Genomic DNA, 57,671 nt, shown 5'->3' on the forward strand with positions numbered 1-57,671 from the left:
GAAAGCCAAGATGGAACTTATCGGTTAAAACTCACTTGGATGGAACGCCGTATGAGGGGAAACTCTCACGTACGGTGTGGGGGAGGGGAAAAGGCGGAGATAATATCAAAGCCTTACCTATTCCCATCCTCCTGGTCATTGATGGGGTTAAGGGATTAATTGTTCTGGGGACCAAGGAGATTAAACATGAGCGATCCGTTGAGGAACCAGAGAGTGAAGTGGTGATTCGCGGACCGAGGGACGGGTTTAATGAAAACTTGCGGACCAACATTTCCCTTATTCGCCGCAGGCTCAGGGATCCCAACCTGGTCATTCAAATCGGTCAGCTGGGGCGGCGTAGCAAAAGGGATTTTGCCATCATGTATATCAAAGGGATTACCACCCAAGATCTGATCGACGAAGTACGCTATCGTGTCGCCTGTGCTGATGTCGATGACATGGCGGAAAGCGGCACTTTGGAACAGCTGATTGAAGACGATGTCTTATCCCCTTTCCCCCAGGTGCAACAAACGGAACGTCCCGACAAAGCATCCTCTGCCTTGACCAATGGTCAAGTGGTGCTCTTGCTGGACGGAACCCCGTATGTCTTAATAATGCCTGTCACCTTTCATCTATTGCTCAAATCCCCTGAGGATTATTACGAACGCTGGCAGATTGGCTCTGTGATCCGCTTCCTCCGTTATGGAGCCGCTTTTATGGCCTTGTTTCTTCCCTCTCTCTATGTCGCCATGGTCTCCTACCACCAGGGGATGATCCCCACCCCCTTGGCTTTATCTATTGCCGGTGCGCGGGAGGGCGTGCCTTTTCCTGCTTTTGTCGAGGCACTGCTGATGGAATTTTCGATAGAGTTATTAAGGGAAGCAGGGATCCGCTTGCCTAGCACTATTGGCCAAACCATTGGCATTGTAGGTGGTCTGGTCATTGGCGATGCAGCCGTCAGAGCTGGACTCGTCAGCCCCATCATGGTCATCGTGGTGGCCCTGACAGCCATTGCCTCCTTTGCCATTCCCGCTTACAATGTGGGCATTACTTTCCGGCTGCTCCGCTTCGTGCTCATGGCAGCGGCTGCCACCATGGGGTTGTACGGGATTATCATGGTCTATATCTTAATTAACATTCATTTGGTCGGTTTGCGCAGTTTTGGAAGTTATTACCTCTCTCCGTTTGCCCCCTACCGTTTCCTGCATTGGCTAGACGTTGTCCTGCGGGCCCCAATGCCCCTCATGCGGATGCGGACAACCGAGCCGCGCACATTAAATGATAAAAAACAGGACTGAAAGCGAAGGAAGTGATTTTCATGACACAAGAGATCACCCTACTCTTTAAGGTAGAAGATTGGCCCGTCATCATGCAAAAGAGCGTGTGGCAACAACACGCTCTTACAATTCGCTTTTACCCTTTCATATCTTGATTGATCTTTTGCAGACGTTTTTGCTCAGCCTCCGTTTGCTGCTGGTACGTTTTTTTCTCCAGTTTTTTTAACTCCTGCAGAATTTTGCGGTCCGTACTGACATGCACCTGGTATTCAGGGTAGGCTTTGCGCAATCGATGGAATATTTCTTTGCGAATCCCTTTGAGTTGAAAACGTTTCATCTGGGCCACATCAACCGCTACAGAAAGCTCCTGATCAATGGCAACTGCTGCTGCATCCGTAACCCCCTCCACTGACTTGGCGATCAGTTTGGAACGGTTGGCCGTATCATGATCTACTTTAATTTTGTGAGGTTTGCTCCCTTTCTTGTCCATTTGCTGCTGCAACTTGTAATCGGCTTGAAACGGCTGTTCTTGGTTATACATGGCGCAACCGGCATTAAAAAGCAATACGATCCAGCAGGCCATCAAGATACCGCTTCCCAAAGCCCGGCTGAAACGGCATAATTTTTTCACCAGCATCGCCTCCTCCATCACAGACCGGCGTTGTCTAGATTGTCTATGTTTTTTGGCGGATCAAGGCCCGGCCGACAGCCCGAATGATCAATAAACCAAGGGCCCATACCGAGGTCGCCATCAGCGTCACACTCATCCAGTTGGGCGTTCCCAAAAGCAAATACAACAAACCATGAAAAATGAAGACAGCACTAATCCATACGAGCAAATTAATGTCTGCCATACGCTGCCAAAAAGACATGAGTCATCACTCCTTGGGAGTAGGATGACCCATGCCCGAAATGAATATAAGATACACGCAACAGGAAAATATTACAAATGCCGGTTTAACCGACCATTTTGCTCATGCGGGAGGCAAAATCCATCACGGTTGGTGCAATCTCTTCCATTTTTTCAAGAGTCAGCCTTCCGGTTGGTCCGGACACAGCCAAAGCAGCCACACATTTACCCTGCCGGTTGAAAATGGGCGCTGCAATGGCAGACGTTCCTGCTTCCCGTTCCTCCACACTGGTAGCATAGCCCAACTGGCGGATTTTCAACAGTTGCAGCATGAAGGCTTCTTTATCAATATGCTCAGGCCAATCGGGGTCATTAAGAATCATTTCCTGTACATCAGGCTCTGCGTAAGCCACCAGGATTTTACCTGAAGCCCCTACATTTAAGGGCATGCGCACGCCGATGGGTGCTACCCTGCGAATGGTCTGCTTGCTTTCAACGGCCTGAACCCTGACCCGTTCCTTGCCATCCCGTACATACAGGGTGACGGTTTCATCCAGGATGTCCCGCAAACGTTCCATTTCAGGCAACAGCATCACGGCTGGATCGTCCACCCGCTCTAAATGGGCGGACAGTTCCCACACGCGGAAGCCCAAGCGGTATTTTTCCGTGGCCTCATTTTTAGCGACAAATCCTTTTTTCTCTAGTGAGGCTAACAAACGATAAACCGTACTCTTATTTAAACCAACCTGATGACTAATTTCTGTCAGTGACCATTCGTGCTGGGTTGTAAAGCATAATAAAATATCCAGCGCCCGTTCAACAGACCTTACAGTCTTTTTTTCCATTTTTGTTCACCCTCAAATGTTTCATTGTATGAAACATTGTTTTTAGTTTCTAATTATACTCTGTTGGAAGGTAAAGGTAAACTGTTTTTTGGAGCTGAACTCCACTTTTGGTTGAAATCATTTTTTTCGTTATTTTTTCGACTTTGAAAGCCCTTTTACTGAATTTGATATGTACATCACCTTTTATTTAAGCTATAATAAGGTCGTAAAAAGAAACTAAGTTTCAAAGAGTAAAACAAGGGTGGGACAGCTTCACAGCTAAAGCTTGGCACTCATGAGGAGGAGGTTTTTTGATGACGTATCGTGATCCTTTTTCCGTCAAATCCTCACTGCAAGTAGGGGATCAAACGTACACCTATTTCTCCCTTCCCAAACTGGAAGAACAAGGAGTTGGCCCGGTCTCCAAGCTGCCTTTTTCCATTAAGGTGCTGCTGGAAGCAGCTTTGCGCCAAGTGGATGGGGTAGCCATCACAGAAGATCACGTTAAACATATCGCCAACTGGGCCGAAACGGAAGATAAAGACCGTGAAATTCCGTTTAAACCTGCCCGTATTGTACTGCAGGACTTTACGGGGGTGCCTGCTGTCGTGGATCTGGCGGCCATGCGCTCCAAAGTGGCCAAGGACGGCGGGGATCCGAAACAAATCAATCCTCTCGTTCCCGTTGACTTGGTTATCGACCATTCCGTGATGGTAGATAAGTTTGGAACGAAAGATGCCCTGGAATACAATATGAAGGTGGAGTTTGAACGCAACCAGGAGCGTTACCGTTTCTTGCGCTGGGCTCAAACGGCCTTTGACAACTTCAGAATCGTTCCGCCGGCCACCGGTATCGTGCACCAGGTGAACCTGGAGTATCTGGCCAGTGTGGCAGCAACCAAGGAAGTTGACGGCGAACAGGTTGTCTTCCCTGATTCTCTGGTCGGAACCGACTCCCACACCACCATGATTAACGGCATCGGCGTGGTTGGCTGGGGTGTCGGCGGTATTGAAGCAGAAGCCGGTATGCTGGGACAACCTTTGTACTTCGTGACTCCGGAGGTTGTTGGTTTCAAATTGACTGGCCGTCTGCCTGAAGGGGCCACAGCAACAGACCTGGCCTTAACCGTAACCCAAATCTTGCGCAAAAAAGGCGTTGTAGGCAAATTCGTTGAGTTCTACGGTGACGGATTGTCCAACATCAGTGTGGCTGACCGCGCCACTGTGGCTAACATGGCACCGGAATATGGGGCTACCATGGGCTTTTTCCCTGTGGATGAGCAAACGCTGGACTATCTCCGCCTCACTGGACGCAGTGAAGAGCAAGTCCAACTGGTCAAAGCTTATTATCAAGCCCAAGGCTTGTTCAGAACGGATGACAGTGCTGAGCCTGTCTTCTCTGACACCATCACCTTGGATCTCAGCACCATTGAACCCACCCTTGCCGGGCCAAGACGTCCCCAAGACCGCATTGTGTTGTCCGAGATGAAAGAAAGCTTTAACAAAACCTTGCGTGCACCGGTTGAGGATGGCGGCTTTGGCTTAAGCGATGAAGAACTGAACAAAAAAGTAAAAGTAGAGCATCCTAACGGAGAAACTTCCGAATTGACTAATGGCTCTGTGGTGATTGCGGCTATTACCAGCTGTACCAACACGTCCAACCCAAGCGTGATGCTGGGTGCTGGTCTTGTGGCCAAAAAAGCGGTTGAGAAAGGCTTGACCACGCCCGCCTATGTTAAAACCAGCTTAACCCCGGGCTCCAAAGTGGTCACTCAATACCTGATTGATGCCGGTTTAATGGAACCGCTTGAAGCCCTTGGCTTCCATGTGGCTGGTTACGGTTGTGCCACCTGTATCGGTAACTCCGGTCCGTTGCCGGATGAGGTCTCCAAAGCGATTGCCGAAAACGATCTGACCGTCTGCTCCGTATTAAGCGGCAACCGCAACTTTGAAGGCCGCATTCATGCTCAGGTAAAAGCCAACTACTTGGCTTCACCGCCCCTTGTCGTGGCCTATGCCATTGCCGGCACCATGAACATTGACTTGCAGAAGGAACCGCTTGGCCATGATAAAGACGGCAATCCTGTCTACCTGAAAGATATTTGGCCTACACCGGAAGAGTTGCAGGCTGCCCTGCAAACGGTGAACTCAGACTTATTCAAAAAAGAATATGAAAATGTGTTTGAATCCAACCCGCGCTTTAACGAAATTGACGCGCCGAAGGGAGACCTGTATGAATTCGATCCCGAATCCACTTACATCCAGGAGCCTCCGTTCTTTGAAAACCTTGAGCCCGAAGTGGGGGACATCGAAGAAATTAAAGGTGCGAGAGCACTAGCCCTGTTGGGTGACTCTGTAACCACCGACCATATTTCACCGGCTGGTAACATCGCCCCTGACAGTCCGGCAGGCAAGTATCTTCTGGAGCGGGGTGTAGAGCGCAAAGACTTTAACTCCTATGGTTCCCGCCGCGGCAACCATGAAGTGATGATGCGCGGTACCTTTGCCAACATCCGCATTCGCAACCAAATGGTCCCCGGCACAGAGGGCGGCTATACGAGATATCTGCCGACCGGTGAGATTATGCCGATCTACGATGCTGCCATGAAGTATCAACAAGATGGCACACCCTTGGTTGTTCTGGCCGGTAAAGAATACGGTACCGGAAGCTCCCGTGACTGGGCAGCCAAGGGAACCAACTTGCTGGGCGTCAAAGCAGTCATTGCCGAAAGCTTCGAACGGATCCATCGCACCAACCTGGTCTGCATGGGCGTTCTGCCGCTGCAGTTTGCAGAAGGACAGGGCTGGAAGCAGCTCGGTATTACAGGTAACGAAACCTTTGATATCCTCGGCTTGGACAATAACCTGAAACCGGGTCAAACCATCACCGTGCGGGCTACCCGTGAAGATGGATCCAGCTTTGAATTTAACGTTATTGTCCGCCTGGACAGTGTGGTGGACATCGAGTACTATCGTAACGGCGGTATCTTGCAAAAAGTGTTGCGCCAAATGGTGCAAAGTGCTTAAACAGGCAGCTTTAAAGCTGACGGCTAACCTTATAACATGGTTCAGTAAAAGGCTGTGGAGCAATTCCACAGCCTTTTTAGCTGCTGCAGCTGATGCAGTAACTTAAGCCGGGCCCTGCGGTGACTAAGTATTCAATTAGCCGCTTAATTAATTTATAATGAGAATTAATATATAATAAATTATAATAAATACCATAGTGTTTAATCCCATTTGTATTGGAGTGTGATGCTTAGTTGGACGAGGTGTCGGTTAGTTTTGGGATTATCTTGTTGGTGTTACTCGTTCTGTCAGCCTTTTTTTCTGCATCAGAAACGGCTTTTTCCAGTGCAAACAAAATCCGGCTCAAACACTTTGCAGATGAGAAACGAAAAGGAGCCCAAAAAGCACTGTATATATCAGAGCATTTTGACAAAGCACTGACCACCATTTTAGTGGGAAATAACCTGGTTAACATTGCAGCAGCCACGATTGCCAGCTCTTTGTTTGTTGCGATGTTCGGACCAAAAACGGGGATGCTCGTCAGCACCATCGTCATGACCATCCTTATCCTGGTTTTTGGTGAAATTTTGCCCAAATCATTTGCCAAAGAACATGCTGAGTCGTTTTCCCTAGCCGTAGCCAACATCTTGTATTTACTGATGAAACTGTTTACGCCGATCAGCTGGCTGTTTGCCCAATTGAAGCGCTTAATGTCCAAACTTATACGTCCTAAACAGGATGTTCCATCCGTTACCGAGGAAGAAATTAAGCTTTTGGTGGATATCAGTGAGGAAGAAGGGGTTATCGATAAAACAGAAAAAGAACTGGTACACCGTTCCCTTAACTTTAACAATATTATTGTGGGTGAAATTTTAACTCCTCGTCCCGATATGGTGGCCGTTGAAGTTAACCAACCCGTGGAAGAAATTAAACAAGTTTTTTTGAGGGAAAAATTTTCCCGGATTCCCGTGTATGAAGGGAGCATCGACAATATTATCGGCATCCTATCCGAGCGTGAGTTCTTATCCTCTTTGCTTCAACACGAGCATGTCGACATCAGGAAGTTGTTACGCAAGCCACTCTTTGTCGTTGAGTCAATGAAAATCTCTTCACTACTTCCGGAACTACAAAAAAATAAAATTCATATGGCCATTGTGATTGATGAATTTGGCGGCACAGCCGGTTTGATCACCATGGAAGATATTCTGGAAGAGATTGTAGGGGAAATATGGGATGAACATGATGAACAAGTGAAAGTGATCACCCAGCTGGATAAAAATACTTATATTTTCTCCGCCGATTTCTCTTTAGACGAATTTGCCCGCATGACCAAGGTGGAGCTTCCTGACACTGTTTATCACACCCTTGGCGGCTGGTTGGTTGAAGAATTTCAACGGGTGCCCCAAAAAGGAGAACAACTGTATTATGAAAATTTATTACTGACCATTGAAGAAGCGGAAAGCCGCAGAATCAGAAAAGTGAGAGTGGAAATAAGGGAATACGCCCCTTCTCAATCAAAAGCGTATGGTTAAAGCTAAAATCAATGCTAATGTTTCCACTCACCTTTTACCGCTGTGGGAGATATTATAATGATGTAGTCCGTATAACCATACTCCCCTTCAAGTTCCCCTTTACAAAGTTCCCCAGTCCGGGGATTTTTTGTTTGGCACAGCTGTACAAAGTTCCATTTTAACCAAGCAATTTCATAACTTGTGATAATATTGTACAATATAGAAGATTGTAGGAAGGTTTAAATAGGGTGATAAGCAAGAACCACTCAAACAAACATTTTTGACAGCTTTAGCTGCAGCAAGAACGGGAGTGACATAAGCATGCAAACGCCAACCATCGTACAAGATGATATTACCATTGCCCAACAAGCCAAACTGAAGCCAATCGGTGACATTGCCGCACTACTGGGACTCAAGGAAGACGACTATGAGCCATATGGACACTATAAGGCAAAAGTGAAACTGGATGTCCTGAAACGTTTGAAAACCAAACAGGATGGAAAGCTGATCCTCGTCACCGGTATCAGTCCCACTCCTGCTGGAGAAGGAAAATCAACTGTGACGGTCGGTCTGGGGCAAGCTTTGAATCGTCTAGGCCGTAAAGCGGTTGTGGCCTTGCGGGAGCCCTCACTGGGGCCGACAATGGGGATTAAAGGAGGCGCAACCGGAGGCGGCTACTCCCAGGTTTTACCTATGGAGGATATCAACCTGCACTTTACAGGGGATATCCATGCTATTACCGCAGCTAACAACGCTCTTTCTGCCCTGATCGATAATCATATCCATCAAGGAAACCAGCTGGGGATCGATCCGCGCCGGATCATCTGGAAACGCGTTCTAGATATGAATGACCGGGCCCTGCGCCAGGTCGTGGTTGGTTTGGGCGGCCCTGCCCAAGGCGTTCCACGGCAGGACGGCTTTGACATTACCGTTGCTTCAGAAGTGATGGCCGTCCTGTGCTTAAGTGAAGATATTGAGGATTTGAAACAGCGCTTATCCCGCATGGTGATCGGTTATACATATGACAAACAGCCGGTGACCGTAGCCGATCTCAAGGCGCAAGGGGCTATGGCTTTGCTGTTAAAAGATGCGTTAAAACCCAACCTGGTGCAAACCCTGGAAAACACCCCGGCTTTCATTCATGGTGGACCCTTTGCCAATATTGCCCATGGCTGCAACAGCCTGGTGGCCACCAAAATGGCTTTAAAACTAGCAGAATACACCGTCACTGAAGCAGGATTTGGCGCCGATTTAGGGGCAGAGAAATTTATCAACATTAAGTCCAGAACTGGGGGGCTCAAACCAGATGCTGCCGTGATCGTGGCGACCGTCCGGGCCTTGAAAATGCATGGTGGCGTGCCAAAAGACCAGTTAAAAGTGGTAAATGTGGAAGCAGTGAAAAAGGGATTAGAGAATCTGGCTCAGCACGTGCACATTATGCGCCACTTCCGTCTGCCCTGTGTCGTGGCCCTTAACCACTTCCTGCATGATTCAGAAACAGAAATCAATGTGATTGAACAATGGTGCCACGAACAAGGCGTTCCTTTTACCGTGTGCCGCGTTTGGGCTGAGGGCGGCCGTGGCGGTGAGGCGTTAGCTGAAACCGTCATCAAGCTTGTTGAAAGACCACAAGCCGATAAAGAAAACAAAAACCCTGCAGCTGATGAGGCGTTAAGATTTACTTATCCCTTGGCAGCTTCCATTGCCGACAAAATACGCGCCATTGCGACTAATATCTACGGTGCCCGCGATGTCCAGTTTTCACCCAAGGCCCAAAAGCAAATGGAGCAGTTTGAAAGGTATGGCTGGGGTAGATTGCCCATCTGTATGGCCAAAACGCAATATTCATTCAGCGATGATCCCAAACGGCTGGGACGCCCCACCGGCTTCACCCTGACCATCCGGGAGCTAAAACCTTCTCTCGGTGCTGGGTTTATTGTGGCCTTAACAGGGGACGTGATGACCATGCCCGGTCTGCCCAAAGAACCGGCCGCCTTGAAAATGAACATCGACAATGAAGGCAAAGTAGAAGGCTTGTTCTAAACTTCAAAGCCAGCTCCCGCAGGAATCAAACCTGCAAGGAGCTGGCTTTCTCTTGGACGAACATGTCTATAACAACCACATTTGTAAGGTAAATACCGTTAAAATGGCCGCCAGTATGACCAACAGGATATGCCCACGGAAATAAGCGATAAGCGCAGCCACCCCGCCACCTATGACACCAATCGCAGGGGCACTTGGTTCCACCGATAAAATCCCGGGAAAAATAAGCGCGCCCAAAGCCGCATAAGGAATGCTCCGCAACCATTTGTGCATCCATTTAGGTAGGGTTAAACGGTCGATAATAAACACCGGCAGCAATCTTGGCACAAACGTCACCACAGCCATGCCCAAAATAATCAGCAACAACCCCATACGCTCACTCCTCATCATCCTCAACATCAATAACCAATATTCCTGCCAACCCACCTAGCAGCGTGGCCAAGACAATCGCCCATCCTCCGCTTAAAATGGATGAAAACAACGTGCAAAGCCCTGCACTGAGTGCAGCAATAAGACCCACTTTCCAATACTGGCGGATGGCCGGCACCAACAAACCAATAAACATCGCATACAGGGCAATGGACATACTGGCACCGATCTCTGGAGGGATGACATTGGAGAGAAGCGCTCCCAGGAGAGTAGCAAACACCCAGGAGACATAAGCCGCTAACATCAGTCCGCCCAAAAAGAGTTGATGAGGCTTTTCTTTTTGCAATGAAGCGACGGCAAAGGTTTCATCGGTGATGCCTAAAGAGAGCGCTGCTTTCCACGACCTGGGCACTTCCCTGACCCGGTTCATCAAAGACATGCTCATCACAAAGTGTCGAAAATTAAGAACAAAAGTTGCTAAAACAATCTCCGCAAAACTTGCGCCCATAGCGATCATGTTAATCGCCATAAATTGACTAGCACCCGCGAAAACCAAGCTGGACATCAACACCGTATCCAAAAGCGGCACTCCCGTTTCTCTGGAGATAACACCAAAGGCCACTCCAATAGGAAGATAGCCAATCATAATCGGAATGCCAGCCGAAACGCCCTGGGCTAACGCCCCTTTATCCATCTGTCGGTTAACCTGTTTTTCTATTTGCTCCATACGCTTCCCCCAGCCCTGTCCTTTTTCTCTTTCAGATTTGCTATAATGACTCTAAGTAAGATGAAACTTTACAATGTTAAGCGATTTGGAAAAGTTCCTCTCGTTAGTATATTTTAATTTAATTAAAGTATATTATATTATACTATCAGGCGATTGACCACCTTTCGTTTGTATCTTTCCATTTGGAGGCACATACCATGTCTAGCAATAACCCATGGGAAGAAAACAATGTCGGCAAGCGCATTGGCGCCAAATTGCGCCAAATCCGCCGGGGCAGAGGCCTCAGTATGGAAGCTTTGGCTAACCAGATCGGGGTAAGCAAAATGACCCTGGCTAAAATTGAACAAGGCGAAGCGAACCCCACCTTGTCAGTTATTTGGAAAATTGCCAACGGTCTCTCAATCCCGATCACCGCTTTATTGTCTGTTGAGGCCAATGTCTCTCTTGCCCGTAAAAATGAAGGACTTATATTAACCAGTGCCAATGACTCCTTTACCGTTGAACCTTTGTTCGGGGCGCAAGGATCTTTTGAACTTTATCGGGGATACCTGCAAGCTCACAGTGAATACCCATCAGAAGCCCACGCACCGGGTGTCGTAGAATTTGTGACCGTGATGTCGGGCAAACTGACCGTTGAAGTGGACGGGGAAACATACCACTTGGAGGAGCATGACTCGATCCGCTTCTCTGGGGACCGACCGCATACATACATTAATCCATCCCCATCTTTGACCGTTTTAAATTTTGTCATTGCTTATACAAGTCCCGAAACCAACACATCCGTGTTATTTAGGAAATAATTAACGGTCACAAATAAAAAGAGGCTGGTGCTTACACCAGCACTCTGTCCACTTTGGCTTCCCGCTAAGCCCTAAGGGGCACCCACTGATTTCTGTGCGAGAGGAGTGCCCATGTCCAGGTCCGAGGGATACAGTCCCAGTTTGACAAAGATCCAGGGTGCCAGACCAATCCCCCAGATGCCCATGATGGTGTAGCGGAGAAAATCAGCTAACAGATAAGTAGGAAAGATGATTTTCAGACCGGTTTGCAAGGTGATGATCCCGGCCATACCAATCAAAAAGGCTATTGCTTTTTTCCACACCGCTGTACGCAAGTTCATTTGAACATAGCGTTGCTCCACCAAATAGGCTGCGCCGGCTCCCAACAAAAAACCCGCATACTTCACCCCTTCAGGTTCCCGAAACACAACCAAAAGAAGGAGAGGAAACCCGGCAGCCAACAGCCACTGCAAGCAGACTGGAAGCTGGCTGACCGTTTGTGCCGCCCTAAACCCGGCAACCAGGACAATGATGCCAATCAAGATGCCAGCTGCCACGTCAATAGGCCAGTGTAATCCAGCATACAAACGGGAAAAAGAAATACAAAAAATCAGGATAACCGAAACAACCCAAAACCAAGGCTTGTTGAGCACATAAGCCAGATACCCCCACAATGTCGTGGAGCCTTGGGCATGGCCACTGGGAAAAGAATCATAGGGATAGTGACTGCCAACCTCTGCCGATGAAACAAAAATAGAGTGAATCCCCTCTACTCCCACTGGGCGTGGATGACCGGTATAAATTTTAATCAAGGCATTGACATAAACGGAGACCAGAAAGATATAAAAGAGGCGAAAACCGGTTTTTTTAGACATACACCAGTACACCAAAGGTAAAATAAGAAAATAAAATTCCTCATTCCCCATAAATGTAAACACGGCAGCCAAAGCATTTAAAAATGGATTTTGCCATGAGGTAACCCAGATTAAAAAATCAATTTGAGTCACGGGTTTTCACTTCCTTATTCACTTATCTTCCTCAAAAAACATATGTCCAAACAAGCATGTAAAGGCGCTGATGTAACAACACCAACGCCCATGCAACCTAATCCGCTAATAATCATAATCATAACAATACTCATACAGTTTGACAATCTCTTCATGGGTTGGAACCCGTGGGTTGTTGGCCGGGCTGCCGCTAGCCAGGGCATCCTGGGCCATTTTATCCAAGACTTTTCTAAACCGGCTCTCATCAATGCCCCATGTTTTCATATTGGGAATGTTAAGATCCCGACACAATTGTTTAATTTCCTGTACCGCTGCCTGTGCGGCCTTTTGATCATCTTGCCCTTCCAGCTCCGGCTTAATGACACGGCCGATCACTGCCATGCGATCAATACAAGCTTCCAAAGTATACTCCAGTACTGCCGGTAACAGCATGGCATTGGACATCCCATGGGGAACATGAAACAAAGCGCCTATGGGCCGGGACATACCATGCACCAAACAGACTGAGGCATTGGAAAAAGCAATACCTGCTTGCATGGCGCCCAAGGTCATCCTGTCTCTGGCTTCCAAGTCCTCTCCCTGTTGATATGCACGGCGAATAGATGAGCTGATCAAGCGAATGGCCTCTAAGGACAATGTGTCTGTCAGCGGCTGAGCCATTCTGGAGAGATAGGCTTCTATGGCGTGACACAAGGCATCTACCCCGGTAGCTGCAGTCAACTTGGGAGGTGAAGTCACAGTCAAGAGCGGATCAACAATGGCAACAGCAGGAATAAAGGCCGGATGCTTGATCATCATTTTGACATCAGCAGTGGTGTTGGTGATAACCGTGACACTGGTCACTTCCGATCCGGTACCAGCTGTAGTGGGAATGGCAATAAGCGGAACAGGTTCCTTTGTAATCGGTTTTTGCCCTCCCACATACTCACCAATATATCCGCCGTTTGTAGCCACCACAGCAACCGCTTTGGCAGTGTCTATGCAGCTTCCCCCACCAACCGCCACAATGAGGTCACAGTTCTGTTCCTGCAGCATCTGCAGTGCTTCATCCACATACACATCTGTTGGTTCTGTGTTGACACCCATATAAGTGACATGGGCTGCTCCAGCTTTTTGCACATAAGTGACACAACGCTCCACATGGCCTATTTGTTCCATCACTTCATCACTAATAATGAGCACTTTGGAACCAAGACAGGGCACCACATCCTTTAATGTGGACAAAGCCCCTTGTCCGTAGTACACCTCTGGCGGCAGGCGAAACTCGGCAAAGGTACTGAGCTTTAGGTCCTTTTTGGACACCACATTCCCCTCTCCTTTCCTGATTAATCCCGCTTGACGACATAGCCAGCTTTCTCCCTGTCCCAGGCATTGCCGATCCCCATTTCCTTCAGTTTAAATTTTTGGATCCGTTCCGTGGCCGTTTTGGGAAAGGCGTTGGTGAACTCAACATAGCGGGGGACCATAAAATAAGCCATCCGTTCCTGGCACCAATCTAATAATTCTTCAGGTGAAAGCTGTTCTCCTTCCCTGACAATCACAAAAATTTTGACATCTTCAATTGACCCGGATAAATGGTCCATAGGCCCGTTTGCTTTCTTGATGAATAGCATGGGCAAAAAGTTCCTTTCCTGTTCCGCTTTCACCCACCAGCAAAACGGTGGCCGGACTGCGGCCACCACTTCACCCTTGTTGTTTTTGATCGGAATGCGGTGGGCAATCATCTGTTTGCCTTTGATCTGTTACACCTCAGCCAGCTCAGGTACACCTGTTTTGACCACGATATGCATCCTTGTATTTTCGATCACTTCAGTGACATGCTTGCCAATGCAGCCATCCATAGCGTTTTACTTTCATGAGAACCACTCCCATCCGGCATCGTAGGCACCTTCTTTTCTTGCTACGATTATACCAAAACCAAAAAGGGCCGTTGTATAACACTTAAGGGTAGGGATATCCGGCAAAAAAAAGGATTCCCCGCTTCTGTCAGGGAATCCTATTCCTAGTTTTATCCTTCCAATAGCAACGTTTCGGGATCTTCCAGCAACTCTTTCACCTTGACCAGGAAGCTGACCGCTTCCTTTCCGTCCACAATGCGATGGTCATAGGACAGGGCGATGTACATCATGGGCCGGTTCTCCATCCGCTCTTCATCTACTGCCACCGGACGGATTTGGATTTTATGCATGCCCAAAATGCCCACCTGAGGGGGATTGAGAATCGGGGTGGACAGGAGGGAGCCAAATACTCCCCCATTGGTAATAGTAAAGGTTCCGCCTTGCAAGTCACTGACACTCAGCTTGTTTTGACGGGCTTTTTCGGCTAAAGAGGCTATTTCCCGCTCAATTTCGGCAAAACTTAACTTGTCTGCATTACGCACAACAGGAACCACCAGCCCCTGGTCGGTGGCAACAGCCACGCCGATATCATAATATTTCTTGACCACAATCTCGTCACCTTGAATCTCTGCATTTAACAAAGGAAACTTTTTCAGGGCCCCGATGACCGCTTTGGTGAAAAAAGACATGTAACCCAATCTGACCCCGTGCTCTTGATAAAAGGCTTCCTTGTGCCGCTTACGGAGTTCCATGATAGCGGTCATATCCACTTCGTTAAAAGTGGTCAGCATAGCAGCTGTATGCTGGGCTTCAACCAAACGTCTGGCGATGGTCTGCCTGCGGCGCGACATGCGTATCCGTTCCACCGGTTTGCTCTCATACATCTTCTGTTCTAAGGCTTTTGCCTGTTCCGGATGAACCTGCTTTTGTTCCCGTTCCCCTTTTTCTCCGTTCACTGCCCGTCCGGGTGCTCCCTTGTGCTTTTCTATATCTGCAGCATGGATCCGTCCCCAGGGATCAAGACTTTCAACCTGGCCCAAATCAATGCCCTGCTGGCGTGCCCGCCGACGGGCGGCAGGGGTGGCCAGCTGCTCCTTACCCAGGGTGCTGTCCCAATCGTCCGCCTCCATGTTGCCATCCTTATCCCTTTCTTCATCCTGGGTTTCGCCTGGTGACTTATCTGCTGTCCGATGTTCACCCGTTGCTTCTTCATCCAGGAGGGCAATCACTTCTCCCACTGTGACCGCATCTCCTTCCTGTTTGAGATGTTTACGCAAGATGCCATCATGTTCAGCATTGATTTCCAAATTGACTTTATCCGTTTCCAGTTCGAGCAGGATATCTCCCTGCTTGACGAAATCCCCCTCTTCTTTGAGCCATTTGACAATCGTTCCCTCAGTGATGGATTCGGCCAGTTCAGGCACTTTGACCTCCACCATGACAGATACCTCCCTCAGTAGGAATATAACAGGTTAAGCTGTGTATATTCTTGCTGTGTGTTTAGCGTCTTAAGGCTTCCTGCACAATCCTTTCCTGTTCTTTTTTGTGGGCCTCATGCAAACCTTCTGCCGGACTGGAGCGGTCGGGCCGCCCAATGTAACGGACAGGAATCTCTCCCGCCACGTCCCTTAGATAGGGCTCCATGTAACGCCAAGCTCCCATATTGCGCGGTTCTTCCTGCACCCAGACGATCTCTTGCAATCCCTCGTACCGTTGAATGATCTGTTGGATGTCTTGTTTGGGAAAAGGATAGAGCTCCTCCACACGCACAATATGCAGCCAGTCCATGTTATCCTCTGCTTTCTCCAGCTTTTCCTCTAACTCCACTGCAATTTTGCCGCTGCACAAGATCAGCCGCTCGACACGCTCGGGATACTGTCCCAATCCGGTTTGTTCAAGGACCCGGTGAAAACGGCCCTCACTTAAAGCTTGGGGAAAAGAAGCGACACGCGGGTTGCGAATCAGGCTTTTGGGAGTCATAATGACCAGCGGCCGTTCCTCTTCACGCCCTGATAACAAGGCTTGACGGCGCAAAAGGTGGAAGTACTGGGCCGCTTTGGTCACGTTTGCGACAAACCAGTTATTTTCAGCGGCCAATTGCAGAAAACGTTCCAATCGGGCGCTGGAATGCTCCGGTCCCTGCCCTTCATAGCCGTGGGGCAAGAGCACGACCAGATTGGATCTTTCACCCCATTTAGCCCGGCCAGCCGATATAAATTGGTCAAATATCACTTGGGCCACATTGGCAAAGTCCCCGTACTGGGCTTCCCACAGGACCAAGGTATCTGTGGTAAAGACACTGTAACCGTATTCAAAGCCCAGCACCGCTGTTTCTGTCAGTGGGCTGTTATGGATAGCAAACGAGGCCCGGGCCTCGGGCAACACATGGAGGGGCGAAAGGGATTCACCCGTTTTGCTGTCATGCAAAACCAAATGCCGGTGGGCAAACGTCCCCCGTTCCGTATCCTGACCGGTCAGCCGGATGGGGATGCCGTCATGGAGGATCGTGGCAAAGGCCAGTATTTCAGCCAGCGCCCAGTCCACTTTTCCGTCATCAGCCAGGGCATTGGCCCTCCGTTCCAGGATACGTCTCAATTTCGGATAAACCGTAAATCCTTCGGGCCAGTCAAGCAAATTCCGGTTTATGGTCCTAAGCGTGTCCAGCGGGACACTGGTGTTAATATCAGGCAGTGATCCGCTCAGCACTTCCGGCGGATCTAAATGAAATGTATCTCCTTTATTTTTCTGCATAGCCCGTTGATAAGCCGCTTCTAATTTTTCCACGACCTTGTTTTCCATCTCTTCTATATGCTCTTCTGTCACCAGACCTGCTTTGATTAAGGCCTGTGCATATTGTACCCGGACGCTGGGATGGTGTTTAATTTTCGCATAGAGCTTGGGCTGGGTCACCGCTGGATCGTCCGCTTCATTGTGTCCAAAGCGGCGGTAACCGATCAAGTCAATCAGAAAATCCTTATGGAAGCGCTGGCGGTAGGCGTAGGCCAGCCGGACAGCAGCCAGACACGCCTCGGGATCATCAGCATTGACGTGGACAATGGGAATCTCAAACCCCTTGGCCAGGTCACTGGCATATTTGGTCGAACGGGCATCCCGCTCTTCTGTGGTAAATCCCAGACGGTTGTTGGCAATAATGTGAATCGTGCCACCTGTATGATAGCCGCGCAGCTGACTTAAATTTAGAGTCTCCGCCACAATCCCTTCGCCCGGAAAAGCCGCGTCGCCATGAATCAGAATAGCAAACGCTTTGTTGACATCCTGCTCGGGGTAGCCCCTCTTTGTCCGTTCTTCCTGTGCAGCCCTGGTGAAGCCTTCAACCACTGGGTTCACAAACTCTAAATGACTGGGATTATTAGCCAAGGTCAACCGTGCCCTAACCACATTATCCGCCTGGATAGCCCTTTTTCCTCCCAGATGGTATTTCACGTCTCCGGTCCAGCCATAGTTAATGCCGACCGAACCCTCAGACGGCACCAAATCTTTGTTGGGTGAATGATGAAACTCGGAAAAAATCAGCTCATAAGGTTTGCCCAGTACATGGGCCAGCACGTTCAGCCGCCCGCGGTGGGCCATGCCAATCATGATGTGCTCAATACCGCTGTGAACCCCTTGGCTGATCAGCTCATCCAACATAGGCACCAGCGCATCTAACCCTTCAATGGAAAAGCGCTTTTGCCCTACAAATCTGCGGTGCAAAAATTGCTCAAACATTTCTACTTCAATCAACCTGTTAAGCAGTGCCACCTTTTCCTTACTGCTCAACGGCTCATGTGCCCGGCCCGTTTCCACCCAGCGGCAAAGCCACTTGCGTTCTTCAGGATCATGAACATGGGTAAATTGGTAAGCCAGGGATTCAGTATACACTTGCTTCAAGTGGTGAAGGGCATCCCAAGCTGTTTCCATCCTGTCCGGCGCTTCAGGCCAGACGGCGGCTGCGGGCAACGCGCGCAGATCTTCTTCAGTCAGGCCGTAAGCAGTTGGATCAAGCAGGGAAACGTGCTCCGTCTCCCCCTCGTGCAACGGGTCAATTTTGGCTTCCAAGTGGCCGTATGTACGAATATGTTGGGCCAACTGCATGGCAGCTGCCGCTTTTTCCAGTTGGTATGCACTTATTTGTGGCGCCCCTCTTTCTCTTTTCCTGTCCCGCACAGGCTGATGATCTTGATCAACCATAGGGGGCGGTCCCCACCGCTCAAATAAAGTTTTCAGCTCTGGTTCGACTGAGCCGGGATCATGCAGGTACTGTTCATATTTATCTTGAATATAGCCCAGGTTAACCCCAAATACCCGTTCCCAACGGTGTCGATTCTCCATATCCTCAGCAGGCATCCCTAACACCCTCCGCTATTTCAGTTTCTTACATTAAGATACCCTTATCCTGTTTGGTGTAAACAGCCGTTTTAAAGTGAATGAATCTTGTTTTGGCCCACTCCGATATAAGAAAAAGCACACCTGAGGGGGTGTGCTCTCATTGGTCTGCCTGTTATAATTTAACCCGCTGCAACCTTAAGGCATTCAACACAACGGAAACGGAGCTGAAAGCCATCGCCGCCCCGGCCATCCAAGGTTGCAAAAGGCCGGCTGCAGCCACAGGGATGGCTGCAGTATTATAGCAAAAAGCCCAGAACAAGTTTTGTTTGATGTTGCGCATCGTTTTGCGGCTCATGAGCAAAGCATCAACCACGCTGTTCAAATCCCCCCGCATCAAGGCTATATCCGCCGTTTCCATGGCAATATCAGTACCCGTACCGATGGCCATGCCGATATCCGCCACAGCCAAGGCAGGAGCATCGTTAATTCCATCGCCCACCATGGCCACTTTCTTCCCTTGTTGTTGCAGTTTTTTAACTTCATCAGCCTTGCCTTCAGGCAACACTTCGGCCAGCACATGGTCAATGCCCACTTGTCTGGCAATGGCGCGGGCTGTCCGTTCATTGTCTCCCGTGATCATCAGCACTTCCAGGCCCATCGCCCTCATGCGGGCCACGGCCTCTCGAGATGTTTCTTTCACTCTGTCGGCAACGGCGATAATCCCGGCATAGGTGCTATCTACGGCCACCAGCATGGCGGTTTTCCCTTCCTGTTCAAGCTGTTCCAGCTGCCCTAAGGCCGGGGAGACGTCAATACTGTGTTTAGCCATCAGGCGGCGGGTACCGACTAACACCTGATGCTGGTCTACTTCCGCCGTTATTCCGTGTCCGGGCACCGCTTCAAACTGTTCCGGTTCTTTTAACGCTATCCCCTTTTCCTGTATACCTTGCACAAGGGCCTGGGCCAGAGGATGTTCGGAGGGTTTTTCCGCCGAACCGACCAGCCTTAACAGCTCCTCCTCACTGAGTCCGGCATCAGGGTTCACCAGTACATCCGTCATTTCCGGTTCACCCTTGGTCACGGTGCCCGTTTTATCCAGGACGACGGTCGTAATCTCCTGGGTTTTCTCCAGATGTTCACCGCCTTTGAACAAGATGCCGTATTCCGCTGAACGGCCCGAACCGGCCATGATCGAAGTCGGAGTGGCCAGCCCCAGGGCACAGGGACAAGCAATTACCAGAATAGAGATGGTGGGGATCAGGGCGCTGCCCAACTGTCCGGGGGTTAGGATCAAATACCAGAACAAGAACGTAAGAAAGGCAAAAATCACCACAATAGGGACGAAGATGCCGGAGACCTTATCCACCATGCGCTGAATGGGCGCTTTGGAACCTTGCGCCTCTTCCACGACCCGCACAATTTGGGCCAAGGCCGTATCTTTACCTACCTTGGTCGCTTTAATTTTAAGCGTGCCGTTTTTGTTGATCGTCGCTCCGATCACCTCATCGCCCGCTTCTTTGTCCACCGGGATGCTTTCTCCAGTCAGCATCGATTCATCCACTGCGGAACGACCAGCAATCACTTCCCCGTCAACCGGAATTTTTTGACCGGGTTTAACCAAAATAATGTCACCCACAACAACTTCGTCCACTGGAATCTCAATCTCCTGCCCGTTACGGATCACCAGCGCTGTTTTGGGCTTTAGGCCCATCAGCTTTTTGATGGCCTGGGAGGTGCGGCCTTTGGCTTTTGCTTCAAAATATTTTCCGAGTAAAATCAACGTAATAATGATGGCTGCGGTTTCGTAATAAAGGTCTACATGATGAGCCCCTGTTCTCAGCCAATCGATGGATAAATACAGGCTGTAAAAATAGGCGGCAGAAGTCCCCAAGGCCACCAGCACATCCATATTGGCACTTTTGTTGCGCAGCGCTTTATACGCCCCCTTGTAAAACTGCCAGCCGATCACAAACTGTACCGGAGTGGCCAAAGCCCATTGCACCCACGGGTTCAAGAGCACATCCGGCACCCAGATAAAAGCTGCCCATTCAAAATGGCTTACCATCGTCCATAAGAGAGGAAGTGAGAAAACGGCAGCCCACACAAACTTGCGAAATTGACGGCCGGTCTCCCGGTCCTGTGCTTGGTCCAAACCAGCCCGATCTTCTTTTAAGCTCAGTTTAAAGCCAAGCTGATCAATGCGTGTGATCATCTCCTCCGGGGTAACCTCAGCGGGGTTGTAGGCCACAGCAGCCCTCTCCAGGGCAAAGTTTACGTTGGCTTGAAAAACGCCTGCCATTTTGTTTAACGTTTTTTCAATGCGGTTGGCACAAGCGGCACAAGACATGCCGTCGACCTCAAATTCAACCTTTTCTTTTACTATAGCGTATCCCAGCTGTTCAAGGCGTGCTTCCAGCCGGGACAGGTCCACCTGTTGTGGATCATACTCTACTGTCGCCTTTTCCAAAGCCAAATTCACATGGGCAGTTTGTACCCCGTCAAGTTTGTATAATGCTTTTTCAATCCGGTTGGCACAAGCGGCACAAGACATGCCTGTCACTTTAAAACTGGTCTGCCGTGTTTGAGTCACAGCTGACACCCCGTTTCTTTAACCTGTTTATACCCTTATAGGGTATCATTCAATCCAAAAGGAATCGTGCTACCTTTTCCGTAACACGATTTGCCAGAAGCCGAAAACAGTCCAGCTTTTCTAAAATACTCTCCTAAGATACCACATCATATCCCTGGTCATCGATTGTTTCTTTGATCTTTTCCACACTGACTATGCTGTCGTCAAATTTGACCTCAACCAGACCTTGATCCAGATTGACTTTCACGTCAGAAACGCCCTCTAACGCCCCGACACTCTTTTCTACAGCAGATACACAATGAGCACAAGACATCCCTTCCACTTTCAGTGTGACTTCCTTCATCATTGACTCTCCTCCAAAGTTGTTTTGGTGTTAGTGTCGATTGTATTGAATCACATGATTCATTATTAATATAGCATACCCCTGTATAGTATTCAAGAAAACCGAAACCACACTGATTGACTCTCTTGTTATTTAATTAACTTGGAGATGGTTTTCATAAATTCCCCGGTCACTTCCTGGTCCCCTTCTTTGAGCCGCTCCATCACACAGGTTTTGATATGGCTTTCCAGCAGCAACTTGGACACCGCATGAAGAGCCGATTGCACGGCAGCCATTTGATTGAGGATGTCATCACAGTATACATCCCGCTCGATCATGCCTTTAATGCCCCGGACCTGCCCTTCAATCCGGTTCAGGCGGCGGATCAGGTTTTCTTTCAATTCAGCCGGTGCCCGCCCCCGGCGCCCGCTCCCGTGGCAGTCTAACGCTTCGTGTTTGTTTTCCCACTCCGTCATCTTTCCCACCTCACTTATACTATACCCATGTATGATGACAATTACAAGGGCAAGCGCCGTAAAAGTTAAGCACTATACCCCCAGCAGCTTTGCTCCCTCAATCGTGGCTATTTTTAACACCGTCTGGGCATCCAGCACAGTGGGGTCAAAATGTTCGGTCTTTTGCAAGCCAGCTGCTATTTTCATTTCTTTATACAAAAGGTTGGTTACCCCCCCTCTATGGGGGGAATCAGTTCGATACGGTCCCCTTCCTGCACCTGTTCATCCCAGTCCATAAATTCCCCGTTGCGCACAAGAAAGCAAACCTCCTGATCAGGGATGCCCAGAGAACGGATGATGCTCTTGATGCCAGGACTGTCTGTTTTCAGCTTTACCCACTGTTTATCATCCCCAGCATATTCCCCTTGCTGCAGATAATGTTCCAAATGACCATAGGCTCTCAGATAAATATGCATCCCGATCCCTTCTTTGCAAATGACTTTGTTAATGTTTATTTGTTGATGTTAGTGGTTGATGTAATAAAAATGCACTCTGTCATCGGGTGGTAAATACATCAGCTCTGCTCAATAGAGGTGACTTCCCTGGCAGCGCTATCCCGGGCCCATAAAATGCCCAGCTCGGCCAGTTTGCCGTCCGTAGGGACACCTTGTTCATCCCAGCCCATCATCTGGTAATAATAACGGATAGCCTGCCGGAAGTCCTCTTCCGAGGGGGCTTTGCCTTTAATATACCCTTCCTTAAACGGCTTGAAAAACCGCTTGGGCAGACGGTCATCCTCCGCTGTAAAACCTTCCCGCAAGTTAAACAGGCGCGTCAGTGTGGCGGCCCGTTCGCCCACTTTCATTAATTCCCACACATTGGTGTCCCAGCCCGTGACGCCATTGGTCAACTCCACGAGATGATCAATGGTCCAGGGTAAAAACTGGCACACCACTGCGCTGTTCATATAGTGACGCCAATTGGTAAAATATACAAGCATGCGAATCTTCTCCGGGCCGATATCGTCTGCTGGAACTGGCTTAAAGGCGCCTAACGGTTTGAAAAAGTCCACGTTTTTGGCTGTTCCCGTATCGTGCAGATTGTGGCAATGATCGGCTCCCGTGGGCGAGATGGCGTAGCCGACACCCATCCCCTGCTTCAAGCGGGGTTCATGCATGGGTAACTCCAACCCCTTGATATTTAGAGCAAACTCCTCTGCCCCGCCGCCAATTTTTTCAGCAAAACGCATGCTGCCCTCAGCTAAGAGATCGCCGATACCTTCCCTCCGGCATATTTTTTCGATCAGGGTCAACAGGGCCTCGGCATTGCCCCAGGTCAGCTCAATCCCATCTGTATCCTCTTTGGTGATGATGCCTTTCTCATAGGCTTCCATGGCACAGGCAATGGTGACCCCCAAGGAAATGACATCTACTCCGTAAGCATTACACCGCTCTGTCGCTTTCATCAGGGCCGCCAAATCGCTGATGCCCAGATTAGAGCCGATTGCACTTAAATGTTCATACTCGGCTCCGCCGAAACGGCCGTCCACCTGATGTTCTTCCGACTCCACCACCCGTTTGCAGCGAATGGGACAGGCATTACAGGTGTCGTCTTTCACATTAAATTGGCTGTGCATTGCTTCACCAGAAATTTGTTCAGCATATTCAAAGAAAGGATCCCTGAAATTGCGGGTAGGCAAGCCGCTAATCCGGTTTAAGGGTTGTACTATCCCTGAAGTGCCCATCTTGTGAAAACCCTTGGTCAACTCGGCATGGTTCTTGCCCATCCAGGCGGCCAGCTCTTTCACTCTCTGGGGATTGCTCATCTTGGGCATTTGCTTGCCCTTGACCACAATGGCTTTCAGCTTTTTGGAGCCCATCACAGCCCCCATTCCGGTCCGTCCCACCATGCGGTTAATGTCATTGACCACTGTGGCATAGCGGACCAGGTTTTCCCCGGCAATACCGCATTGGCATACTTTCGCTCCCCGGCCATGTTTTGCTTTTAAGTATTCATCGACATAGGCCGTATCTTTGCCCCAAATGTCGCTGGCATCATGAATAGCGACCTGACCATCCTCAATGGCAATATAGACAGGTTTCTCTGCCTGCCCTTCCACAATGACGGCATCATACCCGGCACGCTTTAAGAATGATCCCCAAAACCCGCCTGCTTCACCGTCACCATACGCCCCTGTCAAAGGGGACTTGGCCCCCACACTGTTGCGTCCCGCCCCGCCAAATGGTTCACCGGTAAGCGGTCCGGCTGCAAAAATCAGCTTGTTGTCCGGTCCCAATGGATCAATCCCAGGCTTCAACTCCTTGTACAAATAATAGGCAATCAACCCCCGCCCGCCATGATACATCCGGTACCAGGCTTCATCCGGCCGGTCGATGGCATGGGTCCCCTGCGTTAAATTGACTCGCAAAATTTTACCGTTAATCCCTAAGCTCATGCCTTGCCCTCCCTTTTCACACTGTCTGTACTATGTATTCGCGTACCAGCAATGACTTTCCTGCTTTTTTCGCCTGACTAAATTTTTTTAAAGTTGATTTTTACCAGGATTATGCTAGAATAAACAACGGCTTGAAAAAAACGAACTTTAAAAGCGCATTCATTTTTAATTGTTCGTCTTTCATTCCGGATGTGAGGTGATTGCCCATGTACGATGTCATTATTGTTGGGGCCGGACCGGCCGGGATCTTTGCCGCCTATGAGCTGACCTTGAAAGCGCCAGGAGCCAAGGTGCTGCTCATCGATAAAGGGCTGGATATTTACGCCCGGCGCTGTCCGATTCTGGAGCGGAAAATTAAGAAATGCCCGCCGCCCACAGCGAAAAAAGAATATGCTGGCTGTTTGCCTGCCTGCTCCATTACCAATGGTTTTGGAGGTGCAGGCGCTTATTCGGATGGAAAGTTTAACATTACCACAGAATTCGGCGGTTGGCTAACCGATTATTTGGATAAAAGTACCGTGTATGACTTGATTAAATATGTGGATGACATTAACCTTAGACACGGCGCCACGACCTCCATTACCGATCCAAGCAGTGAGGCCGTCAAACAGATTGAGAAAAAAGGACTGGCAGCAGGTCTAAAATTGTTGCGGGCCAATGTCCGCCACTTGGGAACAGAACAAAACCTGCAAATTTTGCAAAGTATTTTTGAGTATTTAAACGATAAAATTGAGATGCGTTTCAAAACAGAAGTGGCCGACCTCTTGACGGAAGAGAAAAGCGGCAAGCTTAAAGCAACGGGCGTCATCCTGAAAAAGAATGGCGAAGAAATCAGGGGTAGATATGTGCTGATCGCCCCGGGCCGGGATGGGGCTGTCTGGCTGGCTGAACTGCTCAGAAAACGGAAGATCAAAATGAAAAACAATCAGGTGGATATCGGTGTGCGGGTGGAGACCTTAGATACCATTATGGAAGAGGTGAACACCCACCTGTACGAAGGAAAGTTTATTTTTAACAGTTCGGTCGGCACGAGGGTCAGAACCTTTTGCAGCAACCCTTCCGGGCACGTGGTGGTGGAAAACCACAGCGGAGTCATGCTGGCCAATGGTCACAGTTATAAAGATGAGGCGCTGGGATCGGAAAATACCAACTTCGCCCTGCTGGTCTCCCATGAATTTTCCGACCCGTTTGACAGGCCCAATGAATACGCCCGCCGGATCGGCATGCTAGCCAACGAACTTTCCGGCGGTTCCATCCTGGTGCAACGCTTTGGGGATATTATCAAGGGACGCCGCTCCACTGAAAAAAGGATCAAAGAAGGTTTCGTGGAGCCTACCCTGAAAGAAGCTGTGCCCGGTGACCTGACCAAGGTGCTGCCGTATGCCACCATGAAAAGCATTATTGAAATGATTGAAGCCTTAAACCACATCACTCCCGGACTGGCTACTGAACACACCCTGCTGTACGGTGTTGAAGCCAAATTTTACTCTGCACGTCCCCATCTGACGGAACACCTGGAAGTGGAAGAGATCAGCAACCTGTACGCCGCCGGAGACGGTGCCGGTTTGACCCGGGGGTTGGCCCAAGCATCCGCTTCGGGTGTCTGGATCGCCCGACACATTGTGGAGAAGTTAAATACGGATCCTACTTCAGCGGCGGTTGCTACAAATTAACACTCTTTTTTCCGATCAAAACAGGCCATAATAAGGGGCAGATGGGCTTGGTCATAAATTTGGTCAACCCATCTATTCTAACGGCGAAAGGGAGTGCAGCTCTGGTGGCCAGAAACCGCAGAAACCAGCGCAACAGGAACGAAGAGAACATCAACTTGCGGGACATTGTTCCCGTGGAAGAGTTTGCTGGTGAATACGGAGTTGTTGAAACTGACAACAGACGCAGAAAAAACGAACCAGAAGATTACAACCTGAACGAATACTGCTAACTTCGCCGTTATCATTAAGGGGGCGGCCTTATACCAGGCCGCCCTTTGTTTGTCATTATAAATAGTAATACTTACGATTTACATAATATAAGTTATCTGGTGTCATGTCAATATTTTTATTAGCTTGCAACAGGAAACTTACTTACTGCCCAGTAAAAATTTGATCAAACCCAATAATTCCGGTTTCCCCCGTATATCTCCCGCCTGTCTTGAATAAACTGCAAATAAAGATTGAACTAGCCAACGTGAGGAGGGGGAGTATGAACAAGCAGATGATTCATACCATCATGAAATTTATTCGCAAGGAGATCAGTGAAAAACAATTGCGTCAAGCTCTGCTCAAACGCTCTCATCATCAATAAGTTTGCGCTGGAAATAACTTAAGTTACACCGCACATCCTTTGACATGACGAAAATACGTACTCATGCTAAACTATTTAGTGAAGCGAAAAAATGAGACTAAAAAACACCACTACTATCGGCAGAAGGATGTGAGCGGATGAGCAAGCTGTTTAGCCCTTACACCATCAAAGATGTCACCTTTAAAAACCGTATCGTTATGTCCCCGATGTGCATGTACTCCTGTATGGATGAAGACGGGAAAGTGACCGACTGGCACCGCGTCCATTACACCAGCCGGGCGGTTGGACAAGTCGGCCTGATTATTGTGGAGGCGACGGCTGTCACCCCCCAAGGCCGCATCTCTGTCCATGATTTGGGCATCTGGAGTGACGAACATATTGAGGGTTTAGCCGAATTAGTCCGCTTGAGCCACCAGCACGGTGCTAAAATAGGGATCCAATTGGCTCACGCAGGCCGAAAAGCCACCGTTGATGGACCCATTATCGCTCCTTCAGCCATTCCGTTTAATGAAAACATGAAAACACCGGCAGCTATGACGGCGGAACAGATTGAGGAGACCATCGCCGCTTTCCGGGAAGGGGCCCGGCGGGCAAAGGCAGCTGGTTTTGACGTGGTAGAAATTCACGCTGCCCATGGCTATCTCATTAATCAATTTTTGTCCCCGTTATCTAACCATCGTCATGATACATACGGTGGGGACCGTGACCGGCGCTACCGGTTTTTGCAGGAGGTGATTGAGGCGGTCAAAGAGGAGTGGGATGGACCTCTGTTTGTGCGTATTTCAGCGAGTGATTACCACCCTGAAGGATTAACCGTTGATGATTACGTTTATTATGCCCAAAAAATGAAAGCCCAAGGTGTGGATCTCATTGACTGCAGTTCCGGAGGTGTTGTGCCGGCAAAAATCAATGTTTATCCGGGGTATCAGGTGCCTTTTGCAGAGAAAATCAGGGCAGAAGCCAATATTGCCACCGGCGCAGTCGGCTTGATTACCAGCGGATGGCAAGCAGAGGAAATTTTACAGAATGAGCGGGCCGATCTTGTCTTTCTGGCCCGGGAATTGTTGCGCGATCCCTATTGGCCGAGACGGGCGGCGCAAGAGTTAAATATGCAGATTGAAGGTCCCCGCCAGTACGAGCGGGCCTGGTAAAAGATGATTCCTCCGGTGACAACAGTTGTGGCCCATTTTTGCCGAAACTCTCAAGCCATACTTTTCACCATTCCGGGTACGTTATAGATGGGCAATGTTTGAAGGGAGGAATCATCATGCCATATGGTGCCCAATTGGTGCAAATCCTCAACCGTCACATCGGCCAAGCCATTCAACATTACAATCATCTGGTGGAATACACACACGATTACGCCCAGGTTCCTGCAGCCATACACAACCGGCAGCAGGTGCAGCCTGGACAAATGCTATATGAACGAAAAAGGCTGGTACCAAGTACCCACCCTTGACAATCACACGGCCAAAACGATGCTGCACAGTTACCAGCCTGTCGGGCAGCCTCAGCCTCAAATGTAATCATTCCCCATCCCCCAACAGTTGTTGTTGGGGGATTTTCACGTCATAAGCCCAGAACCACGTGTGGCCCTGGGCTTTACTCACTCCACACCCTTAATTTTCTCCTTCATAAGCTGCTTCATAAATTTCAGTAATCTCCCGTACTGTTAGCCAGCGAGGATTGTTATTTAAGAGCCGATCTATCTTACTTGCTTCCTCAGCTAAGGCAGGAATATCTTCGCGCTTAACCCCCACCTCACGGATTGAAGCTGGAATTCCCACATCCTGGGCCAGTTTACTCATGGCTTGTACAGCTCGATCTGCCGCTTCACGCAAACTTAATCCCTCAACCTGTTCACCCATCGCCTGGGCAATTTCGACAAATTTTTGTAGATCAGCAACGACATTGTACTTCATTACATAGGGTAATAACATAGAGTTGGCTACCCCGTGGGGCACCTTAAACTTGCCACCCAGCGGATAGGCCAGGGCATGGACAGCTCCCACACCTGCATTACCTAAGGAAATACCTGCTAACAAACTACCCATAGCCATTTCTTCCCGCGCTTTTAAATTAGATCCTTGAAAAACAGCTTTGCGCAGTGATTGTGAAATAAGTTTAATGGCCTTGAGCGCGATGCCATCTGTTAAGGGATTAGCCCGCACCGCTGTATAGGACTCCACAGCATGCACCAAAGCATCCATCCCTGTTGCTGCTGTTACAGCAGGGGGAACAGTTAAGGTTAAGGCAGGATCCACGATTGCCACATCAGGCAACAAGTAAGTGCTCACAATACCTTTTTTAACCTGATCACGGGTATCAGTAAAAATGGCATTATAAGTGACCTCAGAACCAGTGCCCGCCGTCGTCGGAATCAAGATAAACGGAACACCCTTTTTTTCTACTTTCTCGATGCCGACCATGTCACGGACATTTTGCTCATTGGTCAACATCACTGACAAAACTTTTGTGACATCCAGGGCGCTGCCTCCCCCGACACCAATTAATACATCAAAGCCGCCTGTTTTAATTTTGGCTACTATCTGTTCCAAAATCTCAAATGGAGGCTCCGCAACCACATCGTCAATGATATCCACAAGGAGTTGTTCCTCTTGAAGAGGACTGATCACTTGATCAAGAATACCTGTCTTGCGGATCACTTTATCAGTGACCACCAATACTTTATGAGCACCCAGTTTTTTGGCTTCACGGCCGACAGTGTTGACAGAACCTACCCCCATGATCAATTCGTTCGGTGTTCTAAAGTAAGCTAAATTCATGCGTATCACCTCTGTTACTATAATTGTGGCAGTTGGCGTGTTATGAACCAAGTTTAATCCCTATAAATTTCAGGTCTGTCATATCTTCAACAGCATATTTAACTCCTTCTTTTCCCACACCACTTTGTTTCACACCACCATAAGGGTAGTTGTCTTGCCGGTAAGTAGAGATCTCATTGATCCATACCCCACCGGTCTCTAAAGCATCTGCCAATCGAAGGGCACGATCAATATTCTGAGTAAACACACCCGCTTGCAAGCCGAAATTCGAGTTGTTGGCCATTTGAATCACTTCTTGCTCTGTTGTAAAGGGGATGATGGAAACAACAGGGGCAAATACTTCCTGGCAAACCACCTTCATCTCTGGCTTCACGTTGACTAACACAGTCGGGGCCATGACGGAACCATTCCTTGTCCCCCCTGTCAATACCTTGGCTCCCCCTTCCAGTGCTTCTTTCACCCACTCTTCAGCTCGTTTTGCCGCTTCCTCAGTGATCATAGGTCCAATATCAGTTGACTCTTGCAACGGATCGCCCACCTGCAATTCATTCACCTGGCGGACAAACCGTTCCACAAACGCATCATAAACCGTTTTTTGAACATAGATGCGCTGCACTGATATACACACTTGGCCAGAGAAAGCAAAAGCCCCTTTAACTAGACTTTTAACAGCTATATCCAGCTCAGCATCATCAAAAATTATGTTAGGGGAGTTAGAACCCAATTCCAGGGTAACCTTCTTTAATCCAGCCATCTGTTTAATTTTCAAGCCAACCTGCGGACTGCCAGTAAAGGTCACTTTGGAAATGCGTTCATCTTGTACCAAAGGTTCGCCGATGTCGGGGCCAAAACCCAAAACAACATTAAGTGCACCCGTGGGCAATCCTGCTTCTTCAAACACCTTGGCTAATTGTATTGCAGAAAACGGCGTTTTTTCCGCTGGTTTTAAAACCACAGTATTGCCAGCAGCTATAGCAGGACCCAATTTGTGTAAAGCCAGGTTCAGCGGGAAGTTAAATGGTGTAATCGCCCCAACTACACCCAGGGGCACCCGCTTAACTAAGCCTAATCGGTTTTCCCCACCTACAGCTGCATCCATGGGTACCAGTTCACCTGCCAACTTTTTCGCTTCATCGGCAGAGAAACGTAAAACCTGCACACCCCGCTTCACTTCGGCCCGGCCATCGCGTATTGGTTTGCCTGCCTCTAAAGCAAGGATGGTAGCAAACTCCTCCGTACGCTCTTCCAAAATATCAGCGGCTCGGCGTAATATGGCTGCTCTTTGATAAGCCGGAATTTTTTTCATGGTTGTGTGGAACACTTTCAGGGCAGTCACGATCGCCCGGTCCAAATCCTCACTCGTGGCTAGATGAATGCGGCCAATCACCTCTTTGTTAAAGGGATTGTGAACTTCTAAAGTGTCGCGTCCTTTCCCCTTATATTCCTGACCAGCAATAATGGAACCTGCTTCAAAACCTGTATGACTCACTTGCAATCCCTCCTATTTGTAGAAAGAATGAACAACGGAATAAACTATCGGAATAATTGAGGCAACCATAAGACGATTTCGGGGAAGAATGCAATAATTAACAAAGCAATAAACAAAGACAAAACAAAGGGCAACACAGCTTTGCTTGCCTTCTCCATCGTTGTGCCCATGATAGGAACCATCACAAAGAGATTAACACCAACTGGTGGTGTCGCCATACCTATGGCAATAGCCACAACCATCACAATGGCAAAATGAACAGGGTCCATCCCCATCTCTGCTGCAACCGGTGCCAATACGGGGCCAAGGAGCATGACGATGGCTGCACCTTCCAAAAACATTCCCACAAAAATGAGGATGAAAATGATAAGTAACAAGATAATCACATGATTATCTGTTAGTCCTAACAGTGCATCGGCCACTGCCTGTGGAATAGCAAAATAGGTCATCACCCACCCGAAAGGAGCAGACATGGCCACTACCAGTAGAATAACCGCTGAGGTAATGCCACTGCGCACAAAGCTTTCAAAGATATCATTCAATGTTAAACTGCGATAAATCAACCCGCCAACTAAAAAAGCATAAGCTGCCGCGACGGCACCACCTTCTGTAGGTGTAAACACCCCTCCGCGAATCCCAAGCACAATAATGATGGGCATGACAAATGCTAAGGATGCAGCCACCGTAACGTCCAGCAACCCTTTCCATGAAAAGGGGACTGAAGATGTAGGATATCGGTTCTTTATGGCCATCAGATAAGCAACCAGCATCAGCAAGCAAGCAATGATGAGACCAGGTACAATGCCGGCCATAAACAGGGCCCCGATAGAGACGTTCATCTGTGCACCATATAAAATCATAATGATGCTGGGCGGAATAACCGGTGCCATGACCCCCACACTGGCGATCAGCGCAGCGATAAAATCTTTACCGTAGCCTTGCTTCTCCATCGCAGGTCCTAAAGTTTTGCCCAAGGCGGCCGTTTCCGCTACGGCAGAGCCCGACAAACCGGCAAAACCCGCCCCGGAAACAACCGTCACCTGCGCCAATCCCCCTCGCACCCGGCCCATGAAAAATTTAGCGAAGTTGATCAGTCGATCTGTAATCCCTGACCGATTCATCAGCTCTCCCGCCAAGATAAAGAACGGAATGGCCATGAGAGGAAATGATTCAGTGGGATAATACAACGTCTGGGCAAACACATCAAAAGGGAGCGTGCCCGTGACAAAAATAAATATAATGACTGCAATCCCCAGACTAAAGGAGATCGGAATACCAATGAACAGCGCAATTAAGAAAGGAATCAGCAGCCACCAGATCATGTGCGTCTTACCTCCCGCAAATCACGGACAATAAAATGAACCAGATGGAGCACCATGATGCTTCCGCCAACCAAAATGCTCAGCCGAGGCCAAAACAGGGATAGGCCCAAGGCATTGGAAAAATAGTTGGCGCTATTGACAGCCAGGTTGTAACCCAAATAAACCAATAAGATGACAAACAAGAGCATAATGATTTTGGTGATGAGGCGCACCAGAAACTGCCCTCGCTGTGGCAAACGTTCAACAAACATATTAATGCTGATATGTTCCATTTGTTTAACAGCGATAGCTGAGCCAATAAAGGTCATCCAAGCCATTAAAAAGGTGGTCAGCTCCTCAGGCCAGCTTAATCCCGTGTTAAACAGATAACGGAGGGCCACCTGTAAAATAATGGATGCAAACATGGTTGCTACAATGATCCCCAGTACATATTTAGAGACTACATTGATAAGATCACTGCATTTCCCTAAAATGTGATCCAGTTTGGCTAACATCAACACATCCTCCTTAAACAGGGCGGTTAAGCGAGAGGCTTAAGCCTGTCCAGCTAACCGCCTGCAGATCAATCCATCAGCGCTGGGCTTCTTGGATTCTCTCAATCAGATCTTCAGGAATTCGATCAGTAAACAGATCCCAAATGGAGACTGAAATCTCACGCCATTGGGCCAATTCCTCCTCTGTAGGGGTGTAGAATTGTACCCCTTCATCAATCATCTGCTGTTTCATCTCATCAGCCATTTTGGGCGCAATTTCAAAATTGTAATCTTGTGCCACTTGGGCAGCTTCCAAGACAGCTTGCTGCTGGGCTTCTGACAGCTTGTCAAAACTGTCTTTATTCATGAAGGCCATATGCATCGCGTGAATACCGCCTGTTTCAGTGACATAGCGAATTACCTCATGCAGATTGGCAGTTACGACCCAGTGAAATTGTTGCGCCAAACCGTCGACTACACCTTGTTCAAGGGCAGAATATACCTCAACCCAAGTAATCGGTGTAGCTACAGCACCCAATGCTTCCACATAGGCCATTTCTATTGGGCTTTCAGCTGTACGGAAGCGCAGTCCTCTTAAATCTTCAGGCACACGCACTTCCCTCTTTGAGTTCATGACATCTCGCTGAGTACCAGGATCAAGGAAAAAGAGCAGCTTCAAATCTAACTCCTCTTCTGCCTTTTCCTTAAACTCTTGCCCAACATCTCCGTTTAGCACCTTGTGAGTAGCATACACATCCTCAAATATATACGGCAGATCAAACACCAGGAACAAATCTGTAAACGGGGCCATATTGTTCGTTGCCGCAGAGGCAATATCTAAAGTGCCGTTTTGTAACATCTCTATCCCTTGGGTATCACCAGCTAAAGTGGCACTATGGTGAATTTTGACTGTGACACTTCCTTCGGTACGCTCTTCCAGCTCTTCTTTAAATTTTTCATAAGTGAGATAGATGGGAGTGCCAGGTAAAGCTGTATGGGATAAAACGAGTTCAACTGCCTGCTCTGTTCCGGCCTCCTCCGCGGCTTGACCGCCATCATCAGCCGTTTGATTACCGCAACCTGCCAGTACCAACATAAACAGTGCACTAGCAATGACAAACCATTTGCTGCGCTTAATCATAACTAATCTTCCCCCTAATTGTTTTTTCTTTATTTTTGATGAAAACTCCCAAGATTGTATACGTATACATTTTTAAATATTAAAACTTCTATAAATTTCCATAATTATAGAATCTAAATATTATTCTTGCAGGATCACCCCCTAAACAAAATGTATGCGGATTCATAATAAGCTATAAAAAGAGATACAGGCATAAATAGAGTGTATCTAGTGATTCAGTTTTGCGGTGGTATTACGAATCACCAAGTGAGGTTTAAGCTGAATCTGTTTATAAGCTGAAGTATTATTTTCTTCCTCAATTAAATTAACTAACAGATTAACCCCCAATTCCCCCATCTGTTCAATGTTATGCGCCACACTAGTCAATTGTATGGCTTGATGGCCAGCCAAGGCAATATCATCAAAACCGATGACACTGATATCGTCGGGAATACGTAGATTCATACTTAACAGTATATCCATGGCTATAAGCGCTATGTGATCTGTGCCGCACAAAAGCGCAGTGGGCGGATTGGCAAGATACACTAGTTCAGTTACAGCAGATTTGATGTCCTGTGCGGTTAAATTCACTTCTTGTAAATATGCAGGATTAAACTTGATGCCGTTTTCCTCTAAAACTTGTAGTGCCCCTTCTTTGCGTTCAAGAAAAGTAGAAATATTAGCAGGTCCCAGCACCATCCCAATCCGTTGGTGCCCAAGCTGAACCAGATGTTCCATAGCCAAACGTCCGGCAGTATGGTTGTCCAACACCACGTAATGGCCCTCTTTTTGGTGCTTGCGGTTAATCATAATAAACGGGATTCCGGATTGTTCCAACGTATCATAAATGGGGTGTTGTAGATTGATAGAAGAAATAATGATTCCTTCGACATGATGGCTTAATACCTCATCAATAATCTCATCCATGCCATGGGATTGTTCAAAATAGACCAGTGTGTTGTAGCCTTTAACGGTCGCCGTGTTAATGATAGCAGTCGCCACCTCAGAATAGAAAGGATTTTCCAATCCCCCGGATATCAAGGCCAGTGTTTTTGTTCGATTCAAGACCAAACTGCGGGCGATCATATTGGGACGGTAACCCAGTTCCTTCATGGCCCGCTCCACTTTTTCGCGGGTCTCCTTGCGCACATGGGGCGAGCCATTAATGACCCGGGAGACCGTAGCCTGGGAAACCCCGGCTAGTTTTGCTACCAATTTAGATGAGACCATGATCTGTCCTCTTTCTAGCGTCAGTCGAAGTGCTTGGTTAATTTTTTGTATACGTATTCAAAAGTTTTATCTAAATTATAACATGGGCCATTGTATTTGTGAATATCTTTTGACAAAATAGCAAAATATTATTGACTGTAATAGTTCCCAAACTTATGCCCCAACTGAACTATTAACTGTGGCTTATACATCGGTAGAAGATCCGCGCGGCTTTCATATAGTACCACCTCTTTAACCTGCCAAGTGATTTTATCGCTGTTCAGCTGAACACCCTGGTTAAGGGAGCGAATATCAAATGTTTGCTTTCCCCTGTATGTTCGGGCCAGGGTCACATGGGGGCGGTAGGGCCTGTTGTCAGCAGGATAACCCAGCTTGGCCATTTCCTCTTCGACCTTGTGTTGCAAGTTATTGAGCACGTCAAGCTCTCCCTGAACACCAATCCACAGAATGCGCGGACGGCTTGGATCACCAAAGACACCCAGATTTTCCAGGGACAATTTAAAGGGAGAAAAGCATGAGGCAATCTCAGCAAGGGAGCGGTTCAGCCGCGGTAGACGTGTCAGGGTCGTGTCGCCCAAAAACTTGAGCGTGAGATGATAATCCTCAACATGCACCCATTTTTTAAATGGCCATTGTCTTTTGCACTGACTGGCCCTTTCCTTAAGATGTTGGCGCACTGCATAAGGGAGGGGCAGAGCGATAAAGAGGCGTTTGGTATCCCTTGTTTCTGTTTTAAATGAATATTTATTTGTCTTCATGAGGAGGCTCCTCCTTTTTTACCCTTGTTATGCTCATCATCCATCTGCATGCCTATCTCTCCTCACCGTTCATCTCCCTTTTTATCATCATAACAAATCAACGTAAAAATCCCCATATCTTTCCTTTAAGGCTATCTTTTTTGCTAAAAGAATGGTATACTTAGAACGATAGTGTCAGAATTTTTATGATTCATCTTGATTGGAGGAGATCATATGCCCTTAGAAGGAAGAGCGTTGTTATTTGTTGGACCCGACGGATCAGGACGATTTACTTTGGCTAATGCAATCGGTGTCACGCTGCATATACCAATGGTCACCTCCTATACCACCCGCCCTAAACTTCCCCGTGAAACAGATGGCAAAGAATACAACTTTGTAACTGAAGATACGTTCAAAGAGATGCAAGGGGCTGGTGAGTTTATTGAAGTGGTTCAAATGGACGGCTTCTACTACGGAATCCGCAAACAAGATTGCCAAGATCTATTAGAAAAAGCGGGCAGTTTAATTGCTATTTTAAGCCCAGAGGGATGTGAAATTTTCAAAAGGGAATTTACCAAAACCTTAACCATTTTTGTTTATGCCGACCGGGACACTGTCATTCAACGGCAAATTGAGCGGGGGGATGATCCCGAAACGATTAAGCGTCACTTAAGCCACTATGAAGAAATTATGGCCTATAAAGATAAGTGTGACATCTCCATCCCCAACTACGACCTGGCCAGTACCGCACAGGAGCTGACCAAGAGAATCGAGGAATTTTTGGGTATTGAGCACCATCCAGACAGTAAGTATTAGACCTTCTTCACCACCCGCTGGAAAATAACGTCACTTTTTTGCCTCTACTAAAAAATGATGACAGGAGAGTGGTTGACAACCATTCTCCTTTTGCATGTAGACCCGTCAAGGAGTTGAGAACCAAGAGATGTCTCTCCACCCCACCTCACCTCAGGAACGCCTGGAAGTATTGGATCAGATACGCGGATTCGCCCTGTTAGGGATTTTATTGGCCAACATGGCTTTTTTCGCTTCGCCGGTGGTTTATATTCAAATGGCAGGAATAGATGAGTGGGAAAGTCTGGGGGATAAATTGGCGCTGTGGGGCATTCAGTTTTTTGCTGAAGCCAAATTTTTTACCATGTTTTCTTTCTTATTTGGTTTAGGCTTTGTCCTGTTTATGGAGAGAGCAGAGGCCAAAGGTTATTCGGTTTTGCCCCTGTTTACCCGCAGATTGGTGGTGCTCTTCATAATTGGCATGATCCATGCCTTTTTCATTTGGGCCGGCGATATTCTCATGCTTTATTCGGTTCTTAGTTTTATCCTTCTGTTTTTCCGTCGCTCTTCTCCCAAAACCCTTCTGGCTTGGGCCGTGGGTTTGTGGGCAGTGCCCGTGGTTGTGGTGACCTTGCTCTTGGCTCCAGGTTTTGGCGGTGAATTTAGTGACCCCCAGTGGGAGCAATCGGCTTACCACTATATTGAGCGCTCCATTGCTGCTTACGGGAGCGGAACCTTTCTGGAAATTACGGCCCAGCGTATGTTTGATTATCTGTTTATGGCCATCAACTCCATTTTCGTTGCTCCCCTTGTTTTGGCCATGTTTTTAACAGGCCTTTATGTGGGCAAACGGCGGTTCTACCAACAGCTGCATCAACATGAAACACTGTTCCGGCGCATCCGCCTGTTAAGTCTGTGTATTGGTGTACCTGCTGCCCTGTTGCAGGTCTACAGTCACCAACAGATGCTACACACCGGGTTAACCCTCTATCAATGGCTCCATTTTGTCAGTGTGTGTGTGGCCGGACCTGGATTGTGTTTCTTCTACATCACCTCGCTGCTACAGCTCTGTCGCCGCCAAAGATGGCAACGGCGTCTGGCTTACCTGGCTCCCGTGGGCCGCATGGCGCTCACCAATTACTTGCTGCAGTCTATCATCTGTACGCTCCTGTTTTATAACTATGGGTTGGGCCTGTATAATCAGGTGGCCCCTGTCTGGTGGGTGATCATCGCCGCCGTCCTCTATCCGTTGCAAGTATGCTTTAGCCGCATATGGTTAGGCCATTTCCGTTATGGCCCGGCAGAGTGGTTGTGGCGCTCCCTTACATACTGGTCATGGCAACCGCTGAAAAAGTAAAGACATCTTCATTTGGCAAGAAGGAGATCTGTACTGCAGGTCTCCTTTTTGCTGGCCAGAAGCACTTTTTTACAAAAAATCTGTTATATATCAAAAATTAATATTGAACTTTTGTGTTATAACACATATAATAAAAACAACAACAAATTTAACACCTTGGGAGGGAGAGGAGAGAAACCATGATCAAGTTTGAGCGCTACAATTCGGCAAAAATATGTCCCCATTGCCACAAAGAGTTTCATGAGCTATACGATTCCTATACGGATACCTGTCCTGAATGTCAGGTTGAACAAAGAGGGGTATTGGTTCAAACTGAAGGCGGATGGGTATGGCAATCCTAACAGCAATTCGCAGCGCTTAATGTTGGTTAACCATGGAATGATGTGTATCACCTCAATTGTTTACTCATACCTTCACCTTTTGAGATTAGGCCTGGGACAAGGCCTCTTTTTTTTTGTTTTAATTATTTTGTTTCATCTTAAAGGGCACTTATTCTCATGCCGATTCTCCGTGTGAAGAAGTATATAAAAGCTGTTGCTGCCGCTAAAATCATGAGCTGAACAGAGATCAGAGAGCCGGACACAAGAATCGGCATAAACATGACGAGTGCCTGCATCCCCAGCACGACCCGGCACATCCACACGAAGCTGTCCCTTTGCTCTCTGTGGGAAAGGGGAAACAGCTGGTGCCAAAACTGCTGTTGATGATGTGTCCATACCGCCTGCAACTGAGTCGCTGCTACAAACAGAAACAAAAGATAAACGAGCCCCTTCACCCATACTTCGTTCAGCACATAAATCATCACTGTCCCGATGAGAGTCAAACGGACATAAATCCCCAAATAATCTTGGGCACGGATAAACGTCTTGAGATATAAGTAGCGATAGACAGAAGTCCTGTTAAAGGGCAGTAAGGCCGTCACATAGCTGAGCCAGGGCCGTTTGCGGACACGAGTTCCCATGTGCGGCACATCCACAAAAGCCTGACAGAAAGCATAAAACCGGCTGAGCTGTTTCCGTTCCAGCTCCAACAGACGCATCCAGCGGTAACCATGGGAACGGACCACTTTCCGCTCATATAAGAAAAAGGCCACTAGCGGCAAGACCAGCATTGGCAACAGCCAAGCAGGCCCCTGGTAAAACCACCATAACAGGAAAATAAAGCTGAACAAGATTCTTAATCCCCGGTGAATCTCCACTTTACGTTCGTCCATATGACGCAACATGTTCCAATGGGAAGAAAAATTCCACCCTTTTAAAACCAAGGGGATCAAAAAATAGACCCAGACCGGCTGCTCTGCCGCGGCTACCGTATCCCGCCAAAAGGGGTAAAGCAAGATTGATGTAACGACGACAGCAGCGCTTTGTAACATGAGGTTATAGCGGTATGTGTGCCGGAAATAATCGTCCATCCGGCTCTCCACAGGGGTGAGAAAAATCAGATCGGCCTCATGCAAAAAATGACGCTGGGGAGCCCGAGCAACAAGCCAGCAAAACACAACGGCATAAATGAAGCCCATGGGCATCCAGTCCGGGATCCAAGCTACAATCTGATCATAATAAATCATGCCGATAATTAAGAGCACGACCACAGTAAACAGCAAACCGCTCGAGGCAATCAGCTGCCAATAACGAACCGCTTCGGTCACAAATTCTTGAATCCGATTCCTGGCTAATTGCTCCACATCCAGAAACATGCGCTCGTTCTGGTCAGCACCAGAGGCAGTACTGGTACGTTTTGAAGCTTGAGTGACTGCTTTCTTCATCTTTCATCAACCTCAGTCAGTGTAAGATAAATATCATCCAGGCTGGCTGCAGGCATCCCGCTCATCTGGCGCAATTCCTCAAGGGTGCCCTTGGCACGGATGCGCCCCTCATGGATAATGACAAAACGGTCACAGTAACGTTCAGCGGTGGCTAAAATATGGGTCGACATTAAAATCCCCGCCCCTTTTTCCTTGCAAGCCACCAGCCATTCCAGCAAAGAGCGGATGCCCAGCGGGTCAAGCCCCAGGAGAGGCTCGTCCACAATATACAGTTTGGGTTGTACCAGAAAGGCCATCATAATCATCAACTTTTGTTTCATCCCCTTGGAGAACTGAGCGGGAAATTGATGCTTCTTTTTCTCCATGCGAAACTCTTGCAATAAATGTTCAGCCCGCTTTTCAAAGGTCAACCGGTCCAGGCCATACGCCATCGCCGCCAGTTCCAGATGTTCCCACAAGTTCAGTTCCTCATAATAAACAGGGGATTCAGGGATATAGCTGTACAAAGAGCGGTAACGGTCTGGATCATCCTTGAAGCTACAGCCATCAATCATAATGGAGCCCTCATGAGGCGAGAGAAGTCCCAGGATATGCTTAATGGTGGTGCTTTTTCCGGCACCGTTCAGTCCAATAAGCGAGACAATTTCTCCTGCATTAATGTCAAAACTGATGTCATGTATGACGGGTTTCGTTGCCGTATACCCGCCTGTGACGTGCTCGACTTGCAAAAGAGGACGCATGCTCTACCAACCTTTCCCTTCAGTACTATCCTTATTGTTTCTTATTTTTCCCAGCTTGACAAGTCATCAACTGTAAAGTGAAAAATAAGCCGCAACTCCGTATAGCAACGGAACTGCGGCCGTTGATCATTGTCATGATCTATCATATCATTACTTAACATCCCTTGAGATACTTAACATCCCTTGAGATGAGCACAGGTTAGGAAATCTTGATCTCTTTCAGCAATTGGCTGTAATCGACCGGGCCTTCCTCCAGCAGATGACAGGCAGCCTCATGCTGCGGGCCCAGTTTATGCATCGGCGGCGCCTCCGTTTTACAGCGGTCCATCACAAAGGGACAGCGGGTGTGGAAGCGGCAGCCTTGAGGGGGATCAATCGGTGAGGGCACATCGCCCTTAAGAATGATCCGCTCTTTCTTCCGTCTCGGATCAGCCACCGGAATGGCAGATAACAGCGCCCGGGTATAGGGATGCTGCGGGTTTTCAAAGAGTGATTGCTTATCTCCCATTTCTACGATTTTACCCAGGTACATCACAATAATCCGGTCTGAGATATGACGGACTACACCCATATCATGGGAAATAAACAGATAGGTCAAATTAAATTCACGCTGCAATTTTTTTAACAGATTGAGCACCTGAGCCTGAACGGACACGTCCAAGGCCGAGACAGCTTCATCACAGATCACCAGTTTGGGTTCAACAGACAAGGCGCGGGCAATGCCGATTCGTTGTCTCTGGCCACCGCTAAATTCATGGGGATAACGGTCGGCCTGATCTGCATTTAAGCCTACCATTTCCAGTAACTCAATGACACGCTGGCGCCGCTGGTTGCGCGGGACCACATTTTGAATAGCCAAAGCTTCTTCCAAAATTTGACGCACTGTCTGCCTTGGGTTAAGGGAAGCAAATGGGTCTTGGAAAATGATCTGCAAATCCTTGCGTTTTTTACGCATCTCCGTCTTGCTTAATTTAAGCAAATCTTGTCCTTGAAAAATCACTCTCCCTGCGGTGGGCTCTTCCAAACGGAGGATGGCACGCCCCGTAGTTGATTTGCCGCACCCCGATTCGCCAACGACACTGACCGTTTCACCCTCATTGACGTGGAAGCTGATATCATCCACCGCTTTGACGTAATTAATGGTGCGTCCGAATATACCACCTTTAATCGGGAAATATTGTTTCAGATTCTCCACTTGAAGCAGCGGGGCTTTACTCATTTTGTGGCCACCTCCTTCTGTTCATCCCACTTGTCCGTATAGATCCAGCAGCGAACCTGGTTGCCGTCCTCCATGGTTTGAAGTTCGGGCAGATGATCGAAACACATCGGTTTGGCATGGGGACAGCGGGGTGCAAAACGGCAGCCCTTGGGCATGTTAAACGGACTCGGCACTGAGCCTTTGATGACGGCCAGCTCTTCCTGGTCTTCGTCATGGCGGGGCAGTGACTCTAACAAACCCATAGTGTACGGATGTTTCGGATTTTCAAACAGGGTGTAGACATCCGCATACTCCACCACTTTACCCGCGTACATAACAGCCACTTTATCGCACATCTCGGCCACAACCCCAAGGTCATGGGTAATCATGATAATGGTCGTTCCCAGCTCTTCCTGCAGCTTTTTTATCAGCTCCAGGATTTGCGCCTGAATGGTGACGTCCAGTGCCGTGGTGGGCTCATCCGCGATCAAAAGCTCCGGGCTGCAAGCCAAGGCGATGGCAATCATCACCCGCTGGCGCATCCCCCCGGACAATTCAAAGGGATATTGCCTGGCCCGTTTTTCTGGAGAAGGGATGCCCACCAGCTTCAGCATCTCGACCGCTTTCTCCCAGGCCTCTTTTTTGCTTTTCTTTTCGTGGATACGGATCGTCTCAGCAATCTGGTCTCCCACGGTAAACACAGGATTAAGGGAGGTCATTGGCTCCTGAAAGATCATGGAGATATGCTTTCCACGAATGTGACGGAATTCCTTATCCGATTTCTCCAGCAGATTTTCTCCTTTAAACCAGATTTCTCCACCTACAATTTTACCTGCCGGCTGGGGCAAGAGGCGCATAATGGACAAAGAGGTAATACTCTTACCACATCCCGATTCCCCGACGATCCCCAATGTTTTTCCTTTTTCTATTGAGAAGCTGACCCCGTCGACCGCTTTCACTTCTCCTTCCTCAGTAAAAAAAGAGGTCTTGAGATTTTTCACTTCCAGAATGGGGGTTCCGCTTTTGACGCCCATCCCTGTTCACCGTCCTTCCTAGTTCAATTCCACCCGTTTATTAAGCAGTCGGTAGGATATGTCCACCAGCAGGTTGACCAAAACAAACAACACGGAAGCAACCAGAACTGTACCTTGAACAACTGGAAAGTCCCGGGCATAGATTGCATCTACGATGAGACGCCCCATACCATTAATGGCAAACACGACCTCGGTTAACACTGCTCCTCCCAACAGGGAACCAAACTGCAAGCCAACAACGGTTACGACCGGAATAAGGGCATTGCGCAAAGCGTGTTTATAAATCACAACCGCCTCTTTTACCCCTTTGGCCCGGGCCGTACGAATATAATCCTGGTTGATCACTTCTAGCATACTGGAACGGGTCATACGGGCAATTATAGCCGCACCAGCCGTTCCCAGGGTAATGGCGGGTAAGACCATATGCTGCCATGTCCCCCATCCAGCAACAGGGAACCAGCCCAGATTCACACTAAACCAAAGAATGAGCATAATTCCCAGCCAGAAGTTAGGCATGGATAATCCAAATAAGGCGATGAGCATAACGCTGACATCCCATACTGAATAACGTTTAACAGCTGAGATAATACCAGCAATAAGACCGATAAAAATGCTGAGCAGCGTACCGATAACAGCCAGTTCAACCGTGGTTCTGAACCGTGAGTTAAAAATTTCCTCAGTCACGGGACGACCGGAACGGATGGATTCACCCAAATCCCCCCGAACGGCATTACCTAAATATTTCAGGTATTGAATGTGTAAGGGGTCATTTAAGCCCAAACGCTCCCTCATCTGCTCTACCCGCTCTGGAGAAGCACTTTCCCCGGCAATAATCTGAGCGGGGTCGCCCGGAATGAGATGCATCAAGAGCAAAACCACCAACACAACGCCCATCAAAACCGGAATGGTTTGCAGGATCCTGCGGACAATATAGACTAACATTGTGTACACCTCGTCATCTAGTTTTTCATTCTGGGATCAAGGGCATCTCTCAAGCCATCGCCTAACAAGTTAAAGGCCAGCACACTAACAACTATGGCAATTCCCGGGTACAGGGAGACATGGGGGGCATCCCAAATATAGTTTCTTCCGCCGGCCAGCATGGCTCCCCATTCAGGTGTGGGTGGCTGGGCTCCCAATCCAAGGAAAGACAAACCGCTGGCAATCAAAATGGCTGAGGCAATATACAGAGTCCCTTGAACGATGATCGGCGACATGACATTGGGCAAAATATGTTGAAAAATAATTTTCCCATCCCTTGCTCCCAGCGCACGGATGGCCTCAATGTACTCCATCTTGCGCACGGCCAATGTGGAGCCCCGGACAATACGGGCAAAAGTGGGCACTGCAAAAATGGCCACAGCAATAATGACGTTGATCATATCGGGCCCTAGTGCACTGACAATGGCCAACGCCAAAAGGATGCCTGGAAAAGCCAGCAAAACATCCATGATTCGCATAATCAATGCGTCAATCCAGCCACCATAATATCCGGAAATAATGCCTAGAAGGACACCGAAAAAGGCGCCGATCAGCACAGAAACAAAGCCCACGTACAAGGTAATTTGGGTGCCATAAATAATCCGGCTGTAAATATCCCGGCCCAGGTGATCAGTACCCAGCCAATGCTCTGAGGAAGGTTTGGCCAACTTATTTTGCAAATTTTGAGCCAAAGGGTCATGGGTGGCAAACAATGACGGGAATAAGGCAATAATAACTAAAATGACAATTAATATGCCGCCAGCCATGGCCGCTTTATTTTTGCTCAGCTTTTTGTAGAAGAGTTTCCAGTTTTTAAAGGGAGTTTGTCCAACTTTAGGGGGAGAAGTAGGGCCTGGGGCTGCTGTGCTGTTTGTCTGACTGGCATCTGGTTGAGTCATGTGTGTTCACCCTTTCTTCATCACATTTGACGCTCGAAATCCTAGTATACATGATAAAAACACATGATAAAAAGGGTTGCACTTGGACAAGATACAACCCTTTTTATCTCTACAATAGTGGGTTTACACCTGTGTGCTATCCACTTGTCTAACCATTATTCTTCAATAGATACTTCTCTCAGATGCATAATGCCATCAGGAGAATACCAGAAGCCGTTCACCTTGGGTGATAAGCCGATCAGATATTCTGGATGATAGAGGTAGATCATCGGGGCTTCATCAACCAGGTACTCCTGAATTTGTTTATACAGCTCTAAGCGGGTAGCCTCATCCGTTTCCTGGCGGGCTTGATCAAGCATCGCATCTACTTCTTCATTGGTATAGAAGGATCGGTTACCAGGATCCCCGTGGTTGTTGCTGTGGAACAAGGCATAGGTGCCGTAGTCAGCATCAGCTGTTACAGTGACCCAGCCAAGGATAAACATGTCATGTTCACCGTTAGCCGTTTTTTCCAGGTAAGCGCCCCATTCCAGCACCTCAATGTCCACTTCAATGCCAACTTCTTTCAATTGGGCTTGAACAACTTCAGCGATGTCTACCCTGATTTGGTTATCGTTGGTCCAAATCGTGGTTTTAAATCCGTCTGGATAGCCAGCTTCAGCCAACAGCTCTTTTGCTTTTTCAGGGTTATACTCAAGCTGCTCTAACCCTTCATGATAGCCGAAGACAGTGGGAGCCAACGGGCCAGCAGCAGGAATACCAATACCATTAACGACGCCTTCGATGATTTCTTCTTTGTTAATGGCCATAGAGATGGCTTGACGCACGCGCACGTCGTTGAATGGTTCCTTTTGAGTATTAAAGCTGATGTAGGTTAAGCTGACACTGTCAGTCCGATAAAGTTCCATATTGGAAGAACTTTCCACCCGAGCCACATCATTGGGCTGTACAGGCTCAACAATATGCACCTCTCCAGTTTCCAGCATAGCCAGACGGGTGGAATCTTCTGGCACAACGGTAAAGGTCACCGTGTCCACTTTAGGCGGCTCACCCCAATAGTTCTCATTACGCTTTAAGACGATTTCCTGGCCAGATTCCCATCTTTCCAGCACAAACGGACCTGTGCCAACCGGGTTAGTAGCAATCGTTGTTTCCCCGTTTTGCTCAGCCTCAATAGCAGCCGGGCTGATCATTTGTCCGGCAGAGTGGGTAAAGTGAGCCAGAATCGGAGAGAATGGATAGGCGGTTTTGATTTCAACAGTGTACTCATCGAGCACATTGACTTCTTCCAGCCAGCCGTCGAAAATGAAGGCACGCGGAGAACCCAATTCAGGGTCAAGGATACGCTCCAGGTTGACTTTTACCGCTTCGGCATTAAACGGAGTGCCGTCGCTGAAAGTGATGCCTTCACGCAATTTAAAATGCCAGGTCACGTCATCTACTTGTTCATAGCTTTCAGCAAGCCAGGGTTGAATTTCCCCGTTTTTGTCCCGGACGAACAACGTTTCATAGATTTGGCTAGTTACATTACTAGATGGGTTGTCATTGGATCCATGCGGGTCCAAAGACACAGCATCAGACATCACTGCAATTTTCAAATCCCCACCGGCTGCGGGAGTTTCAGCGGCTTGCCCTTCTCCCTGTCCCTCCGTATCTTCAGGAGCGGGCTCTTCACCGCCGCCACAGGCAGCCAACACCGTCCCTACAGTGAGGACCAGGACAGCAAGCCACAGCCATTTGCGATTAAATTTCATTCAATTACCCCCTAATCTTGTTTTTAATTTTGTGTACATTTGACATAAACAACTATAATGGATAGTTAGTCATTTTGCAAGCGTTTTTTTCCGGTTAATTTTGTCAAGACCGACATTCTTCAAACATTTTCGTTAGATTATTTGTTTTTTCGCCATAATATTTCATATCCTCTCTATTGTGTTCACAGGGAAGACAGGTTCAGCAAGCGGCACCATGACCACAGATTAAAGTTTTCATCTGTAAAATAAGCGGGCCTTGATACTGGGCCCGCTTACTAGCTTATGACTTGGCAAGAAAGAGATGGCGAGTTCAGCAATTCATTAACTACGGGATAAAGGGCAACATAGGTATCTTTATCGAAATAAGCAGCTCCTGTGCGCCGGATCAGATAATCCTCAGCATAGACCGTCATTTCGTGTTGCACGCAGTAGCATAATTCGGCTTTAAGCACTGGGTCAATTTTCTGCTTCCCTTCTGCCGGATCTAACACCACGACTTCTGGCTCTTGAACCCCCATACGCTTCAAATAGCCGATAATATGCCTAATGTTACTGCCGTAACGACGTACAAGCTTCTCGGCCTGCTCTTTTTCTACATTAAGTGCGGCTAGCTCCTGCACGTGCTTTTGAACAAAGCCGGGCCATCCTTCCGGTCCCCCTACCTGGCCACCGGACAACACTTGTGTGGCCGTTTGACAAGGAAGAAACGTGCGCCCTGTTTCTTGCTCCAGTTCCCGGACAACCAAGTCAACGACCCGTTCCGCCATTTTGCGAAACCCGGTCAGTTTGCCTCCCGCAATGGTGATAAGGCCGGATTCGGAGCGGAAGATTTCGTCCTTGCGGGACAACTCCGACGGAGATTTGCCATCTTCATGTATGAGTGGTCTGAGTCCGGCCCAATGGGATTCCACATCGTCCCTGGTAAGCCCGATGGTGGGAAACATGGCATTTGCCGCCTCCAGCAGGTAGGTGATGTCTTCCTCGTCAACGGGCGGATGGGCCAAGTCCCCTTGATAATCGGTGTCCGTCGTGCCGATATAGGTCTTGCCATCCCGGGGAATCGCAAACACCATGCGACCGTCAGGCACATCAAAGTATACCGCTTGACGCAAAGGGAAGCGGCTTTGGTCAACCACGATATGCACCCCTTTGGTCAAATGCAGACGTTTCCCCTTGAGAGAGTTGTCTTTTCGGCGGAGCTGATCCACCCATGGGCCTGTGGCATTGACAATTTTGGCAGCATAGATGGCATATTCCCTTTGTTCCACCCGGTCCGTGACTGCCACGCCGATGAGTTTGCCTTGGTCATATATAAACTCTGTGGCCTCAGCATAGTTAACCGCCAGCGCTCCCTGTTCCACGGCGCTCTTAATCACTTCCAGAGTCAGGCGGGCATCATCGGTACGGTACTCCACATATAAGCCGCTGCCCTTCAGGCCGTCTTTCTTCAACAACGGCTCCCGTGCCAAGGTCTCTTCCTTATTTAACATCACTCTCCGTTCACTTTTCTCCACCCCGGCCAATCTGTCATACAGCCACAAACCAAAAGAGGTAGCCAAACGGCCGTATGTCCCGCCCTCCACCAGGGGCAACAGCATCGGCTCCGGAATCACAACATGGGGCGCATTGCGATACAAAATGGCTCTCTCCCGCCCCACTTCCCGGACCAGGCCGATCTCCCCCTGCTTTAAGTAACGCAAGCCGCCGTGGATCAGTTTGGTAGAACGGCTGCTGGTGCCTGCCGCAAAATCCTGCATCTCGATAAGCCCTACTCTAAGTCCACGTAAAGTTGCATCCAAGGCAATGCCACAACCGGTAATTCCCCCGCCGATGACTAAAAGGTCTAACGGTTCTCCAGCCATGCGCTCCAACATAGTGGTGCGGTTGTCTCTGGAAAAAGCCAGTTTCTCTTTGCCCATGCTTGATCACCTTTCTGTTTTTCTTGTCGACAATTAAAAAAGACCGCAAAAACCACTACACTACATAGTATGTAGTGATTTTGTGCGGTCTACTCCAGTTCTCTGACCTGTGCTATGCACTTCTTGAGTTCATTATATCATAAAAACATTAATGAATGAATCAGTAATTCCAGGATAGATTCAGAGGCTTGCTTATTGTTCGATCTCCATTTCCTTCTCCATCCGTTTCCTAAGCTGATTAAAAAGTTTATAATATTTATTCTTAACTTTATCATAGATCAACCTTGCTTCCTTCTCATCGTAGATGTGCGATGTTTTATTCCGATCGATCATCATTGCTATCCATTGTTCTCCTTGTTCGATCAAGCCATAAGCATATGCTTCCTGTATAGCTGCTCTGGGACTCCGGATTTCAGTGACTCCAGCATACTCCAAGAACATTTTCATCAGTTTCCAGCTTAATTCAAATGTGAATTCAAACCGTTGTATGACCCCATCATAAACAATATCATGATCTAGCGGAAGGTTAATAGCTTCTTCTAATCTTTTACAGGCTCGTCTATATTCCTCAAGTTTGCGGTGAAGTCTCTCCCTGGTCATAGATCACCACTCCCTCCCGCATAATATCCCCTATCAAATCTTCATTTTCCAACCGGTCTATAAACAAAACATCAACTTTTAGGGGTGTTGGGATTTCACGTATGGCGTCCTCAATCAAATTTTGCTGACTGTGAGAAGCTTGATCAGTTTCTATTGCTAAATCTATATCGGAGGTTTGGCGATGTTCACCTCTGGCCCGGGAACCAAATAGAATAACTTTTTTCACCTTTTTGTTAGCCGCACAATAGGTTTTTAACTGATCTACGAATCGTGGAGAAAGGCCTGAGAAATGTGGATCAAAAGCCACGCTGGACACCCCGCTTCAACTTCAAGTTCAACATCAAGATTAAGATACTTTTAGTTTAACAGGAATTACAGTAAAATTCACGGATGCCCTGTTGTTTCTGATCAGGGCGGGAGGGTATAGAGAGCAGTTATCTAGAGGTCTAAGTGCCATAACTTAGGATCCCCCACAGAGGTGGCTAGCGCCCCGGCCCGCAAGGCTTCCAAGATTTCTTCCTTGTGCTTGATCAGGCCACCTGCAATTAAGGGAATGGGGAGCTCTTCTGTTAACTCATAAATCACTCGGGGCATCAGCCCAGGCAGGACCTCAATCGCATCCGGCCCGCAGGACCGGACCAGTTCAATCCCCCGCTTCAAAGCACTGGAGTCAATCAGAAAAATGCGCTGGATGGTCAGCAGTCCCTCTTCTTTGGCCGCTTTGATCAACTGGTTGCGGGTGGTAATGATGCCATCTGGTTGCCATTCTCTGGCCGCATATTGGATGGCACTTTTGTGATTGGACAGCCCTTCGATAAAATCAAAATGAATAAAAACTGACATTCCTGCCGATTTCAACCGGTGCACATAGTCCTTGATCGCAAGCAGATCACCGGTTAAGAGAAAAGCGATGTTGGCCTTGCTGCCAACTGCTTCATCAATCAACTCCGGTTTATGAATGGCGGCAATCACTTGTGATTGAACCATATCCACAATAGGAGAATTCACGTCCATCCTCCTTTACAGTCCGATGCCCCCCTGTACAGGGAGGCATTTTTCTCATTTCACCCTATTCCTCATATTTTTCCCAGTTCATGGTACGCTTAACCGCCTTTTGCCACTTTTTATACAGCGTGTCTCTTTTCTCAGCGGACATATGGGGTTGAAACGTCGTATCCAATTGGGCATTGTGTATAATTTCATCTTTGTTCCAAAAACCAACTTCAAGGCCGGCTAGATAAGCTGCTCCCAACGCGGTTGTTTCGGTGACTTTTGGCCGCTCTACATTGACGCCCAATATATCGGCCTGAAACTGCATCAGGAAGTTATTGGTCACTGCACCGCCGTCCACTTTAAGAGTCTTCAACTTTAAGTCGGCATCTTTTTGCATGGCATCCAAGACATCTTTGGTTTGGTAGGCCAACGATTCCAACGTGGCCCGGATAATGTGTTCTTTGCGCGTCCCCCTGGTTAAGCCGAATATGGCCCCTCTGGCGTACATGTCCCAATAGGGGGCACCCAGTCCGGCAAAGGCTGGCACCACATACACCCCGCCCGTGTCGTCCACTTTAGTGGCATAGTACTCTGAATCTGGCGCCGAGTCAATAAGTTTAAGTCCGTCCCGCAACCATTGGACCGCGGCGCCAGCAATGAAAATACTGCCCTCTAAAGCATACTCCACTTTCCCGTCAATGCCCCAGGCAATGGTCGTTAACAATCCCGATTGGGAAATGACAGGAGATTCACCGGTGTTCATCAGCAGAAAGCATCCTGTGCCGTAGGTGTTTTTGGCCATCCCCTCTTCAAAGCAGGTTTGGCCAAACAATGCTGCCTGCTGGTCCCCCGCTACTCCAGCAATGGGAATCTGGGCTCCACCAAACGTAGACGGGTCAGTCACGCCATACACATGGCTGGACGGCTTCACCTCCGGCAAAACAGAAGACGGAATATCCAGCTCCTTAAGCAACCGCTCATCCCAAGCCAACTCTTTAATGTTATACAACATGGTGCGGGAAGCGTTGGAATAATCGGTCACATGGGCCCGGCCTCCGGTCAGTTTCCAAATCAGCCAGGAATCGATGGTGCCAAAGAGGAGCTCTCCCGCCTCAGCTTTCTCTCTCGCCCCCTCCACATGATCCAGAATCCACTTCACTTTTGTTCCAGAGAAATAGGCATCAATAACAAGGCCTGTATTTTCTTTAATGTATTCTTCCAACCCTTTTTGTTTCAGTTCATCACAGATATCAGCCGTGCGCCGGTCTTGCCAGACAATGGCGTTATAAATGGGTTTGCCGGTTTGTTTATCCCACACCACCGTGGTTTCCCTTTGATTGGTAATGCCAATGGCAGCCACCTCTTGAGGTTTAATCCCCGTACGCTCCAGTACCTCTCTGGCTACCCCGCTCTGTGTGCCCCAGATTTCCATGGGATCATGCTCCACCCAACCCGGTTGGGGGTAAATTTGTTCAAATTCTTTCTGGGCGATGCCCACAATTTGACCTTGCTTGTCAAACAGAATGGCCCGGGAACTGGTGGTCCCTTGATCAAGGGCTAAGATATACTTTTTATCCATTTTGCTCACTCCTTGTTTTGTAACTAGAAAATAATTCTTAACCTATTTGAAGAAAGGCTTCAATAAAGGCTAAAGCTTCCTTTTCATCATCCCCTAATTAGGACGAGAGTCCATGCATCTTTTTTCTTCATCGCCAACGGAAGAGGAGCGCAGCCGGACAAACAAAGCTAAGATGGTCAAGGCTGCAACAAAGCCAATCACTGCTCCACTAGAACCGTTTTCAAAAACCAATTTATAAAAATAGGCCCCCAAAACCCCGCCAATAAGCGGACCAATGACAGGGATCCAGGCATACCCCCAATTTGAATCACCCTTACCGGGAATAGGAAGCAGGAAATGGGCGATTCTGGGCCCTAAATCACGAGCAGGATTAATGGCATATCCGGTGGTTCCCCCAAGTGACAAACCAATTGCAACAATAAGAAAACCAACAATCAAGGGATTTAAACCCTCCGTAAATTGGTTGGCGCCTATGGCCAATAAACAAAAGAGAAGGGTAAACGTACCAATTATTTCACTGATAAGATTAGAGGGTGTATGTTTAATAGCCGGATCAGTTGAAAACACTGCGAGTTTAGCCCCTTTATCTTGGGTTGATCTCCAGTGCGGATAATAATGTAACCAAACAATCACAGCTCCCAGAAAAGCACCAAGGAATTGGGCGATCACATAGAGAGGAACTTGTGACCAAGGAAACTCCCCTACCGCAGCCAGACCAATGGTAACAGCAGGATTGATGTGGGCTCCGCTAATCCCTTCAACAGCATAGACAGCGATCGCCACAGCCAGTCCCCACCCTAACGTAATCACAATCCAGCCGCTATTTTGTGCTTTAGATTTGTTAAGGACTACACCAGCAACCACACCTCCTCCAAAGATAATCAAGATCATGGTTCCTACCAATTCACCAATAAACGCAGACATCCCATCGCCTCCCTCGGGTTTGATTTGCATCCGGATTACAACGCTTACATTTTACGCCTTGCAGCAAACAAAAAGAAGACCAAAAAACACACTCCTTGTAAACAGAGTGGTTCTTTTGGTCTTCTCCTTGTCTCCGACCAAGTATAGACTTTTCTATAACTCAACTTTCGCACCTTGAAAAACACGAGAATCCCTTGATTTAACTGGGGAATTTGGCCAAAAAACGCGAAAAACACCCAATCCTTTGGTAAAATGAAGTTGCCTAAACCAACATCTACCAAGGAAAGGATGTTTTTCATGTCTATCGTACCAANTAATAGATTATTATACAATCGATGAATAAAAACAAATGGAGGAATACCATTAGCCATGACAATCGATGAATTGGTTCCAGGGCAAATATTAAGGAATGATGAGATTGTTTCCATCTTCCAATGTGCACCTCAAGGTGGAATGAGACGTTCGAAAAGAACGAATTCCCTTGTATTGATATCAGACCACACAAAGGCTTTGTACGAAGATCGATGGGAAGGCGATGTGTTTCATTATACTGGAATGGGGAGAGTAGGAGATCAGAAATTAGACTTCCAACAAAACAAAACATTGGCAGAATCAACTACCAATGGAGTAGACCTCTATCTTTTTGAAGTATTCCGAGAAAATGAATATGTGTTCATGGGACAAGTTGAGCTAGCTGATCAACCGTACCAAGATCAACAATTAGATATAGAAAATAACCTAAGATTAGTTTGGATTTTTCCGTTAAAACTAAAGGAAAATACGCAACCAATCGAAATCCCACAAGAGTGGATTGAAAGCAAAAATCGATACAGAGAAAAGAGAGCTAAAAAGCTCTCAGATGAAGAATTAAAAGCAAGGGCAAAACACACTAATAAAAAAGCTATTAAGCGTTCAACGAGTACAACCGCATATGAGCGAAACCCTTATGTTAGTGAATATGCCAAGAGATGGGCAAATGGCATTTGTCAGCTTTGTGATCAGCCAGCACCATTTAATGATAAGGATGGAACCCCCTATTTAGAGACCCATCATATTGAATGGTTGTCACGTGGCGGCGATGATACCATCGAAAATACCATCGCTCTTTGTCCAAACTGTCATAGAAAGATGCATATACTTGATCGAAAGGCTGATGTAGAAAAATTAAAAAAACGTGTTAGAGAACGTCTTTCATCTTTAGCGTAACTCACTGAAAACTTTCACCGAAAAGCGAAAAATCTATTAGGGCGTCAGCTTATGATTCGCTAGACGCCCTAAATGAAACACCGTTTTTCGCTATTTCTTCAAAATACCCGTCAATGACCTTCAATTGATCCATCATTGATCGTTTCCCCTTTCCGGATAAATTCATTACTCAACTTTCGCACCTTGAAAAACAAGAGAATCCCTTGATTTAACTGGGGAATTTGGCCAAAAAACGCGAAAAACACCCAATCCTTTGGTAAAATGAAGTTGCCTAAACCAACATGTACCAAGGAAAGGATGTTTTTCATGTCTATCGTACCAAATTCCTCGGCTTCTGACCAGCAACTTCTTTCAAGAGTGGATCGTTTTTTCAAAGAACAGCGGATTGGCTCTCTACTCAAAAAGTCCAATTTTGTGAAAGAATGCGGATGGACTTGCCTGACGCTTTTCAAATTCCTTTTTCTCCTGGTGTTTAGCAAGAAAAATCTGTATCAAGCCCTTCAAAAGAAAGATTCATTGGATCTTCCCGGAAAAGATGCGGTCTATCGTTTTCTGAATTCCAGCCGCTATAACTGGCGCAAGTTTTTGCTGCTTTTGAGCAGCGGGCTGATCCGGAACAAATTGGACCCGTTAACCGGTAAAGATCGGGTAAAGGTACTGATTGTGGATGATTCGCTCTATTCCCGTGCACGCAGCAAGGCGGTCGAGTTACTGGCCAAAGTCCATGATCACACCACCGGCAAGTTTGTTCGGGGTTTTCGCCTGCTTACCTTAGGTTGGTCAGACGGAAACACCTTTGTTCCTCTCTGCTTTTCGTTGCTCAGTTCCCCTGATCCCAAAAACCGCCTGGTCGAAATGTCCGATGGTCTTGACAAGCGGACCACAGGCTACAAACGGCGCCAGGAAAGCATGCAAAAGTCTTCGGATGTCTTGATTGAGCTGCTCAGACAAACGTTGGCTTCCGGTATTCAGGCTTCTTACGTTTTGTTCGATAGTTGGTTCAGTTTCCCTTCCACAATCATGAAAGTGCTTGAGCAAAAGATACATGTGATTTGTATGTTGAAAGGAATGCCCAGGGTGTACTACGGGTATAACGGGCAAAAATGGAACCTGAATGCCTTGTACAAAGCCGTTCGTAAAAAACGCGGTAAAGCCAAAATTCTCGCTTCCGTCATCGTCACATTAGGCTGCAATGAACAAGGGGAAGAGATTCCTGCCAAGATTGTCTTTGTCCGGGACCGTAACCGCCGCCGAAATTGGCTGGCCCTTCTGACCACGGATGTCCATTTGCCTGATGAAGAGGTCATCCGCTTTTACGGAAAACGTTGGGATATTGAAGTGTTCTTCAAGATGACCAAGTCATATCTCCGGCTGGCCAAAGAATTTCAAGGCCGTTCCTATGACATGATGTTTGCCCATACCAGCATCGTTTTTGCCCGGTACATACTCTTGGCGGTGGAATCGAGAGAGAGCCAGGATCCCCGTACATTGGGAGAGCTCTTTTCCCTTTGTTGTGACGAGATGGAGGACATCAAATTTGCTTCTGCATTGTTGCTTTTAATCGAACTATTTAAATCTGCGGTACGGGAAGTTCTAGTTCTTACGGAAGAGAAGTTTCAAGAGCTTTTCGATCAGTTTTTGTCGAGTCTGCCCAATTATATCAAGGGTTTACTTGGTGTTTCTGTCTGCGAAAGTTGAGCTATAACATAGAATAAAATAGGCAAACAAGTTTGTCAACAGGCAAACAAGTTTGTCAACATTTTTTGAAATTTCCATCTTACTGATTCGCCCGTCTGTAATTCTCCAGTTCCCGGTTGATCTCCTCATTGGCCCGGTTTAAAGCTTCCAAGGGGTCGTCCCCATTGTGTACACTTTCAATGGCGTTGACCACCCGTTCCCGGGCTTCCGGAAAGACCCCAATTAATGCGCCTTGAGTGGCCGGGGTCAGCTTGGTGTTTTGCAACTGCTCCACTGCGGTCAAAAATTGGGGATATTGCTCATAGACCTCCTGCAACACCGACTCATTATGAGCTGCTTTGGTGATAGGGAAATAACCTGTGCTGGCTGCCCACTGAGCCTGCACATCAGGCTGGGCTGCATATTTGATAAACTCCCAAGCCGCTTCCTGTACCTCTTCAGGAATGTCAGCCATCATCCACAGGGAGACACCTCCAACCACCACTCCATGAGGCTCTACTCCGTCAGGTACTGGCAAAAATGCCGTCCCCACTTCAAAGTCAGCGTTATTGACGTTTCCGGATGTAGAAGCGGTAGAATCCAAATACATGGCCACCGTCTGAGCCAGGAAAGCGGCGCGGTGATCATCCCAATCCCGCCCATAATTGCCCAGTGTGCCGTCTTCTCTTAAGTCAGCCAGCCATTGAAACCAGCGCTGCCCCTCTTCCTGATTAATCAGGGCCTGGGTTGGCTCCCCGCTTCGCCCATTATCATTATCCACATACAGACCTCCTTGATTGGCAATCATTTGCTCCGTAAACCAGCCATGGCTAATCACCGAAAAACCATCCACCTGATAATAAGCCAAAATGTTTTCCTCAAACTGGCTGACATCAAAATTGTCCCGGTCAATAAATGTTTGCATCGGCTCAATATAGCCACTCTCAATCATATATTTGGTGCCCACTTCAAACACTTGCACCAGAGCAGGAGCTTCAGAGGTACCGACCACTTGCCTTAATTAGGTTAAAGATTCCTCATAACTTCCCTGATAGACGGCATTAACATAGACTTCATCCTGGCTCTCGTTAAAGCCAGCCACTACCGCTTCCACCGCTTCACCCAGGTTGCCTCCCAAAGCGTACCAGAAATCAACAACGATGCGGCCATCATCCGTTGTTTTCAGCTGACCGGTTGACGAACTGCACCCGGACATGACCAGCACCAATGCCAACGCTAGTAATAAGAAGGCTGATGCCCTCTTGTGTTTTAACATTTCCTTCACCTTATCTTCCCCCTTGTGCATTTTTGAAAAAAATGTATAAGCTCACCATCTATCCTTTTAATGCCCCTGACATCAATCCACGGCGGATGTGTTTGATGCCCAGGAACAATAAAAGCAAAGTAGGCAATAAAATGATCACCACGCCGGCCATGACCATATTCCAGGCTGTAGAAGCTTCTTGGGAAATCATCATGCGGATGCCGATCTGGACCGTGCGCACATTTTCATTGCTGGTCACCAACAGCGGCCATAAATACATGTTCCATGTGGTCAAAAAGGCATATATAGCCAAGGCACTCAACATAGGTTTGGACAACGGCAAGGCAAATGACCAATAAAAACTGAAACGGCTGCAGCCATCAATTTGCGCTGACTCATAGAGCTCCTTGGGCAAGGTCTTGAACACTCCCACCACCTACGCTTCGCTTAGAGGTGGGGGATTCTTGGGAACAACAGCCTACCAGCCGTTTATTGACCAAGCGATCCCCGTGTGTCCCACGGTTCAGTTGACTAGGAAGCCAACAAGNGATCAATTTTAAACTGCGATGCTGAGATGAAGTCAGAAAACACAGAACAGACAAGGGACGGAAAAAGCGCAAAAATCACCCTGCAAAACAGAGGCAATTTTTGCGCTTCTCCAAATCTCCGCAAAGTTATATTTAATTCTTTATTTATTATACACATCGGTTTCTGCACTTGTCAAGCGCCTTCAGATCTTCTCTGCTCCCTACCGATAAACCTCTAACAGCTTTTGGGCTTGATCGGGATAGTCGGTTATGACACCATCGACCCCATACTGATAGCACCAAGCCAAGTCCTCACTCCGATTAACAGTATAAGTATAAATTGGTTTTTTCAATCGATTCAGCACTGCAACCGTATGCTCTGTCAAATATGGATAGGCAGGATGAATGCTAAACAGGTCTAACTCATTGGCGTTGATATAGTTGGGTAAATCAAGTAATTGCCCATATAGCAATAAGCCCGTTTTTATCTCCGGAAGATATTCTTGCACAATTTGGATAGCGAAGTGATCAAAAGAGGAAATAATGACCTGATGCTGCCTGTTCTTACTCATGAGCAAATCGATGACCAGCTGTTCAATGTTGCCCCTCATCCGAGGAATAATTTTCAACTCCAGATTAAG

At 47.9% G+C, this 57,671-nt stretch carries 52 protein-coding genes and 3 pseudogenes (1 of these 55 running past the window's edge); 14 read left to right on the forward strand and 41 right to left on the reverse strand.

All coding sequences use genetic code 11. The features are described 5' to 3' along the window. On the forward strand, window positions 1–1,277 hold a 1,277-nt coding region (locus tag IEW48_RS03580; RefSeq protein ID WP_229703926.1), incomplete at its 5' end, for a spore germination protein. Between the two features lie 115 nt (window positions 1,278–1,392). On the opposite strand, the gene IEW48_RS03585 is transcribed toward IEW48_RS03580, so the two are convergent. The 3 genes from IEW48_RS03585 to IEW48_RS03595 all read right to left on the reverse strand — a co-directional run bounded on the left by IEW48_RS03585 (window position 1,393) and on the right by IEW48_RS03595 (window position 2,951). After that, window positions 1,393–1,887 carry a YhcN/YlaJ family sporulation lipoprotein gene (locus IEW48_RS03585; RefSeq protein WP_188622605.1) on the reverse strand — a complete coding sequence of 165 codons (495 nt, stop codon included), beginning with the start codon at window positions 1,885–1,887 and terminating at the stop codon, window positions 1,393–1,395. 43 nt (window positions 1,888–1,930) lie between these two features. Then, on the reverse strand, window positions 1,931–2,128 hold the full coding sequence (locus IEW48_RS03590; protein WP_007504324.1) for a hypothetical protein: 198 nt from the start codon (window positions 2,126–2,128) through the stop codon (window positions 1,931–1,933). Between the two features lie 85 nt (window positions 2,129–2,213). Then, window positions 2,214–2,951 carry an IclR family transcriptional regulator gene (locus tag IEW48_RS03595; protein ID WP_188622606.1) on the reverse strand — a complete coding sequence of 246 codons (738 nt, stop codon included), beginning with the start codon at window positions 2,949–2,951 and terminating at the stop codon, window positions 2,214–2,216. Window positions 2,952–3,244: 293 nt separating this feature from the next. Between IEW48_RS03595 and acnA the strand changes: the two genes are divergently transcribed. The 3 genes from acnA to IEW48_RS03610 all read left to right on the forward strand — a co-directional run bounded on the left by acnA (window position 3,245) and on the right by IEW48_RS03610 (window position 9,489). Continuing rightward, window positions 3,245–5,956 (forward strand): aconitate hydratase AcnA, encoded by a 2,712-nt coding sequence (gene acnA / locus IEW48_RS03600; RefSeq protein ID WP_188622607.1) that lies wholly within the window; start codon window positions 3,245–3,247, stop codon window positions 5,954–5,956. Between the two features lie 233 nt (window positions 5,957–6,189). Continuing rightward, window positions 6,190–7,467 carry a hemolysin family protein gene (locus IEW48_RS03605; RefSeq protein WP_188622608.1) on the forward strand — a complete coding sequence of 426 codons (1,278 nt, stop codon included), beginning with the start codon at window positions 6,190–6,192 and terminating at the stop codon, window positions 7,465–7,467. Window positions 7,468–7,767: 300 nt separating this feature from the next. Then, window positions 7,768–9,489, forward strand: coding sequence for a formate--tetrahydrofolate ligase (locus tag IEW48_RS03610; RefSeq protein ID WP_188622609.1), 1,722 nt, complete (start codon window positions 7,768–7,770; stop codon window positions 9,487–9,489). 66 nt (window positions 9,490–9,555) lie between these two features. Here IEW48_RS03610 and IEW48_RS03615 read toward each other — a convergent pair whose 3' ends face one another. Further along, window positions 9,556–9,861: an AzlD domain-containing protein gene (locus IEW48_RS03615; RefSeq protein WP_188622610.1), complete on the reverse strand. Its 306-nt coding sequence runs from the start codon at window positions 9,859–9,861 to the stop codon at window positions 9,556–9,558. 4 nt (window positions 9,862–9,865) lie between these two features. Further along, window positions 9,866–10,585 (reverse strand): AzlC family ABC transporter permease, encoded by a 720-nt coding sequence (locus tag IEW48_RS03620; RefSeq protein WP_188622611.1) that lies wholly within the window; start codon window positions 10,583–10,585, stop codon window positions 9,866–9,868. A gap of 197 nt (window positions 10,586–10,782) precedes the next feature. Here IEW48_RS03620 and IEW48_RS03625 point away from each other — a divergent pair, with 197 nt between their 5' ends. Then, window positions 10,783–11,385 (forward strand): helix-turn-helix domain-containing protein, encoded by a 603-nt coding sequence (locus tag IEW48_RS03625; protein WP_188622612.1) that lies wholly within the window; start codon window positions 10,783–10,785, stop codon window positions 11,383–11,385. Between the two features lie 71 nt (window positions 11,386–11,456). On the opposite strand, the gene IEW48_RS03630 is transcribed toward IEW48_RS03625, so the two are convergent. From IEW48_RS03630 to IEW48_RS03680, 12 genes and pseudogenes are all read right to left on the reverse strand, one after another. Continuing rightward, window positions 11,457–12,239, reverse strand: a complete 783-nt coding sequence (locus tag IEW48_RS03630; protein ID WP_229703928.1) for a phosphatase PAP2 family protein — start codon at window positions 12,237–12,239, stop codon at window positions 11,457–11,459. A 237-nt stretch (window positions 12,240–12,476) separates the two neighbouring features. Next, on the reverse strand, window positions 12,477–13,676 hold the full coding sequence (locus IEW48_RS03635; RefSeq protein WP_188622614.1) for an iron-containing alcohol dehydrogenase: 1,200 nt from the start codon (window positions 13,674–13,676) through the stop codon (window positions 12,477–12,479). A 20-nt stretch (window positions 13,677–13,696) separates the two neighbouring features. Further along, window positions 13,697–13,930, reverse strand: a pseudogene (locus IEW48_RS03640) (AMP-binding enzyme); the annotation flags it as partial. 1 nt (window position 13,931) lies between these two features. After that, window positions 13,932–14,051: pseudogene (locus IEW48_RS03645) on the reverse strand (sigma 54-interacting transcriptional regulator); the annotation flags it as partial. Window positions 14,052–14,379: 328 nt separating this feature from the next. Further along, window positions 14,380–15,648, reverse strand: a complete 1,269-nt coding sequence (gene odhB / locus IEW48_RS03650) for a 2-oxoglutarate dehydrogenase complex dihydrolipoyllysine-residue succinyltransferase (protein WP_188622615.1) — start codon at window positions 15,646–15,648, stop codon at window positions 14,380–14,382. A gap of 61 nt (window positions 15,649–15,709) precedes the next feature. Beyond that, window positions 15,710–18,556 (reverse strand): 2-oxoglutarate dehydrogenase E1 component, encoded by a 2,847-nt coding sequence (locus IEW48_RS03655; protein ID WP_188622616.1) that lies wholly within the window; start codon window positions 18,554–18,556, stop codon window positions 15,710–15,712. A 154-nt stretch (window positions 18,557–18,710) separates the two neighbouring features. Further along, window positions 18,711–21,128: a heavy metal translocating P-type ATPase gene (locus IEW48_RS03660; RefSeq protein WP_188622617.1), complete on the reverse strand. Its 2,418-nt coding sequence runs from the start codon at window positions 21,126–21,128 to the stop codon at window positions 18,711–18,713. 133 nt (window positions 21,129–21,261) lie between these two features. Then, entirely contained in the window at window positions 21,262–21,471 is a 210-nt protein-coding gene (gene copZ, locus IEW48_RS03665) for a copper chaperone CopZ (protein ID WP_188622681.1), read from the reverse strand. 128 nt (window positions 21,472–21,599) lie between these two features. Then, window positions 21,600–21,926 carry a metal-sensitive transcriptional regulator gene (locus IEW48_RS03670; RefSeq protein ID WP_007503848.1) on the reverse strand — a complete coding sequence of 109 codons (327 nt, stop codon included), beginning with the start codon at window positions 21,924–21,926 and terminating at the stop codon, window positions 21,600–21,602. 72 nt (window positions 21,927–21,998) lie between these two features. After that, on the reverse strand, window positions 21,999–22,124 hold the full coding sequence (locus IEW48_RS17375) for a hypothetical protein (protein ID WP_268236531.1): 126 nt from the start codon (window positions 22,122–22,124) through the stop codon (window positions 21,999–22,001). An 8-nt stretch (window positions 22,125–22,132) separates the two neighbouring features. Next, on the reverse strand, window positions 22,133–22,381 hold the full coding sequence (locus IEW48_RS03675; protein ID WP_188622618.1) for a MoaD/ThiS family protein: 249 nt from the start codon (window positions 22,379–22,381) through the stop codon (window positions 22,133–22,135). Between the two features lie 98 nt (window positions 22,382–22,479). Then, window positions 22,480–24,360, reverse strand: coding sequence for an aldehyde ferredoxin oxidoreductase family protein (locus IEW48_RS03680; RefSeq protein ID WP_188622619.1), 1,881 nt, complete (start codon window positions 24,358–24,360; stop codon window positions 22,480–22,482). A gap of 206 nt (window positions 24,361–24,566) precedes the next feature. Between IEW48_RS03680 and IEW48_RS03685 the strand changes: the two genes are divergently transcribed. From IEW48_RS03685 to IEW48_RS03700, 4 genes are all read left to right on the forward strand, one after another. Then, a complete protein-coding gene (locus tag IEW48_RS03685) occupies window positions 24,567–26,033 on the forward strand; it encodes an NAD(P)/FAD-dependent oxidoreductase (RefSeq protein ID WP_188622620.1) in 1,467 nt (488 codons plus the stop codon). A 47-nt stretch (window positions 26,034–26,080) separates the two neighbouring features. Then, complete coding sequence (locus IEW48_RS03690) at window positions 26,081–26,302, forward strand: hypothetical protein (RefSeq protein ID WP_188622621.1); 222 nt, start codon at window positions 26,081–26,083, stop codon at window positions 26,300–26,302. Window positions 26,303–26,801: 499 nt separating this feature from the next. Then, on the forward strand, window positions 26,802–27,815 hold the full coding sequence (gene namA, locus IEW48_RS03695) for an NADPH dehydrogenase NamA (RefSeq protein ID WP_188622622.1): 1,014 nt from the start codon (window positions 26,802–26,804) through the stop codon (window positions 27,813–27,815). A gap of 116 nt (window positions 27,816–27,931) precedes the next feature. After that, window positions 27,932–28,123 carry a hypothetical protein gene (locus tag IEW48_RS03700; protein WP_229703929.1) on the forward strand — a complete coding sequence of 64 codons (192 nt, stop codon included), beginning with the start codon at window positions 27,932–27,934 and terminating at the stop codon, window positions 28,121–28,123. Between the two features lie 160 nt (window positions 28,124–28,283). Here the strand turns inward: IEW48_RS03700 and IEW48_RS03705 are convergent, their stop codons facing one another. From IEW48_RS03705 to thpR, 7 genes are all read right to left on the reverse strand, one after another. Next, window positions 28,284–29,450, reverse strand: coding sequence for an iron-containing alcohol dehydrogenase (locus tag IEW48_RS03705; RefSeq protein ID WP_188622623.1), 1,167 nt, complete (start codon window positions 29,448–29,450; stop codon window positions 28,284–28,286). Between the two features lie 40 nt (window positions 29,451–29,490). Continuing rightward, window positions 29,491–30,939, reverse strand: a complete 1,449-nt coding sequence (locus IEW48_RS03710) for an aldehyde dehydrogenase family protein (RefSeq protein ID WP_188622624.1) — start codon at window positions 30,937–30,939, stop codon at window positions 29,491–29,493. A gap of 44 nt (window positions 30,940–30,983) precedes the next feature. Then, complete coding sequence (locus IEW48_RS03715; protein WP_188622625.1) at window positions 30,984–32,261, reverse strand: TRAP transporter large permease; 1,278 nt, start codon at window positions 32,259–32,261, stop codon at window positions 30,984–30,986. After that, window positions 32,258–32,755: a TRAP transporter small permease gene (locus tag IEW48_RS03720; protein ID WP_188622626.1), complete on the reverse strand. Its 498-nt coding sequence runs from the start codon at window positions 32,753–32,755 to the stop codon at window positions 32,258–32,260. Before IEW48_RS03720 ends, IEW48_RS03715 begins: the two co-directional genes overlap by 4 nt. A 76-nt stretch (window positions 32,756–32,831) precedes the next feature. Continuing rightward, on the reverse strand, window positions 32,832–33,875 hold the full coding sequence (locus IEW48_RS03725; protein ID WP_188622627.1) for a TRAP transporter substrate-binding protein: 1,044 nt from the start codon (window positions 33,873–33,875) through the stop codon (window positions 32,832–32,834). Window positions 33,876–34,082: 207 nt separating this feature from the next. Continuing rightward, on the reverse strand, window positions 34,083–35,084 hold the full coding sequence (locus tag IEW48_RS03730) for a LacI family DNA-binding transcriptional regulator (protein WP_188622628.1): 1,002 nt from the start codon (window positions 35,082–35,084) through the stop codon (window positions 34,083–34,085). Window positions 35,085–35,212: 128 nt separating this feature from the next. Beyond that, on the reverse strand, window positions 35,213–35,842 hold the full coding sequence (gene thpR / locus IEW48_RS03735) for an RNA 2',3'-cyclic phosphodiesterase (protein ID WP_188622629.1): 630 nt from the start codon (window positions 35,840–35,842) through the stop codon (window positions 35,213–35,215). Window positions 35,843–36,055: 213 nt separating this feature from the next. Between thpR and IEW48_RS03740 the strand changes: the two genes are divergently transcribed. The 3 genes from IEW48_RS03740 to IEW48_RS03750 all read left to right on the forward strand — a co-directional run bounded on the left by IEW48_RS03740 (window position 36,056) and on the right by IEW48_RS03750 (window position 38,311). Further along, window positions 36,056–36,637 (forward strand): guanylate kinase, encoded by a 582-nt coding sequence (locus IEW48_RS03740; protein WP_188622630.1) that lies wholly within the window; start codon window positions 36,056–36,058, stop codon window positions 36,635–36,637. Between the two features lie 127 nt (window positions 36,638–36,764). Continuing rightward, window positions 36,765–37,970, forward strand: coding sequence for a DUF418 domain-containing protein (locus IEW48_RS03745; protein ID WP_188622631.1), 1,206 nt, complete (start codon window positions 36,765–36,767; stop codon window positions 37,968–37,970). Between the two features lie 179 nt (window positions 37,971–38,149). Beyond that, a complete protein-coding gene (locus tag IEW48_RS03750) occupies window positions 38,150–38,311 on the forward strand; it encodes a hypothetical protein (protein ID WP_188622632.1) in 162 nt (53 codons plus the stop codon). 137 nt (window positions 38,312–38,448) lie between these two features. On the opposite strand, the gene IEW48_RS03755 is transcribed toward IEW48_RS03750, so the two are convergent. The 13 genes from IEW48_RS03755 to IEW48_RS03815 all read right to left on the reverse strand — a co-directional run bounded on the left by IEW48_RS03755 (window position 38,449) and on the right by IEW48_RS03815 (window position 52,356). After that, window positions 38,449–39,735, reverse strand: a complete 1,287-nt coding sequence (locus tag IEW48_RS03755) for an ABC transporter permease (protein WP_188622633.1) — start codon at window positions 39,733–39,735, stop codon at window positions 38,449–38,451. Beyond that, a complete protein-coding gene (locus IEW48_RS03760; RefSeq protein ID WP_188622634.1) occupies window positions 39,732–40,475 on the reverse strand; it encodes an ABC transporter ATP-binding protein in 744 nt (247 codons plus the stop codon). The genes IEW48_RS03755 and IEW48_RS03760 overlap by 4 nt, the downstream gene beginning before the upstream one ends. Before the next feature lie 199 nt (window positions 40,476–40,674). Further along, entirely contained in the window at window positions 40,675–41,694 is a 1,020-nt protein-coding gene (locus IEW48_RS03765) for an ABC transporter ATP-binding protein (protein WP_188622635.1), read from the reverse strand. Further along, window positions 41,691–42,707, reverse strand: a complete 1,017-nt coding sequence (locus tag IEW48_RS03770; RefSeq protein ID WP_188622636.1) for an ABC transporter ATP-binding protein — start codon at window positions 42,705–42,707, stop codon at window positions 41,691–41,693. The genes IEW48_RS03765 and IEW48_RS03770 overlap by 4 nt, the downstream gene beginning before the upstream one ends. 18 nt (window positions 42,708–42,725) lie before the next feature. Further along, entirely contained in the window at window positions 42,726–43,649 is a 924-nt protein-coding gene (gene nikB, locus IEW48_RS03775) for a nickel ABC transporter permease (protein ID WP_188622637.1), read from the reverse strand. A gap of 17 nt (window positions 43,650–43,666) precedes the next feature. Beyond that, window positions 43,667–44,587, reverse strand: coding sequence for a nickel transporter permease (gene nikC, locus IEW48_RS03780; RefSeq protein WP_188622638.1), 921 nt, complete (start codon window positions 44,585–44,587; stop codon window positions 43,667–43,669). Between the two features lie 155 nt (window positions 44,588–44,742). Continuing rightward, on the reverse strand, window positions 44,743–46,341 hold the full coding sequence (locus IEW48_RS03785) for a glutathione ABC transporter substrate-binding protein (protein ID WP_188622639.1): 1,599 nt from the start codon (window positions 46,339–46,341) through the stop codon (window positions 44,743–44,745). A 275-nt stretch (window positions 46,342–46,616) separates the two neighbouring features. Next, on the reverse strand, window positions 46,617–48,260 hold the full coding sequence (locus IEW48_RS03790) for a glycerol-3-phosphate dehydrogenase/oxidase (protein ID WP_188622640.1): 1,644 nt from the start codon (window positions 48,258–48,260) through the stop codon (window positions 46,617–46,619). Window positions 48,261–48,452: 192 nt separating this feature from the next. Next, entirely contained in the window at window positions 48,453–48,860 is a 408-nt protein-coding gene (locus IEW48_RS03795) for a nucleotidyltransferase substrate binding protein (protein ID WP_188622641.1), read from the reverse strand. Continuing rightward, a complete protein-coding gene (locus IEW48_RS03800; RefSeq protein WP_188622642.1) occupies window positions 48,829–49,167 on the reverse strand; it encodes a nucleotidyltransferase domain-containing protein in 339 nt (112 codons plus the stop codon). Before IEW48_RS03800 ends, IEW48_RS03795 begins: the two co-directional genes overlap by 32 nt. Window positions 49,168–49,298: 131 nt before the next feature. Then, window positions 49,299–49,868 carry a glycerol-3-phosphate responsive antiterminator gene (locus tag IEW48_RS03805; protein WP_371874810.1) on the reverse strand — a complete coding sequence of 190 codons (570 nt, stop codon included), beginning with the start codon at window positions 49,866–49,868 and terminating at the stop codon, window positions 49,299–49,301. A gap of 61 nt (window positions 49,869–49,929) precedes the next feature. Beyond that, complete coding sequence (glpK, locus tag IEW48_RS03810; protein WP_188622644.1) at window positions 49,930–51,432, reverse strand: glycerol kinase GlpK; 1,503 nt, start codon at window positions 51,430–51,432, stop codon at window positions 49,930–49,932. Window positions 51,433–51,525: 93 nt separating this feature from the next. After that, a complete protein-coding gene (locus IEW48_RS03815) occupies window positions 51,526–52,356 on the reverse strand; it encodes an MIP/aquaporin family protein (protein ID WP_188622645.1) in 831 nt (276 codons plus the stop codon). Window positions 52,357–52,725: 369 nt separating this feature from the next. Between IEW48_RS03815 and IEW48_RS03820 the strand changes: the two genes are divergently transcribed. Further along, window positions 52,726–53,562: an HNH endonuclease gene (locus IEW48_RS03820; protein ID WP_188622646.1), complete on the forward strand. Its 837-nt coding sequence runs from the start codon at window positions 52,726–52,728 to the stop codon at window positions 53,560–53,562. 306 nt (window positions 53,563–53,868) lie between these two features. Continuing rightward, window positions 53,869–55,260, forward strand: a complete 1,392-nt coding sequence (locus tag IEW48_RS03825) for an IS4 family transposase (protein WP_188622647.1) — start codon at window positions 53,869–53,871, stop codon at window positions 55,258–55,260. Between the two features lie 79 nt (window positions 55,261–55,339). Here IEW48_RS03825 and IEW48_RS03830 read toward each other — a convergent pair whose 3' ends face one another. The 4 genes and pseudogenes from IEW48_RS03830 to IEW48_RS03840 all read right to left on the reverse strand — a co-directional run. Further along, window positions 55,340–56,251 carry an extracellular solute-binding protein gene (locus IEW48_RS03830; RefSeq protein WP_371874812.1) on the reverse strand — a complete coding sequence of 304 codons (912 nt, stop codon included), beginning with the start codon at window positions 56,249–56,251 and terminating at the stop codon, window positions 55,340–55,342. 9 nt (window positions 56,252–56,260) lie between these two features. Then, the gene (locus IEW48_RS16965) at window positions 56,261–56,524 is read right to left on the reverse strand and encodes a hypothetical protein (RefSeq protein ID WP_007506615.1); all 264 of its coding nucleotides are present in this window, start codon (window positions 56,522–56,524) and stop codon (window positions 56,261–56,263) included. A 49-nt stretch (window positions 56,525–56,573) separates the two neighbouring features. Continuing rightward, window positions 56,574–56,927 (reverse strand): annotated as a pseudogene (locus IEW48_RS03835) (carbohydrate ABC transporter permease); the annotation flags it as partial. A 324-nt stretch (window positions 56,928–57,251) separates the two neighbouring features. Continuing rightward, window positions 57,252–57,671, reverse strand: partial view of a glycerophosphodiester phosphodiesterase gene (locus tag IEW48_RS03840; RefSeq protein WP_188622649.1) — the 3' portion only. It continues 309 nt past the right edge of the window; only the last 420 of its 729 coding nucleotides appear in the window; the start codon falls outside the window, past its right edge; its stop codon occupies window positions 57,252–57,254.

This window comes from Caldalkalibacillus thermarum, assembly GCF_014644735.1.
GTDB lineage: Bacteria > Bacillota > Bacilli > Caldalkalibacillales > Caldalkalibacillaceae > Caldalkalibacillus > Caldalkalibacillus thermarum.

Bases quoted from the DNA above. Each gene is read 5' to 3' on its own strand.
- IEW48_RS03590 (WP_007504324.1), bottom strand. From the start codon at position 2,128: ATGTCTTTTTGGCAGCGTATGGCAGACATTAATTTGCTCGTATGGATT.
- IEW48_RS03595 (WP_188622606.1), bottom strand. From the start codon at position 2,951: ATGGAAAAAAAGACTGTAAGGTCTGTTGAACGGGCGCTGGATATTTTA.
- acnA (WP_188622607.1), top strand. From the start codon at position 3,245: ATGACGTATCGTGATCCTTTTTCCGTCAAATCCTCACTGCAAGTAGGG.
- IEW48_RS03610 (WP_188622609.1), top strand. From the start codon at position 7,768: ATGCAAACGCCAACCATCGTACAAGATGATATTACCATTGCCCAACAA.
- IEW48_RS03615 (WP_188622610.1), bottom strand. From the start codon at position 9,861: ATGGGGTTGTTGCTGATTATTTTGGGCATGGCTGTGGTGACGTTTGTG.
- IEW48_RS03620 (WP_188622611.1), bottom strand. From the start codon at position 10,585: ATGGAGCAAATAGAAAAACAGGTTAACCGACAGATGGATAAAGGGGCG.
- IEW48_RS03625 (WP_188622612.1), top strand. From the start codon at position 10,783: ATGTCTAGCAATAACCCATGGGAAGAAAACAATGTCGGCAAGCGCATT.
- IEW48_RS03630 (WP_229703928.1), bottom strand. From the start codon at position 12,239: ATGTCTAAAAAAACCGGTTTTCGCCTCTTTTATATCTTTCTGGTCTCC.
- odhB (WP_188622615.1), bottom strand. From the start codon at position 15,648: ATGGTGGAGGTCAAAGTGCCTGAACTGGCCGAATCCATCACTGAGGGA.
- IEW48_RS03655 (WP_188622616.1), bottom strand. From the start codon at position 18,556: ATGCCTGCTGAGGATATGGAGAATCGACACCGTTGGGAACGGGTATTT.
- copZ (WP_188622681.1), bottom strand. From the start codon at position 21,471: ATGAAGGAAGTCACACTGAAAGTGGAAGGGATGTCTTGTGCTCATTGT.
- IEW48_RS03670 (WP_007503848.1), bottom strand. From the start codon at position 21,926: ATGACGGAGTGGGAAAACAAACACGAAGCGTTAGACTGCCACGGGAGC.
- IEW48_RS03675 (WP_188622618.1), bottom strand. From the start codon at position 22,381: ATGCATATTTATCTGAGAGCCTATGGTCATTTGGAACATTATCTGCAG.
- IEW48_RS03680 (WP_188622619.1), bottom strand. From the start codon at position 24,360: ATGAGCTTAGGGATTAACGGTAAAATTTTGCGAGTCAATTTAACGCAG.
- IEW48_RS03685 (WP_188622620.1), top strand. From the start codon at position 24,567: ATGTACGATGTCATTATTGTTGGGGCCGGACCGGCCGGGATCTTTGCC.
- namA (WP_188622622.1), top strand. From the start codon at position 26,802: ATGAGCAAGCTGTTTAGCCCTTACACCATCAAAGATGTCACCTTTAAA.
- IEW48_RS03700 (WP_229703929.1), top strand. From the start codon at position 27,932: ATGCCATATGGTGCCCAATTGGTGCAAATCCTCAACCGTCACATCGGC.
- IEW48_RS03705 (WP_188622623.1), bottom strand. From the start codon at position 29,450: ATGAATTTAGCTTACTTTAGAACACCGAACGAATTGATCATGGGGGTA.
- IEW48_RS03715 (WP_188622625.1), bottom strand. From the start codon at position 32,261: ATGATCTGGTGGCTGCTGATTCCTTTCTTAATTGCGCTGTTCATTGGT.
- IEW48_RS03720 (WP_188622626.1), bottom strand. From the start codon at position 32,755: ATGTTAGCCAAACTGGATCACATTTTAGGGAAATGCAGTGATCTTATC.
- IEW48_RS03725 (WP_188622627.1), bottom strand. From the start codon at position 33,875: ATGATTAAGCGCAGCAAATGGTTTGTCATTGCTAGTGCACTGTTTATG.
- IEW48_RS03730 (WP_188622628.1), bottom strand. From the start codon at position 35,084: ATGGTCTCATCTAAATTGGTAGCAAAACTAGCCGGGGTTTCCCAGGCT.
- thpR (WP_188622629.1), bottom strand. From the start codon at position 35,842: ATGAAGACAAATAAATATTCATTTAAAACAGAAACAAGGGATACCAAA.
- IEW48_RS03740 (WP_188622630.1), top strand. From the start codon at position 36,056: ATGCCCTTAGAAGGAAGAGCGTTGTTATTTGTTGGACCCGACGGATCA.
- IEW48_RS03745 (WP_188622631.1), top strand. From the start codon at position 36,765: ATGTCTCTCCACCCCACCTCACCTCAGGAACGCCTGGAAGTATTGGAT.
- IEW48_RS03750 (WP_188622632.1), top strand. From the start codon at position 38,150: ATGATCAAGTTTGAGCGCTACAATTCGGCAAAAATATGTCCCCATTGC.
- IEW48_RS03755 (WP_188622633.1), bottom strand. From the start codon at position 39,735: ATGAAGAAAGCAGTCACTCAAGCTTCAAAACGTACCAGTACTGCCTCT.
- IEW48_RS03760 (WP_188622634.1), bottom strand. From the start codon at position 40,475: ATGCGTCCTCTTTTGCAAGTCGAGCACGTCACAGGCGGGTATACGGCA.
- IEW48_RS03765 (WP_188622635.1), bottom strand. From the start codon at position 41,694: ATGAGTAAAGCCCCGCTGCTTCAAGTGGAGAATCTGAAACAATATTTC.
- IEW48_RS03770 (WP_188622636.1), bottom strand. From the start codon at position 42,707: ATGGGCGTCAAAAGCGGAACCCCCATTCTGGAAGTGAAAAATCTCAAG.
- nikB (WP_188622637.1), bottom strand. From the start codon at position 43,649: ATGTTAGTCTATATTGTCCGCAGGATCCTGCAAACCATTCCGGTTTTG.
- nikC (WP_188622638.1), bottom strand. From the start codon at position 44,587: ATGACTCAACCAGATGCCAGTCAGACAAACAGCACAGCAGCCCCAGGC.
- IEW48_RS03785 (WP_188622639.1), bottom strand. From the start codon at position 46,341: ATGAAATTTAATCGCAAATGGCTGTGGCTTGCTGTCCTGGTCCTCACT.
- IEW48_RS03790 (WP_188622640.1), bottom strand. From the start codon at position 48,260: ATGGGCAAAGAGAAACTGGCTTTTTCCAGAGACAACCGCACCACTATG.
- IEW48_RS03795 (WP_188622641.1), bottom strand. From the start codon at position 48,860: ATGACCAGGGAGAGACTTCACCGCAAACTTGAGGAATATAGACGAGCC.
- glpK (WP_188622644.1), bottom strand. From the start codon at position 51,432: ATGGATAAAAAGTATATCTTAGCCCTTGATCAAGGGACCACCAGTTCC.
- IEW48_RS03815 (WP_188622645.1), bottom strand. From the start codon at position 52,356: ATGTCTGCGTTTATTGGTGAATTGGTAGGAACCATGATCTTGATTATC.
- IEW48_RS03820 (WP_188622646.1), top strand. From the start codon at position 52,726: ATGACAATCGATGAATTGGTTCCAGGGCAAATATTAAGGAATGATGAG.
- IEW48_RS03825 (WP_188622647.1), top strand. From the start codon at position 53,869: ATGTCTATCGTACCAAATTCCTCGGCTTCTGACCAGCAACTTCTTTCA.